This window comes from Streptomyces sp. NPDC002623 (assembly GCF_053592635.1).
Genome location: NZ_JBSFWB010000006.1, coordinates 171217 through 227034, shown reverse-complemented (window position 1 = coordinate 227034; position 55818 = coordinate 171217). Strand labels below are relative to the sequence as shown.

Annotated in this window: 49 protein-coding genes, 3 tRNA genes and 4 pseudogenes (2 of these 56 cut by a window edge); 31 read left to right on the top strand and 25 right to left on the bottom strand. The window is 70.5% G+C overall.

The window, feature by feature from the left end; all coding sequences use genetic code 11:
• Positions 1 to 114 carry the start of a hypothetical protein gene (locus tag ACWD4O_RS13380; RefSeq protein WP_451279809.1) on the bottom strand. It extends 741 nt beyond the left edge of the window, so 114 of the gene's 855 nt are visible here — the first part of the coding sequence; the start codon lies at positions 112 to 114; the stop codon falls past the left edge of the window.
• Positions 111 to 1556 (bottom strand): NAD(P)-binding domain-containing protein, encoded by a 1446-nt coding sequence (locus tag ACWD4O_RS13375; RefSeq protein WP_451279808.1) that lies wholly within the window; start codon positions 1554 to 1556, stop codon positions 111 to 113. Before ACWD4O_RS13375 ends, ACWD4O_RS13380 begins: the two co-directional genes overlap by 4 nt.
• Positions 1557 to 1803: 247 nt before the next feature.
• Between ACWD4O_RS13375 and ACWD4O_RS13370 the strand changes: the two genes are divergently transcribed.
• Complete coding sequence (locus ACWD4O_RS13370) at positions 1804 to 2172, top strand: ArsR/SmtB family transcription factor (RefSeq protein ID WP_451279807.1); 369 nt, start codon at positions 1804 to 1806, stop codon at positions 2170 to 2172.
• Here ACWD4O_RS13370 and ACWD4O_RS13365 read toward each other — a convergent pair.
• Together ACWD4O_RS13365 and ACWD4O_RS13360 are read right to left on the bottom strand one after the other, a co-directional pair.
• Positions 2112 to 2921, bottom strand: coding sequence for an aquaporin (locus tag ACWD4O_RS13365; RefSeq protein ID WP_451279978.1), 810 nt, complete (start codon positions 2919 to 2921; stop codon positions 2112 to 2114). The genes ACWD4O_RS13370 and ACWD4O_RS13365 overlap by 61 nt on opposite strands.
• Before the next feature lie 132 nt (positions 2922 to 3053).
• Positions 3054 to 3368, bottom strand: a complete 315-nt coding sequence (locus ACWD4O_RS13360) for an ArsR/SmtB family transcription factor (RefSeq protein ID WP_451279806.1) — start codon at positions 3366 to 3368, stop codon at positions 3054 to 3056.
• A 137-nt stretch (positions 3369 to 3505) separates the two neighbouring features.
• On the opposite strand from ACWD4O_RS13360, the gene ACWD4O_RS13355 reads away from it, so the two are divergent.
• The 6 genes from ACWD4O_RS13355 (at position 3506) to ACWD4O_RS13330 (ending at position 8614) form a co-directional block, all read left to right on the top strand.
• Entirely contained in the window at positions 3506 to 3931 is a 426-nt protein-coding gene (locus tag ACWD4O_RS13355) for an arsenate reductase ArsC (RefSeq protein WP_451279805.1), read from the top strand.
• A gap of 127 nt (positions 3932 to 4058) precedes the next feature.
• On the top strand, positions 4059 to 4808 hold the full coding sequence (locus ACWD4O_RS13350) for an SDR family oxidoreductase (protein WP_451279804.1): 750 nt from the start codon (positions 4059 to 4061) through the stop codon (positions 4806 to 4808).
• 152 nt (positions 4809 to 4960) lie between these two features.
• Positions 4961 to 5800 carry a helix-turn-helix transcriptional regulator gene (locus ACWD4O_RS13345; RefSeq protein WP_451279803.1) on the top strand — a complete coding sequence of 280 codons (840 nt, stop codon included), beginning with the start codon at positions 4961 to 4963 and terminating at the stop codon, positions 5798 to 5800.
• A complete protein-coding gene (locus ACWD4O_RS13340) occupies positions 5800 to 6399 on the top strand; it encodes a TetR/AcrR family transcriptional regulator (protein ID WP_451279977.1) in 600 nt (199 codons plus the stop codon). The genes ACWD4O_RS13345 and ACWD4O_RS13340 overlap by 1 nt, the downstream gene beginning before the upstream one ends.
• 330 nt (positions 6400 to 6729) lie before the next feature.
• Positions 6730 to 8085: a cation:proton antiporter gene (locus ACWD4O_RS13335; RefSeq protein WP_451279802.1), complete on the top strand. Its 1356-nt coding sequence runs from the start codon at positions 6730 to 6732 to the stop codon at positions 8083 to 8085.
• Between the two features lie 202 nt (positions 8086 to 8287).
• Entirely contained in the window at positions 8288 to 8614 is a 327-nt protein-coding gene (locus ACWD4O_RS13330) for a carboxymuconolactone decarboxylase family protein (RefSeq protein ID WP_451279801.1), read from the top strand.
• A 74-nt stretch (positions 8615 to 8688) separates the two neighbouring features.
• On the opposite strand, the gene ACWD4O_RS13325 is transcribed toward ACWD4O_RS13330, so the two are convergent.
• On the bottom strand, positions 8689 to 9216 hold the full coding sequence (locus ACWD4O_RS13325; protein WP_451279800.1) for a GNAT family N-acetyltransferase: 528 nt from the start codon (positions 9214 to 9216) through the stop codon (positions 8689 to 8691).
• 127 nt (positions 9217 to 9343) lie between these two features.
• Here ACWD4O_RS13325 and ACWD4O_RS13320 point away from each other — a divergent pair.
• Positions 9344 to 9832: pseudogene (locus tag ACWD4O_RS13320) on the top strand (TSUP family transporter); the annotation flags it as partial.
• A 16-nt stretch (positions 9833 to 9848) separates the two neighbouring features.
• On the opposite strand, the gene ACWD4O_RS13315 reads toward ACWD4O_RS13320, so the two are convergent.
• On the bottom strand, positions 9849 to 11453 hold the full coding sequence (locus ACWD4O_RS13315; protein ID WP_451279799.1) for a glycoside hydrolase family 32 protein: 1605 nt from the start codon (positions 11451 to 11453) through the stop codon (positions 9849 to 9851).
• Between the two features lie 197 nt (positions 11454 to 11650).
• On the opposite strand from ACWD4O_RS13315, the gene ACWD4O_RS13310 reads away from it, so the two are divergent.
• The 4 genes from ACWD4O_RS13310 (at position 11651) to ACWD4O_RS13295 (ending at position 16438) form a co-directional block, all read left to right on the top strand.
• Positions 11651 to 13060 (top strand): ABC transporter substrate-binding protein, encoded by a 1410-nt coding sequence (locus tag ACWD4O_RS13310; protein WP_451279798.1) that lies wholly within the window; start codon positions 11651 to 11653, stop codon positions 13058 to 13060.
• Positions 13057 to 14061 carry a carbohydrate ABC transporter permease gene (locus ACWD4O_RS13305; protein WP_451279797.1) on the top strand — a complete coding sequence of 335 codons (1005 nt, stop codon included), beginning with the start codon at positions 13057 to 13059 and terminating at the stop codon, positions 14059 to 14061. The genes ACWD4O_RS13310 and ACWD4O_RS13305 overlap by 4 nt, the downstream gene beginning before the upstream one ends.
• 110 nt (positions 14062 to 14171) lie before the next feature.
• Positions 14172 to 15032, top strand: coding sequence for a carbohydrate ABC transporter permease (locus ACWD4O_RS13300; protein ID WP_451279796.1), 861 nt, complete (start codon positions 14172 to 14174; stop codon positions 15030 to 15032).
• 5 nt (positions 15033 to 15037) lie between these two features.
• Entirely contained in the window at positions 15038 to 16438 is a 1401-nt protein-coding gene (locus ACWD4O_RS13295; protein WP_451279976.1) for a glycoside hydrolase family 32 protein, read from the top strand.
• Here the strand turns inward: ACWD4O_RS13295 and ACWD4O_RS13290 are convergent.
• Complete coding sequence (locus ACWD4O_RS13290; protein WP_451279795.1) at positions 16401 to 17465, bottom strand: LacI family DNA-binding transcriptional regulator; 1065 nt, start codon at positions 17463 to 17465, stop codon at positions 16401 to 16403. The genes ACWD4O_RS13295 and ACWD4O_RS13290 overlap by 38 nt on opposite strands.
• A gap of 361 nt (positions 17466 to 17826) precedes the next feature.
• Here ACWD4O_RS13290 and ACWD4O_RS13285 point away from each other — a divergent pair, with 361 nt between their 5' ends.
• The 6 genes and pseudogenes from ACWD4O_RS13285 (at position 17827) to ACWD4O_RS13260 (ending at position 23347) form a co-directional block, all read left to right on the top strand.
• Complete coding sequence (locus ACWD4O_RS13285; RefSeq protein ID WP_451279975.1) at positions 17827 to 19938, top strand: LamG-like jellyroll fold domain-containing protein; 2112 nt, start codon at positions 17827 to 17829, stop codon at positions 19936 to 19938.
• A 589-nt stretch (positions 19939 to 20527) separates the two neighbouring features.
• Positions 20528 to 20677: pseudogene (locus ACWD4O_RS13280) on the top strand (ABC transporter substrate-binding protein); the annotation flags it as partial.
• A gap of 124 nt (positions 20678 to 20801) precedes the next feature.
• Positions 20802 to 21296 carry a MarR family winged helix-turn-helix transcriptional regulator gene (locus tag ACWD4O_RS13275; RefSeq protein ID WP_451279794.1) on the top strand — a complete coding sequence of 165 codons (495 nt, stop codon included), beginning with the start codon at positions 20802 to 20804 and terminating at the stop codon, positions 21294 to 21296.
• Positions 21297 to 21471: 175 nt separating this feature from the next.
• Positions 21472 to 22086 (top strand): DsbA family protein, encoded by a 615-nt coding sequence (locus ACWD4O_RS13270; RefSeq protein ID WP_451279793.1) that lies wholly within the window; start codon positions 21472 to 21474, stop codon positions 22084 to 22086.
• A 32-nt stretch (positions 22087 to 22118) separates the two neighbouring features.
• Positions 22119 to 22925, top strand: coding sequence for an MBL fold metallo-hydrolase (locus tag ACWD4O_RS13265; protein ID WP_451279792.1), 807 nt, complete (start codon positions 22119 to 22121; stop codon positions 22923 to 22925).
• Between the two features lie 11 nt (positions 22926 to 22936).
• The gene (locus ACWD4O_RS13260; RefSeq protein ID WP_451279974.1) at positions 22937 to 23347 is read left to right on the top strand and encodes a nuclear transport factor 2 family protein; all 411 of its coding nucleotides are present in this window, start codon (positions 22937 to 22939) and stop codon (positions 23345 to 23347) included.
• Positions 23348 to 23390: 43 nt separating this feature from the next.
• Here ACWD4O_RS13260 and ACWD4O_RS13255 read toward each other — a convergent pair whose 3' ends face one another.
• Complete coding sequence (locus tag ACWD4O_RS13255; RefSeq protein ID WP_451279791.1) at positions 23391 to 24317, bottom strand: MmyB family transcriptional regulator; 927 nt, start codon at positions 24315 to 24317, stop codon at positions 23391 to 23393.
• 58 nt (positions 24318 to 24375) lie between these two features.
• Positions 24376 to 25293, bottom strand: a complete 918-nt coding sequence (locus tag ACWD4O_RS13250; RefSeq protein WP_451279790.1) for a helix-turn-helix transcriptional regulator — start codon at positions 25291 to 25293, stop codon at positions 24376 to 24378.
• Positions 25294 to 25526: 233 nt separating this feature from the next.
• Here ACWD4O_RS13250 and ACWD4O_RS13245 point away from each other — a divergent pair, with 233 nt between their 5' ends.
• Complete coding sequence (locus tag ACWD4O_RS13245) at positions 25527 to 26378, top strand: aldo/keto reductase (RefSeq protein ID WP_451279789.1); 852 nt, start codon at positions 25527 to 25529, stop codon at positions 26376 to 26378.
• Positions 26379 to 26600: 222 nt separating this feature from the next.
• Positions 26601 to 27230, top strand: coding sequence for a flavodoxin (locus ACWD4O_RS13240; protein ID WP_451279788.1), 630 nt, complete (start codon positions 26601 to 26603; stop codon positions 27228 to 27230).
• Between the two features lie 43 nt (positions 27231 to 27273).
• Here the strand turns inward: ACWD4O_RS13240 and ACWD4O_RS13235 are convergent, their stop codons facing one another.
• The 3 genes from ACWD4O_RS13235 to ACWD4O_RS13225 all read right to left on the bottom strand — a co-directional run bounded on the left by ACWD4O_RS13235 (position 27274) and on the right by ACWD4O_RS13225 (position 29817).
• Positions 27274 to 28014, bottom strand: coding sequence for an SDR family oxidoreductase (locus ACWD4O_RS13235; RefSeq protein WP_451279787.1), 741 nt, complete (start codon positions 28012 to 28014; stop codon positions 27274 to 27276).
• A gap of 8 nt (positions 28015 to 28022) precedes the next feature.
• Entirely contained in the window at positions 28023 to 28841 is an 819-nt protein-coding gene (locus tag ACWD4O_RS13230; protein WP_451279786.1) for an SDR family oxidoreductase, read from the bottom strand.
• A 94-nt stretch (positions 28842 to 28935) separates the two neighbouring features.
• Positions 28936 to 29817, bottom strand: coding sequence for an aldo/keto reductase (locus ACWD4O_RS13225; RefSeq protein WP_451279785.1), 882 nt, complete (start codon positions 29815 to 29817; stop codon positions 28936 to 28938).
• Between the two features lie 119 nt (positions 29818 to 29936).
• On the opposite strand from ACWD4O_RS13225, the pseudogene ACWD4O_RS13220 reads away from it, so the two are divergent.
• Positions 29937 to 31563 (top strand): annotated as a pseudogene (locus ACWD4O_RS13220) (MFS transporter).
• Positions 31564 to 31603: 40 nt separating this feature from the next.
• Positions 31604 to 31867, top strand: coding sequence for a hypothetical protein (locus ACWD4O_RS13215; protein WP_351908901.1), 264 nt, complete (start codon positions 31604 to 31606; stop codon positions 31865 to 31867).
• A gap of 1080 nt (positions 31868 to 32947) precedes the next feature.
• Here ACWD4O_RS13215 and ACWD4O_RS13210 read toward each other — a convergent pair.
• The 4 genes from ACWD4O_RS13210 to ACWD4O_RS13195 all read right to left on the bottom strand — a co-directional run bounded on the left by ACWD4O_RS13210 (position 32948) and on the right by ACWD4O_RS13195 (position 36800).
• Entirely contained in the window at positions 32948 to 33286 is a 339-nt protein-coding gene (locus ACWD4O_RS13210) for a helix-turn-helix domain-containing protein (RefSeq protein WP_351908877.1), read from the bottom strand.
• Positions 33283 to 33543 carry a hypothetical protein gene (locus ACWD4O_RS13205; protein ID WP_451279784.1) on the bottom strand — a complete coding sequence of 87 codons (261 nt, stop codon included), beginning with the start codon at positions 33541 to 33543 and terminating at the stop codon, positions 33283 to 33285. Before ACWD4O_RS13205 ends, ACWD4O_RS13210 begins: the two co-directional genes overlap by 4 nt.
• 465 nt (positions 33544 to 34008) lie before the next feature.
• Positions 34009 to 34158: a hypothetical protein gene (locus tag ACWD4O_RS13200; protein ID WP_451279783.1), complete on the bottom strand. Its 150-nt coding sequence runs from the start codon at positions 34156 to 34158 to the stop codon at positions 34009 to 34011.
• A 374-nt stretch (positions 34159 to 34532) separates the two neighbouring features.
• Complete coding sequence (locus tag ACWD4O_RS13195) at positions 34533 to 36800, bottom strand: outer membrane protein assembly factor BamB family protein (protein ID WP_451279782.1); 2268 nt, start codon at positions 36798 to 36800, stop codon at positions 34533 to 34535.
• A gap of 163 nt (positions 36801 to 36963) precedes the next feature.
• Here ACWD4O_RS13195 and ACWD4O_RS13190 point away from each other — a divergent pair.
• Both ACWD4O_RS13190 and ACWD4O_RS13185 read left to right on the top strand, forming a co-directional pair.
• A pseudogene (locus tag ACWD4O_RS13190) lies at positions 36964 to 37242 on the top strand (ISAzo13 family transposase); the annotation flags it as partial.
• Positions 37229 to 37594 (top strand): FG-GAP repeat domain-containing protein, encoded by a 366-nt coding sequence (locus ACWD4O_RS13185; RefSeq protein ID WP_451279781.1) that lies wholly within the window; start codon positions 37229 to 37231, stop codon positions 37592 to 37594. The pseudogene ACWD4O_RS13190 and the gene ACWD4O_RS13185, both read left to right, overlap by 14 nt.
• 583 nt (positions 37595 to 38177) lie before the next feature.
• Here the strand turns inward: ACWD4O_RS13185 and ACWD4O_RS13180 are convergent.
• The 3 genes from ACWD4O_RS13180 to ACWD4O_RS13170 all read right to left on the bottom strand — a co-directional run bounded on the left by ACWD4O_RS13180 (position 38178) and on the right by ACWD4O_RS13170 (position 38572).
• Positions 38178 to 38251: transfer RNA gene (locus tag ACWD4O_RS13180), tRNA-Ile, on the bottom strand.
• Between the two features lie 169 nt (positions 38252 to 38420).
• Positions 38421 to 38493, bottom strand: a tRNA-Asn gene (locus ACWD4O_RS13175).
• Positions 38494 to 38499: 6 nt separating this feature from the next.
• Positions 38500 to 38572: transfer RNA gene (locus ACWD4O_RS13170), tRNA-Asn, on the bottom strand.
• A 158-nt stretch (positions 38573 to 38730) separates the two neighbouring features.
• Here ACWD4O_RS13170 and ACWD4O_RS13165 point away from each other — a divergent pair.
• From ACWD4O_RS13165 to ACWD4O_RS13150, 4 genes are all read left to right on the top strand, one after another.
• Entirely contained in the window at positions 38731 to 39036 is a 306-nt protein-coding gene (locus ACWD4O_RS13165) for a YtxH domain-containing protein (protein WP_451279780.1), read from the top strand.
• A gap of 165 nt (positions 39037 to 39201) precedes the next feature.
• Positions 39202 to 40656, top strand: coding sequence for an FGGY family carbohydrate kinase (locus ACWD4O_RS13160; protein ID WP_451279779.1), 1455 nt, complete (start codon positions 39202 to 39204; stop codon positions 40654 to 40656).
• 150 nt (positions 40657 to 40806) lie between these two features.
• On the top strand, positions 40807 to 42540 hold the full coding sequence (locus ACWD4O_RS13155) for an ABC transporter ATP-binding protein (protein ID WP_451279778.1): 1734 nt from the start codon (positions 40807 to 40809) through the stop codon (positions 42538 to 42540).
• Entirely contained in the window at positions 42540 to 44468 is a 1929-nt protein-coding gene (locus ACWD4O_RS13150) for an ABC transporter ATP-binding protein (protein WP_451279777.1), read from the top strand. Before ACWD4O_RS13155 ends, ACWD4O_RS13150 begins: the two co-directional genes overlap by 1 nt.
• A gap of 51 nt (positions 44469 to 44519) precedes the next feature.
• Here the strand turns inward: ACWD4O_RS13150 and ACWD4O_RS13145 are convergent, their stop codons facing one another.
• From ACWD4O_RS13145 to ACWD4O_RS13125, 5 genes are all read right to left on the bottom strand, one after another.
• Positions 44520 to 45851 (bottom strand): RNA polymerase sigma factor, encoded by a 1332-nt coding sequence (locus ACWD4O_RS13145; RefSeq protein ID WP_451279776.1) that lies wholly within the window; start codon positions 45849 to 45851, stop codon positions 44520 to 44522.
• Positions 45852 to 45932: 81 nt separating this feature from the next.
• Positions 45933 to 47843 carry a DNA primase gene (gene dnaG / locus ACWD4O_RS13140; RefSeq protein WP_451279775.1) on the bottom strand — a complete coding sequence of 637 codons (1911 nt, stop codon included), beginning with the start codon at positions 47841 to 47843 and terminating at the stop codon, positions 45933 to 45935.
• 58 nt (positions 47844 to 47901) lie between these two features.
• The gene (locus ACWD4O_RS13135; RefSeq protein WP_451279774.1) at positions 47902 to 49167 is read right to left on the bottom strand and encodes an NAD(P)/FAD-dependent oxidoreductase; all 1266 of its coding nucleotides are present in this window, start codon (positions 49165 to 49167) and stop codon (positions 47902 to 47904) included.
• A gap of 166 nt (positions 49168 to 49333) precedes the next feature.
• Positions 49334 to 50593: a deoxyguanosinetriphosphate triphosphohydrolase gene (locus ACWD4O_RS13130; protein ID WP_451279773.1), complete on the bottom strand. Its 1260-nt coding sequence runs from the start codon at positions 50591 to 50593 to the stop codon at positions 49334 to 49336.
• Between the two features lie 58 nt (positions 50594 to 50651).
• Positions 50652 to 51431: a sirohydrochlorin chelatase gene (locus ACWD4O_RS13125; RefSeq protein WP_451279772.1), complete on the bottom strand. Its 780-nt coding sequence runs from the start codon at positions 51429 to 51431 to the stop codon at positions 50652 to 50654.
• Between the two features lie 235 nt (positions 51432 to 51666).
• On the opposite strand from ACWD4O_RS13125, the gene ACWD4O_RS13120 reads away from it, so the two are divergent.
• The gene (locus tag ACWD4O_RS13120; protein ID WP_451279771.1) at positions 51667 to 52374 is read left to right on the top strand and encodes a SanA/YdcF family protein; all 708 of its coding nucleotides are present in this window, start codon (positions 51667 to 51669) and stop codon (positions 52372 to 52374) included.
• A 101-nt stretch (positions 52375 to 52475) separates the two neighbouring features.
• Positions 52476 to 54623, top strand: a complete 2148-nt coding sequence (locus tag ACWD4O_RS13115; protein ID WP_451279770.1) for a molybdopterin oxidoreductase family protein — start codon at positions 52476 to 52478, stop codon at positions 54621 to 54623.
• 54 nt (positions 54624 to 54677) lie between these two features.
• On the opposite strand, the gene ACWD4O_RS13110 is transcribed toward ACWD4O_RS13115, so the two are convergent.
• On the bottom strand, positions 54678 to 55424 hold the full coding sequence (locus ACWD4O_RS13110) for a TetR/AcrR family transcriptional regulator (protein ID WP_451279769.1): 747 nt from the start codon (positions 55422 to 55424) through the stop codon (positions 54678 to 54680).
• A gap of 157 nt (positions 55425 to 55581) precedes the next feature.
• On the opposite strand from ACWD4O_RS13110, the gene ACWD4O_RS13105 reads away from it, so the two are divergent.
• Positions 55582 to 55818 carry the start of an MFS transporter gene (locus ACWD4O_RS13105; protein ID WP_451279768.1) on the top strand. The gene runs 1290 nt beyond the window's last position, so only the first 237 of its 1527 coding nucleotides appear in the window; its start codon is at positions 55582 to 55584; its stop codon lies beyond the right edge, outside the window.

Sequence of the window (55818 nt, the reverse complement as noted above, 5' to 3'; positions counted from 1 at the left end):
GACCACGAAGGCGATCGCGTTGCCGACGGCCATGAGTTGATAGGCGGTGAGGGTGCCCACCTGTACGACCCACCCCGCTCCGAGCGCGCCCAGGGAGATGCCGACGTTGGTCACGGCGCGGAGATAGGCCCGGAACTCCTGCGGCCGGTCGCCTCCGTAGTGCTCTCTGGCACCCCAGCCTCTGCAGTCCCGTGGACGAGAGCGGGCGCGGGCGAGCAGCAGCCTCCTGCGTCCTGGTCGGCCTCGGGGGCGTCGAACAGCCCGGCGCCGCCGCATACGCCGGTCTCCGGGAGGGCGAGTTCGACGCGGTCGGCGGATTCCAGGTCACCGGCGATCGCGGCGGCGACGGAGCGGACCTGCTCGTAGCCGGTCATCGCCAGGAACGTCGGGGCGCGGCCGTAGGACTTCATGCCGACCAGATAGACGCCCTGTTCGGGGTGGGAGAGTTCGTGGTGGCCGTGCGGGGGGACGGTGCCGCACGAGTGCTGGTTGGGGTCGATCAGCGGCGCCAGCGCGGCCGGGGCCTGGAGGCGCTCGTCCAGGTCGAGGCGGACCTCGGACAGGAAGGACAGGTCGGGGCGGAACCCGGTCAGCACGATCACCTCGTCCACCGGCTCCAGCCGTCGGCCGTCCTCGGCGACCAGGACCAGCCGCCCACCGCCGTCGCGCCCACCGCCGTCGCGCTCGACGGCCTCGACGGCCTCGATGGCCTCGGTGCGGAAGCCCGTGACCGCGTCGGCGTAGCCGTCGTCCACCGCGGCCTTCGCGGCCAGGCCCAGAGCGCCGCGGGCGGGAAGCCGGTCGGCCGAGCCGCCGCCGAAGGTGGCACCGGAGATGCCGCGGCGCAGGACCCAGACCGCCTTCGTGGCCTTGCCGTCGTCGGTCTTGGCGAGGTCGGCCAGGTAGGCGAGTGCGGTGAAGGCGGACGCCCCGGAGCCCACGACCGCGGTGCGCCTGCCCGCGTGGCGGGCCCGGACGGCGGGGTCGTTCAGGTCGGGGACCCGGTACGTGATGCGGTCGGCGGCCGCCTTCTCACCGAGCGCGGGAAGCCCGTCGGCACCGGCCGGGGAGGGCGTGCTCCACGTGCCGGACGCGTCGATCACCGCGCGGGCGAAGATCCGCTCCTCGCGGCCGTCGGCGTACTCGACGTGCACGACGAAGGGCCGGGTCTCGCGGTCGGCGTCGACGATGCGATCGCGACCGCTCCGCGAAACGCCGGTCACGGTCGCGCCGAAGCGGACCCGCCCGCCGAGGGCCGCGGCGAGGGGCTCCAGGTACCGGGCCGCCCAGTCGCCGCCGGACGGGTAGGTCGCCGGGTCGGGCCTGGTCCAACCGGTCGGCGCAAGCAGCTTCTCGGCGGCCGGGTCGACCACCTCTCCCCAGGTCGAGAACAGCTTCACGTGCGACCACTCCCGCACCGCCGCTCCCGCGACCGCCCCGGCCTCCAGGACCAGGGGCTCCAGGCCCTCGCCGACGAGGTGAGCGGCGGCGGCAAGACCGACGGGACCGGCTCCGACCACGACGACGGGCAGCTCGGTGGGGGCAGGCGCGTTCACGGCGACTCCTCGCTTGTTCCGACACTTGTTCCGACACTTGTTCCGACACTTGCCTCGACACTTGTTTCGAACCTTGTTTCGACATCTGTCGATGGCTTGCGCGAGGCCCAGCATGGCATCTGTATCGATAAGCGTCAACATAGACATTTATCGAAACGAGCACGCCGGCGACCGGGCGCCCTTCGTGCCGCCGAGGCGACCCCGCCTGCCCCCACCTGCCTGGTTCGACGTGTGTCAACATAGGCGTATGTCGAACATCAAGGCGTTGCCGCTGTCGGCCCCGGACGTTGCCGAGAGCGTCGTGCCATGCTGCCCGCCGCTGACCGAGCGCCCGCTGACGGCCGAGGAGGCCGAACGGACCGCCGCGATGTTCAAGGCGCTCGGCGACCCGGTGCGACTTCGACTGTTCTCGCTGGTCGCCTCGCACGAGGGCGGGGAGGCGTGCGTGTGCGACATCTCCGACGTCGGGGTCTCTCAGCCCACCGTTTCCCACCACCTGAAGAAGCTCAAGGCGGCCGGCCTGCTCACCTCCGAGCGGCGCGGCACGTGGGTGTACTACAAGGTGGAGCCGTCGGTGGTGGCTGCCATGGGGCAGATGCTGGGATCCCCGGGCTGAGTCGTTCGACCCGCGCGGAAGACGAGCGCCACCAGGGCCAAGCCGACCACACCGCCGACGAGTTGCGCGCCCACGAAGCCCGCGATCGAGCCGGGCGCGATGCCCGCAAAGGTGTCGGAGAAGGTGCGGCCGACGGTCACCGCCGGGTTGGCGAAGGACGTGGACGAGGTGAACCAGTACGCGGCGCCGATGTACGAGGCGACCGCGACGGGTGCGAAGCGAAGTCGGTCGGTGCGGGCCAGGCCGAAGATCAGCAGGACCAGGCCGGCGGTGGCCACCACCTCGCCCAACAGGAGGTTCCCGGCCGAGCGGTCGTGGGTGGACCACTCCACCAGGGGCTTGCCGAACATCGCGTCGGCCAGGATCGCCCCGGCGACTGCGCCGGCGATCTGCGCGGGGACGTAGACGGCGACCTCGCGGGCCGTGACGCCGTCGCCTCCGTCTTCGCCGCCGCGCCGCGCCGTCCACCACTCGGCCAGCGTGACCACGGGGTTGAAGTGGGCGCCCGAGACCGGGCCCAGCAGCAGGATCAGGATGCCGAGGCCGAAGACCGTGGCGATCGAGTTGGCCAGCAGCTGCACACCGACATCGCGGGTCAGCTCGGTGGCCTGGATGCCGGATCCGACCACGACGGCGACCAGGAGGGCGGTGCCGATGAACTCGGCGGTCACCTTGGCGGTCAGCGGCGCGCGGGGCGGGGTGGCACCCGGGGCGGGCCGCGGACCGCCCCCGGTCGCGGCGGAGGCCATGGCGAACTCCCCGACCCCGTCGTTCTCGGTGGCATCAGTGGCGGTCAACAGGACTCCTCGGTGGCGGTCAACACAACTCCTCGGTGACGGTCGACGGGACTCCCGGTGCGGGCGACGGCGAAGGCCGCCGGGTCAGGGGCAGGACCGCTTGACGTTGTTCTCGGCGGTGGCGCGCGCCGTCTCGGCGAGATCGGCGAACTGGCCCGCGAGAGACGAGATGACATCGGGCTTGAGCCGGTAGTAGGTGAACCGGCCGCACGGCTCCGTCTCCACGACCCCGGCCTCGCGCAGCACCTTCAGATGGTTGGAGAGGTTGGTCTGCCTGACCCCCGTCTCCTCGATCAGGTGCGTGCTGCACAGCGTCTCCTTGGCGAGCAGGGTGACGATCCGGAGCCGGATCGGGTCCGCGAGAACCCGCATCAGATCAGCGTCGACTGACATCATCATGGGCTGATACTTTCACATCACTCTAGACTGATACCAGTCCGGGGTGATCCATGGAATCGGACCCGCATCCCCGCGCGACACGGAGCCTCATGCCCCGAAGAGGCGGATCCCACGGCCCACTCACGAAGGAAGAACCGATGTCCTCCAGCCCGCTCCCGCTCGCCTCCGTGCTGTTCGTCTGCGTTCACAACGCCGGCCGGTCGCAGATGGCCGCCGGATTCCTGTCCCACCTCGCGGGCGACCGGATCGAGGTCCGCTCGGCCGGTTCCATCCCGGGCGACCAGGTCAACCCGGCCGCGGTCGAGGCCATGAAGGAAGTCGGCGTCGACATCGCCGAAGCGAAGCCGAAGGTCCTGACCACGGAAGCCGTTCAGGCGTCCGACTACGTCATCACGATGGGCTGCGGCGACGCGTGCCCGATCTTCCCCGGCAAGACGTACCTCGACTGGGCCCTGGAGGACCCGGCCGGCAAGGGCGTCGAGGCCGTCCGCCCGATCCGCGACGAGATCAAGACCCGCATCGAGACCCTGATCGCCGAGATCGACGCCAAGCAGCAGGACTGACCTGCGCGCATGAGGCAGGGACCGTCGGTCCATGGATAAACCTTCCTCTCCCGCCCCTGAGCGGGCGCTCCTACGGTCGAGGCTGCGGGCGGCTCACCGGCCCGCGACCAGCGAAGGAGAGACCCCCATGAAGATGACCGGCAACACCATCCTGATCACCGGCGGCACCTCGGGCATCGGGCTCGGCCTGGCCCTGCGCCTGCACGAGGCCGGCAACAAGGTGATCGTCGCCGGCCGGCGCAAGGAGCTCCTCGACGAGATCACGGCCGAGCACCCGGGCATCGACGCACTCGTCCTCGACATCGCGGACCCCACGTCGATCGCCCGCGCCGCCGAAACGGTGGCGGCGCACCATCCGGAGCTGAACGTGCTGGTCAACAACGCCGGCATCATGCTGCGCGAGGACCTCCTCGACCCGGCCTCGCTCCCGGTCGCCGAGGACCACGTCACGGTCAACCTGCTCGGCACGATCCGGGTGACGTACGCCTTCCTGCCACTGCTGATCGGCAAGGACGGCGCGGCCGTCATGAACGTCACCTCCGCGCTGGCGTTCGTACCGCTGCCGATCACCCCCACGTACAACGCGACCAAGGCCGCGCTGCACTCCTTCTCCGAGAGCCTGCGCGTGCAGCTCACACAGGCCGCGGCCGGTGTCCAGGTGATCGAGGTGGCTCCGCCGGGCGTGCGCACGACCCTGCTGGGGCAGCAGGACGACGAGAACTCCATGCCGCTCGACGACTTCCTCACCGAGACCCTCCACCTCCTGCGGGAGAAGCCCGACGCCAAGGAACTCGTCGTCGAACGCGCCCGGTTCGTGCGCGACGCGGAGGCCAACGGCACCTACGACAACGTCCTCGCCGTCCTCAGCGGCGTCTGACCTGTAAGGACCGGGAGGCGATCACGGCCGTCGCGGGGAAGGCGGCCTCGGCGTCGACCGTAGGAGCGCCTTCCCACAGGCGGGAGAGGACCGCTCAGCCATGGATCGGCGGTCTCTGGATAGCCGGGCGGGAAGCGGCGACCATGGACGACATGGACAAGAAGGAAGTGGCGGAGTTCCTGCGCCACCGGCGTGAGACGCTGCGCCCCCGCGACGTGGGACTGGTCGAGGGGCCGCGCAGGCGTACCCAGGGGCTGCGCCGCGAGGAGGTCGCCCAGCTCGCCGGCATGTCCACCGACTACTACGCCCGCCTGGAACAGCAGCGCGCTCCGCAGCCCTCCGTCCAGATCACCACCGCCCTCGCCCGGGCGCTGCGGCTGACCCTGGACGAGCGCGACCACCTCTTCGTCCTCATCGGCCACAACGCCCCCGCCCGCCTCCACCGCTCCGAGCACGTCAGCCCGACGCTGATGCGGGTGCTGGACCGCCTGGACGACTCCCCGGCCCTGGTGCTGACCGACATGGCCGACACCCTCGCGATGAACCCGCTGGCCATCGCCCTCCTCGGCGACCAGACCCGGCACTCCGGTCTGGCCCGCAGCGCCTACTACCGCTGGTTCATGGACCCCGCCGAGCGTCTGGTGTATCCCGAGGAGGACCACGAACGTCACGGCCGCGCCCAGGCGGCCCGGCTGCGGGTCGCGCTCACGGCCGGCAGCGACACCCCCCGGGCCGCCCGGATCCTCGCCGAACTCCAGGAACACAGCCCCGAGTTCGTCCGCCTGTGGGCACTCCAGGAGGTCGCTCAGCGCTACGACGAGGGCAAGACCGTCCTCCACCCCGACCTCGGCCGCATCGACGTCGACGGCCAGGTCCTGTTCACCGAGAACCGCGCCCAGACCCTGGTGGTGCTGACCACGCGCCCCGGCACGGAAAGCCACAGCAAGCTGGAACTGCTCGCGGTCATAGGGCACCAGCAGCTCACCCCGTGATGCACAAACCGGACGGCACCGCCGCCGAGCGGGCCGACGCCGTGCGCAACCGTGCCCGGCTGCTGGACGCGGCCGCCCGGCTGGTGGCCGAGCGGGGGGCCGGGCACGTGACCATGCAGGAGGTCGCGGAGGCGGCCGGGGTGGGAAAGGGCACGCTCTTCCGCCGGTTCGGCGACCGTGACGGGCTCCTGCTCGCCCTCCTCGGTGCGGCCGAGGCCGAGTTCGAGGAGGCGTACACGGAAGGTCCTCCGCCGCTGGGACCGGGCGCGTCCGCGCGGGACCGGCTGGAGGCGTTCGGCCGTGCGCTGATCGAGCGCATCGCCACCGACATGGACCTGGGCGCGGCGCTGGGACGCCAGGTGCTGCACGACCGCCGCCACGCCTCCGACACCGGCCGCGCGTTCCACCGGCACGTCTCGGCTCTCCTGCGCGAGGCCGGCGTCGAAGGGGATCGCGACATGCTCGCGCACGCCCTGCTCGCCTTCGCGAACTTCGAGACGACGGACTATCTGCGCATGGGGTGCGAAGTCCCGGTCACCCGCCTCCAGGACACCTGGGTGGACCTGATACGCCGGGTGACCGAAGCCGACGGAGCATGAACCCTGCCGGGGACGCGTAGCCCGTCGCGTGATCGAAGCGGCCGGCGCGGATCGCAGTGGCGCTCGTGGATCACAGTGGCCCTCGCGGACCGCAGTGGCCCTCGCGGACCGCAGTGGCCCTCGTGGATCACAGGTGCCGCGTGTCGGTGCCGTACCCGGGATCCGACCAAGCGCCACACTGATTCCCGCTCGGCCCTGCTGCCCCACGAGGTGCAGTCCTCGCGGCGCGGCTGCCGCACGGCCGGGCGGCCGGCTTGCCGTCGCGCGGTCACGGCGTTGCGCGTTGCACGTTTGCGCGTTTGCGCGTTGCGACAAGAGGAGTGGGGCGTCATGAGTGGTGGCAGCGCCTGGACCGGGGCCGCGGTCGCGGCCGTCACCGCCGGTTATGCGCTGTTCTCGCGCCGCCTGGCCTCGACGCCGGTGTCGGCTCCGATGGTGTTCACCGGCTTCGGAGTGCTCATCGGGCCGCTCGGGTTCGACGTTCTCGACCTGGGCCATGACGCCGGCCCGATCCTGACATTGATCGAGGCCGCCCTGGCCCTCATGCTCTTCACCGACTCGATGACCGTGCGCCGACACGACCTGCGCACGGGCGGCTTCCTGCCCCTGCGGCTGCTGACCATCGGCCTGCCGTTGAGCATCGCGACGGGGTGGCTGCTGGCGTGGCCCTTGCTTCCCGGCCTGACCCTCTGGGAGTTCGCGTTGCTCGGCGCGGTTCTCGCCCCCACGGACGCGGCGCTCGGCAAGACCGCCAGTTCCAGCCCGCGTGTCCCGGCTCTCGTGCGGCACGGGCTCAACGTCGAGAGCGGACTGAACGACGGCCTGGTGCTGCCGTTCTTCCTCCTGTTCCTCGCCTCGATCCCCGGCACGACCGCCTCCGAGGAGGGCGTGGGCGGAGTGTTCTGGCGGGCCCTGGTGGTCAGCTCCGCGGTGGGGCTGGCCTTCGGATGGGTCGGAGGGTGGCTGTTGACCCTCGCGCGGGCCCGGAGCTGGGTGATGGGTGAATGGCAGCAGGTGGTCGTCCTCGCGGTGGCCTTCGCCGCGTACAGCGTGGCGACGGCCACGGACGGAAGCGGCTTCATCGCCGCCTGGACGGGAGGCTTCGCCTTCGGCGTCGCACTACGCAAGGGCGACCCGGAGGGCGGAAACCCGACAGACGGGAAGTCGACAGACAGGAAGTCGACGAACGCGGAACCAGCCAAGGAGCGGCCCGCTGACCTGGCCGAGTACGCGGGCGGGCTGCTGGGTTCCCTGAGCTTCCTGGTCTTCGGCGCGGTCCTGCTCGGCCCGACACTGGACCACCTCGACTGGCGGATCATCACGTACGCGGTGCTCAGCCTGACGGTGGTCAGAATGCTTCCGGTGGCCCTCGCTCTGGCCGGCACCGGAATGCGGCTGCCCACCGTGGCCTACGTCGGCTGGTTCGGCCCCCGCGGCCTGGCCTCCGTGGTCTTCGGACTCCTCCTGGTGGAGGACCACGTGCCCGGGATCGGACTGCTGAGCCGAGTCGTCGCGGCCACCATCGGCCTCAGCATCCTGCTGCACGGCATGTCGGCACCGTACTTCGCCGACCGCTACGGGAACTGGTACGACGCCGTGAACGCCACCACCCCCGACCTGCGCGAGGCGCAGGACGCGCCACAAGGCGCCGGGAAGCAGCACGGCGCGCCGCGCCGCCTGCGCTGAGCCGACGAGCCGACGTCCACGACGTCCACGACGTCCACGACGTCCACGACGTCCACGACGAGATGGTCGTCGTGGACGGACATGACCCCCATGCGCGAGACCTGGATCGGTTCTACCGTGGAGGGGAACCCCCACCTCCGCGGAAGTCCGTTTCTTCCGCCTGACCCCCACCAGCGGAAACACACCCAGGAGGGCCTGCACCATGTCCACTGCATCCGACACCCCCGTCCTCGACACCCTCGCCGCCATGACGGTCGACTCGATCGAGCGATGCGGGCTGGCCCCGGACATGCTTCTGCTCACGCGCATCGCGGCACTCGCCGCCTCGGACGCCCCGCCCATCTCCTACGTGGCCCATATCGACCCCGCCCTCAAGGCCGGCATGACCGCAGCCCAGCTTCAGGACGTCCTGGTCGCCATCGCGCCCATCGTGGGCACCGCCCGGGTCATGACGGCAGCGGGCAACATCGCCACGGCACTCGGCGTCGCCATCGCCGTCGCCGACGCCGAGATCCAGGCACAGGGCTGAGACCAGACGCCCACCGGCCGGCGTCCCCACGGCCGCAGGACCAGGCATGCGGGTCGTCCCGTAGCTGCCGCTCGTCACCGGGTCGTGAGCCGTAGTTCCCGGATGTACCAGTTGAACCGTGTGCCGTCTTTGCTGCGCGTCTGCTTGCCGGGGCTGAACCCTGCCCGCTGCGCGACTGCGGCCGATGCGGGATTGTCCGGCTCGACCTGGATCACCGCCTCCTCTCCCCCCTCATTCGCCGCGTACCGGGACGCCAAGAGGACCGCACGGGTAGCCAGACCACGTCCCCTCCAGGACGGATACAGGCCGTAGGCGACGTTCACCTGACCGGGAGTCAGCCCCTCTGCCGCGAACCGCAAGTCGACCGTCCCCGCGAGCACTTCGGCGGTGCCCGCCCGGATGCCGAAAGCGCGGAGCGGCCCGGCGGTCTCCCACTGTTCCAGGCAGTGCCGGACGTACGCCTCGACGCTCTCCCGTGTCCCGGGTCCGCCGTTGAGCCGACGAGCGAGCAGCTCGTCCTCCCCCGCGAGGTGCGCCTCCACGTCGTCCAGTCGCAGCGGGGACAGCGTGACGACCCCGTCGGACAGCTTCACTTCACGCATTCGACGATTCTCGACGCCGAAGCCGTGTCACACCATCCGATTCGCCGGACATCGCGACCCTCATCCAGGCATGGTGCCGCAACGGTTGTTCATTTCCTTCGGGAGGCGGTTGGATCAGGCCGGATCGATGTTCACGAGAACGGTCAGCGTCCTGGGCGTGCCGAGCCCGGCGGTGACACCGACGAACCTGCTGTACTACGTCGTGGCCGGCCCCGGCGCCCTCCTGCGCCACTGGCGGGCCGGACGTCCGGGAGGACCGCTGACCCGCCTGCTCATCGCGGGTACCGTGCCCGGCCTGGTCATCGGCACGGTGATCCGTGTCTTCGCCGTTCCGGGCCCACGGGTCTTCCGCCTCCTCATCGCCGCGCTGCTGCTGCCGCTCGGCCTGCGGCTGCGGCTGCGGCTGCGGACCGTGCGCCCGGCGCCGGCCCGCGCCACCCGCCCGCCATCGCCTCGGGCGACGAGGTCGCTCGCCGTGGCCGTCGGCATCGCCGGGGGCGTCCACGGGATCGGCGGCGGCTCCCTGCTCGGCCCGATCCTCGTCGGCCGCGGAGCACCGGTGGCCACCGTCGCGCCCGCCGCTCCGGCCTCCACGTTCGTGACGTCCGTCGTCGGATTCCCCTGCCGTCGGATCAGACCGTGAACTCCCGGATCACCACGTTCCGGAACACCGCCTGCCCGTCGATCGTGAACAGCGCCAGTGCGGTGTCGGACGGGTCGGGGAAGGCCTCGGTCGAGTGCACGTACCGGCCGTCGCCGACGAACATCTCGACGGACGTGCGGTCGACGAGGATCCGCAGGCGGACCGTGCCGGCGGACAGGTCGAACGGCGTGCGGCTCTCCTGCCAGCGGCCGGAGGCGTCCGGGCTCACGGTGTAACCGCGGTTGACGAAGGCGTAGTCGCCGTAGACTCCCGCGTCGATGTGCCGCCCACCGTCCGACGACCGCCGCAACTGGAGGCCGGCGCCCAGCAGTTGGTCCCAGGTGATCTCACAGGTCAGCTCGTACGCGGTACCCGTGTAGTCGAGCGGTCGTGTGCCGTCGACCGCGATGTCGCCGAGGTGCACCGTGCGCGACACATGGTCGTCCAGGGCCGCCACCGGCCGGGACGCCAGGTAATACGTACCCGACGCGTGCTTCAGTCGTATCTCGCGGACGATCGAGTCGGTGCCGTTGAAGCCGTCGCACTCGATGGTGGGCGTGGTGTTCGCGTAGTCCCAGTGGTTCATCCAGCCGATCGCGTACCGCACGTCAGGGTCCAGGACCCCGCTCGCGTCACGTTTGTCGAAGGTGACCGCCGCGTACCAGTCCCAGCCGTGGTCCAGCCACTGGGGATCGGACGCGTCGGCGGTGAAGGTCGTACCGTCGAAGGAACCCGTCCAGTAGGCGAACGTGCTCGGCAGCCCGGAGCCCTTGCCGTTGGCGCTGACGCCCAGCACCCACTTCCAGGTCCCGTCGTCCGCCCTGATCCGGAACAGGTCGGGGCACTCCAGGACGCCGATGCCGCCCTTGATGAAGCCGCCGACGTACGTCCACGCCTTGAGGTCGGCGGAGTGGTAGAAGCCGACCTTGTCGTTCTCGGCGAGCAGCATCACCCACCGCCCGTGCTCCTCGTCGCGGATCACCTTGGGGTCGCGGAAGTCCCGTACCCCGGGGTTGGGGAGGACCGGGGCCGTGCCGTGGTTCGTGAAGGTGTGGCCGTCGTCCGTCGAGTAGTACAGGTACTGGGCCTGGGTGACCTCGTCGGGCGCCATGGTGGCGATGACGATCACCGCGCCCGCGCCGAAGCCCGCCGTGTCGTCCGTGTCGACCACCGCCGAGCCGGACCAGACATCGCCGCCCGGAGTCGTGTCCTTCGGCACGGCGATGCCCCGGTCGGTGAAGGAGACGAGGTCGGTGCTGGTGGCCAGGCGCCAGGCGGTGCCGGCCGTCGTGCCGCCCGTCGAGTAGTCGGGGTTGTAGAGGTAGTAGTAGTGGTACTCGCCGTCGATCCAGATCGGGCGCTGCGGGTCGTTCATCCACTGGTCGGGAACCGTGAAGTGGTACTCGGCGCGGTAGCTGCCCGTGCACGCGGCCGTCGCCTCCAGGGGCACCGCCGTCGCCGGTCCCGCGAGGCCCGGCAACAGCGCACCGGCGGCACCGACGGCCGAGGCCGTCAGCAGCGACCGCCTGGACAGCGTCTCCCCCGGACCCAGCGGACCCGGCAGACCCAGCGAACCCGGCGAACTCCTCTTCATGCCACGCATCGTGCGGCTCCCTTCCCCGACATCGTCGTCGGGACGCGGATCTTGTGCATCGGAACCGTACGCCTAACTCGTTAAAGGTCAACCCTTCGCGCTCCAACTCCTCTTCTCCGCACATGTCTTGACAGAGCCGCAGCGGGGTTCTCATCATCGTGGAATCACACTTCGGCTAACACGAGTTAGGCTCGCCGATGACCGACTCGCTCCTCTCCCGCCGGGCCCTGATGCGCTACGGCGCGTACGGCGCCGGAGCCGCCGCTCTCGCCGGCGTCGCGGCCGGCTGGGACCGCCTCACCGCCGCCGACATCCCCGGCCGCGACGACGGCTCGCTCGTCATCGCCACCCTGGGCTCCGCCTTCAACCCCGAGGCACAGCGCGCCCTGCGCGACGGATTCCGCGAGGTCCACCCCGACATCAGGATCCGCATCAACCCCGTACAGGCCTACGACTGGTCGGACTTCTTCTCCAAGATCCTCACCCAGATCGCCGCGGGCACGGCACCCGACCTCGTGTACGTCGCCACCGAGGGCGTGCAGCTCTTCGCCAAGCGGCTCGGCGTACCGCTGGACAGGTGGGCGAAGCGGGACGCGGCCGAGCTGCGCACGTACTTCGCCGACGTCCATCCCTCGCTGGTCGAGTCGATGATGTACGAGGGGAGCCTCTACCAGCTGCCGGTCGAGTTCAACGCGGCCGACATGTACCTCAACAGCCGGGTCCTCGCACGCGCGGGCGCCGACCTCCCCGACGACGACTGGACCCACGACGACTTCACCACGCTGCTGCGGGCGATGAAACGCAGCAACGGCGACCGGTTCACCCCGTACTTCTGGACCAACCGGCTGTGGGGCGGAGTCGTCCCCTGGCTCTTCGCCAACGACACCAACCTTCTCACCGAGTCCAAGGCCCCCGGCGGCGACTGGCTCTGGAACTCCTTCTATCCCGAGGCGCAGCGGCGCGGCCGGGGCGGCGGCTACCGGTGGACGACACCCCTGGCCGACTCCGACCGCGTCGCGGAGGTCTACGACTACCTCTCCTCCCTCGTCCAGGAGGACCTGTGCACCCGGCCGGAGGGCGGCGACGGCCGCAACCTCGTCGGCGTCTTCTCCACCGGCCGCGTCGGTGCCACGCCCGCGGGCGGCTTCTGGGCGGGCGGCCTGCATGAGGCGGGCATGAAACCGGCCGACTACGACGTGCGGTACTTCCCGCGCCGGCGCACCCGGCGTCACCAGTTCGGCGCCGCCGGGTACGCGATGCTGCGCACCTCGAAGCTGCGGGACGAGGCCTGGGAGTTCATCAAGTACACCGCCCGCAAGGACGTGATGACCCAGCTCTTCGCGGCCAACCAGACCACTCCGGCCCGCCGCTCCATGGTCGACGAGGCCCGCTACCGGGAGACCGGCCCGGCCCACTGGCAGGTCTTCTACGACACCCTCGACAAGATCCCCACCACCGGCCCGATCCCGGCCCCGCCGCAGGTCAACGAGGTCGAGCAGCTGCTGATCAAGCACACCGGAACCGCCCTTGCGAGCCCCGGCGCGGTGCGTCCCGCGCTGCGTCGGCTGCAGGGGGACCTGGAGCAGGCCATGGAGCGTGAAGTGTGACGAACACCGAGATCAGGCCCGTAGGGCCGGAACCCGCCCGCACCCGCAGGAGCCGCGGGAACCGCAGGAACCGCAGGACCGGTCAGACCCGTAAGTCGTCCGGGTCCACGGCCGCCGCCACCGCCCGCACCCGGGGCACCCGCCTCCTCGCCGTACTGTTCCTCGCGCCCACCGTCGTCGGCATCGTCGTCTTCACGGTCGTACCGATCGTCGGCTCGATCGTCCTCAGCCTCTTCCAGTGGGACGTGATCGACGACCCGCGCTGGGCCGGAGCGGCCAACTACCGCGAAATCCTTACCGACTCGACGGTCCTCGTCTCCTTCCGCAACACGCTCGTCTTCATGGTGCTCGCGGTCGCACTCCAGTTGCTGATCGCGCTCGTGCTGGCGATCGCGGTGAACGGCCGGATGCCCAAGTGGCTGCGGTCCGTGTTCCGTTCGGCGTTCTTCTTCCCACTGGTGCTGTCCGCCGCGTCCATCTCGGTGGTGATGAAGTACCTGTTCAACCAGGACTTCGGCCCCGTGAACTGGCTCCTCGGCACCGTCGGTATCCCCTCGGTCCCCTGGCTGACCTCGGAGAACGGGGCGATGGCGGCCGTGGTCCTGGCGTACGTCTGGCAGCAGTTCGGCTTCTCGTTCCTGCTGTTCGTCGGCGGCCTGAACAACATCCCGAAAGAGGTGCACGAGGCGGCTTCGCTGGACGGCGCGAGCGGGGTGCGCAAACACCTCGCCATCACCCTGCCGCTGCTGTCGCCCACGCTGCTGGTGGCGTCCGTGGTCGGCATCATCAACGCCCTCCAGGTCTTCGAGCAGCCGTACGTCCTCACGGCGGGCGGTCCCGGCGACTCGACACGCACGGTCGTGATGGTCATCTACGAGACGGCGTTCGAGCAGCTCCGCTTCGGCGAGGCGTCCGCCGTGGGCGTCCTGCTCTTCGCCCTGATCATGGCGGTCACCGCACTCCAGTTCCGGCTCAGCCGGCGTTACGTCCACTACCAGTGAGCCGGGTGAGTCAGATGAGCACGAGTTCCCTTTCGGGTTCGGTATCGAGTCCGGGTTCGGCTTCGGGTTCGGGTTCGGCATCGGGTGCGATGCAGGGTCCATCGGGTTCGATGCCGGGTCCCCGCACGAGCCCCACCGCGTCACGCGTACGGCACGGCCTGGCGCCCTGGGGCCGGATCGCGGGCCTGGCGCTGTGCGCCCTGTTGACGCTCGGACCGGTCATCTGGACGGTGTCGACGTCACTGCGCACGCCGGCGGAGTCCTTCGACCTGCCGCCGAAGATCATCCCCACGGACCCCACCGTCGACGCCTACCGCGGGGTCTTCGACCAGATCGACGTCTGGCTGTACGCACTGAACTCCACGCTGGTGACCGCGCTGATCGCGGCCGGCCAGATGATCACCGCGGGCCTGGCGGGCTATGCCTTCGCCCGCCTCGAATTCCGCTTCAAGAGGCCGCTGTTCGCGCTGGTCCTGGCCACGATGATGGTGCCGTTGCAGGTCACGATGGTCCCGGTCTTCCTGGAACTGAAGACGATGGGGCTGACCGACACCCTGCTCGGCCTCATCGTCCCGGCCTTCCCGACGGCCTTCGGCACCTTCCTGATGCGCCAGTACTTCCTGGGCATGCCGAAGGACCTGGGCGAGGCGGCGATGATCGACGGCGCGGGTCCGTGGCGCGTCTTCCGGTCGGTGTACGCCCCCTTGGCGGCCCCCGGTCTCGCCATCGTCGGCGTGCTGGCCTTCAACTACCACTGGAACGAGTTCTTCCGGCCGCTGATCCTCGAAACCTCCACCGAGAACCTCACGCTGCCCCTGGGCCTGGTCTCCCTCCAGGGCAACCTCGGCACCGGCTCGATCTCCGTCGTCCTCGCCGGAGTCGTCCTCTCCATGCTCCCCGCCGTCGTCGTGTTCGTCGTCGGCCAGCGCCCTCTGCGCGAGGGCATCACATCCGCAGGAGTCAATCGTTGAGTTCCGTGAGCCGGTCGACCGACGACAACAGCCCGCGTTTCAGGGTCCGCCCGCCGGCCAACTGGATGAACGACCCGAACGGCCCGTTCCGCTGGGGCGATCGGTACCACCTCTTCTACCAGCACAACCCCGACGCCCCCGTGCACACGAACGTTCACTGGGGCCACGCCTCCAGCCCCGACCTCGCCCACTGGGACGACCACGGGATCGCCCTGCGCCCCACACCCGACGGCCCGGACGAGGCGGGCTGCTGGTCCGGCTGCGTGGTGGACGACGGTGGTGTGCCGACAGCGGTGTACTCCGGGATCGACCACGACCACCAGGGCCTGAGCGCGATCTGTCTCGCCGTCGCCGAGGACGACGGCCTCCGGAAGTGGAAGCAACTGCCGGCGCCGGTGGTCGCCGGCCCACCACCCGGCCTGGACGTGACGATGTTCCGGGACCCTTTCGTCTTCCGCTTCGCCGGCCGCCGCTGGGCGCTGATGGGCGCCGGCCACGCCGACGGCACCCCGTCCGTCCTGGTGTACGACTGTGAGGACCTGTACGACTGGCGGTTCGCCGGAGTCCTGCTGGACGGCCGGGACCCGGCGGCGGCCCACGCCTTCGGCAAGCGGGCGATCGGCTGGGAGTGCCCGCAGCTGTGGGCGACCCCCGGGGGCGACTGGGTGCTGGCGGTGGCCCTGTGGGACGGCGACCCGCTGAGCACGGCCTATCTGGCAGGACGTCTGATCGAGGCCGGAAAAGGGGAGTTGAGGTTCGCGGCCGGTACGGGCGGCGGCCCGCTGGACCTCGGCCGTGACTTCTACGCCCCTGCCGTCCTCCAGGACACGGAGTCCGGCCGCGCCCTGCTCTGGGGCTGGTCCTGGGAGTCACGCCCGCCCGAGGAGGTGGACCGCGCGGGCTGGTCCGGCGTCCTCACGGCGCCCCGGGTGATGGACACCCACGCGGACGGCACGCTACGGGTCGTACCGGCTCCGGAGCTCGAACTGCTGCGAGCGGCCGTCCCGTTCACGGCCGCACCAGGACCGCACCGGCCACTCCCCCTCGCGTACGACCTGCTGGTGACCGCCCGTTCGGCGGCGACCGTGAGTCTGCTGCGGGCCACGTCCGGGGCCGAACTGACCGTGCGACTCGATCCGGCGTCCGGCACGGTGACCCTGGACCGCACGGCCTGGCCACGCTCCCGCCCGGACGGCACGGCCCCCCTGGTCCTGTCGACCCCGCCGGGCGAGACCCTCACCGTACGGATCCTGGTGGACGGCTCCCTGCTGGAACTGTTCGCGGGTGACCGGGCGACGGCCACGGAACGGGTGTACCGACGCGACGACGACATCGCGGAACTGACCGTGCCGGGGACGGACGTCGAGGTCACGGGCTGGGAGCTGGTCCCACCGAACCCCGCGTGACGACGGGGCACTCCAGCCGCCGGGTGGTGACCGGCGGCGCGGTCCCGCTGTCGATGGCGTCCAGGAGCAGGCGGACGGCCGTCTCCCCCATCGCGCGATGGGGCAGAGCGACCGTGGTGAGGGGCGGGCTGAGGAAAGCCGCCATGTGTTCCTGGTCGTCATAGCCGACGACGGACAGCTCGGCGGGCACGTCGAGGCCCAGGCGCGCGGCGGCGTGGAGGACGCCCGCGGCGACCCGGTCGTTGTAACAGACGATCCCCGTGGGCCGCCGGTCGGCGGGGACACCGTCCAGCAGCCGCAACGCTCCCTCGTACCCGGCGGAGATCTCCCCTCCCGTGCGCACGACCCAGTCCTTCCCAGCCGTCAGCCCCACCGTCCGCAGCGCGTCCCGGAAGCCGCGCAGCCGTTCCGCGGTCGCGATGTCGTCCAGACCGCCCACCAGGGCGACACGGCGGTGGCCCGCGTCGAGGAGGACGCGCGCGGCGCTGCGGCCACCGGCCCGCTCGGCGGGGATGACGGCCGGGAGGGAGCCGTCCTCGGGGAGACAGTTGGCGAACACGGCGAACGTGCGGTGCAGCCCTTGCGGGACGCGGGCGCGGCGCAACGACAGCGCGGCGTAGATGATCCCGTCGACCCGCCGGTCGAGCAGTTCGGCGACAGCCGCGTCCTCGGCGGCCGGGTCCTGCCCGGAGTCGACGGTGAGCACCAGGTGCTCACTGCTCCACGCCATGTCCATGGCCCCGCGCAGCAGCCGCCCGGCGAACGGCGAGGTGGCGATCTCGTCCGTGACCAGACCGATCACGGCGGTACGACTCCGGCGCAGGCCACGCGCGACCGCGTTCGGCCGGTAGCCGAGCTGTTCGGCCGCCATGCGGATCTTCTCCTGCGTCTCGGCGGAGAGGTTGCCCTGGGCACGCCCGTTGAAGACGAAGGACACGGCCGTGTGCGACACCCCGGCGAGCCGGGCGACATCCCGCGAGGTCGCCCGCTCGGCCCCGCCACCCCGCGACTTCTCGACCCCGCCCATGCCTCGTCCCCACCGACTTTGCCTGATCAGCCAAAGCCTACCCGCGGCAGATATCACGGAGCCCGCCGCCGCAGACCGAATCCCCTTCCAACGCGATGATGCTCCACCTCGCTTCAAAGATGCTTCGCATACGCCTGCTCCGCCTGGGGCACTTCCGTGCCCCTGCCGAGCCTTCCCGGCGTTGTTGGTTGTTCTGCTTCGACGGCGCCGATAGTTCTGGAACAGGTCGGCCAGAAAACCCTTTCGGTGCGGTCAGTGGTCTCTGTTAGCTTCAGGCGCTCGTGTGATCCACGAGCGTCAAATGCTCACAGGGGAGGGCCACTTGACCAGGTTCACAAGGACGGGCAGACGCAGACGGACGGTGGTGGGGAGCTGTGTGGCGGCGCTGCTGGCCACGGCTGCCGGGACGGCCTACGCGGTGGGCAACCTGCCACCGAATCAGCCGCTTGTCCAAGACCTCCAGTCGGGAGGCAAGGCCTGCGCGACCGGTGACGACACGCCGTACGTTTCGGCGCCGCCCAGGCTCAGTGCAGTGCTGTACGACCCGGAGGAGGACAACCAGCCCGCCGAATCCAGCCCGGTCAGTGGCGAGTTCGAAGCCTGGTGGACGGACGCGGCCGGAGTGGAACAGCGGCGTACCTACACCACCATCATTCTTTCCTCGGGGTCGCGCCAGTACTGGACGATGCCGAACGACCTCCCGGCGAACACCGTCGTCTCCTGGCATGTCCGCGCGAACGACGGCAAGGCGACCTCCGCGTGGAGCGACGAGGGCGACGGCTCGGTCTGCTCGTTCGTGTACGACGACGTGAGCCCGGAGAAGGCGACGATCACCTCTCCCGAATACCCCAACCCGGAGGACGTGTTCTGGGTGGACGGAGTGGGCGTCTACGGCCACTTCACCATGGACTCGCCCTCCGAAGACGTGGTGTCGTACACGTACGGCTTCCTGGGCGGCCCCTACGGAACCGTCTCCGCCGAGCGGCCGGGCGCGGCCGTGACCATTCCGTACCTGCCGCTCACCGCGGGACCCAAGTCGCTGACGGTCCGCGCGATCGACCGGTCGGGCCGAAGCAGCGGGGAGTCGCATTACGACTTCAACGTGAAGGAAGGCCGGGCTCCGGTCGCCCGCTGGAAGCTGGACGACCCGGTGGACTCCCGCTCAGCCGCCGCCGAGACCGGCACCGCCGCCCGTGCCGGGACCGGCGTGACCTTCGGCGGCCCCGCGCCCGCGGGCACCACGACCACCGCCACGGTCGGCCTCGACGGAAGCGGCCACGGCTTTCTCACCCCGGACGCCCCGGCGACCGACATCCGTAAGACCTTTGCGGTGAGCGCGTGGGTACGGCCCGCCGAAACCGACCGGAACATGACCGTCGTCAGTCAGGACGCCGACGGGGCGCCCGGCTTCAGCCTCGGGCTGCGCCGTCAGGACTCCGGGCCCGCCTGGTCGTTCGCGATCGGCGGCGCGCAGGTGTCCGGCGGCGCCCCCGAGACCGGCGAGTGGGCCCATCTGCTGGGGCTGTACGACGCCGAGACCGGAAAGGCGCGGCTGTACGTCAACAGCCAAGAGGCCGGGACCTCGGCTGACGCGACTCCCGCCGAGGCGGCCGGCGCTTTCCAGATCGGGCGCGCCCGCGGGGCTGCCGGCTATCAGGACCGGTGGCACGGGGACATCGGTGACGTACAGGTTCACGACCGGGTCGTGGTGCCGAACGAAGTGGCCGAACTGGCGTACCGCAAGCCGAAGTTGCTCGGCCACTGGTCGCTGGAGAACGCGACGGACGGTGTGAGCCCCGAGCAGTCGGACGGCACGCCGCTGCGGATCGGCACGGGGGCTTCGATCTACCGGGGCTCCGACAGTTCCTGTATCCCGGACATCGACCCGGACTGCACCTACGTACCGCCGGCACTCGTCGGTGACGGGCATCTGCTGCTGGACGGCGAGAGCGGGTATGCCGCTGCGGACGGGCCCGTCGTGGACACCGGGGACAGTTTCACTCTCGGCGTCGTCGTACGCCTCGCGGACTCCGGGCCCGCCCACCCGATGACCGTGCTCTCGCAGGCCGGCGAGCACACCGACGCCTTCAAGGTGCGCTACGAGCCGTCCACGTACACCTGGCAACTGGTGATGCCGGAGAAGGACGAGGCCGGAGCCCCCGAGAAGGTGGTGTCCCAGATCGTGGGCGCGGACGGAGGCGAGGGCCAAGGCCATCGCCTCGCCGTGGTCTACGACGACGCCACCGACACGATCAAGCTCTACCTCGACGGCTACACCAACGCGCAGGCGACCGCGAGCCTCGCCAACGGCTGGCACAGCACCGGTGCCCTCCAGATCGGCCGGGCCAGGTCCGATGACGGCTGGGGCGAGTACCTGCATGGCGACGTGGACGAGGTACAGGCCTACTCCGGCGCGCTGAGGGACAGGGACGTCCGCAGCCTGGGGTCGGGTACGAATCCTTGTCTGTGCTGATCCCTGATCCCTGATCCCTGACCTCCCCAGCGGCCCGCCCGAACCCAGGTTCCGGCGGGCCGTCCTGCTCCGGTCGACCGCCGGTACCCAAGAATGCGTCCGTCCCTGCGTCCTGACGCCCGCCCGCATCGGACACGGACAACAGCCGACTCAGCGAGCGGGCGGCTGCGAACCTGCGGCGCACCCTCGCCCACGGACGCTCGCGACAACACCCGCCACGTCCGACCAGGTCGACCGGGTCAGCCCAGAGGAGGGAACCTTCGTCCAGTGGAGTCCCTGACCAACACGATGATGCTCCACCCCTGACATCAAGACGCGAGCTTGTCCACCGGACTGCGCATGAACCTGGGTCACAGCTCGCCGATCGGGTCAGCTTGCCGCCGAGCGCCTTGACATAGGCAGCGAGGGTGTCGACCTCGCTGCGCTCCAGTTGCCCCTTCTGGATCTGATCCTTCCTCCTGATCTCGCCGTACGGCGACTCGTGGGAGCCCGAAACCTGCGTGATCCTGACCGGCCCGAACCCGTCCTCCTTGGAGTAGGAGTTCCATCGCTCCCAGACGGTGGTGGCGCCGTTCTTCACGGAGAACAGATCTGGGAGTACCTGAACGCCCACACGGACGGTTTCCCCCGCTTCATGGCCGACCGCGCCGCGGTCGAACGCTGGAAGCAGACCTTCGCCCTCTACTTCGGCGAGGTCAAGGGCGACCCAACACCCGGCTGGTTGGGACTGCACCCAGGGGTACAGCCGTGGGGCGGGTGCGTCGGCCGGTGCCCCGCAATCGCACCCGCCAGACCTGACACTCTGCCGTCCCGGGCATGATCGGTACCGTGATACCCGGGACGGCAGAAGGGGCGGCGAGGCCGTGAGCGAGCAGGCGGGCATCAGAACGGCGAAGGAGGCCGCCGACCACGAACTGATCCTCGCGTTCGGGCGGCTACAGGGGGCGGCGAACCGGCTGGAGTACATCCTCGGGCGGGCCCTGGAGGAGGAGTGCGGGATCAGCCATCTCATGTTCGAGGTGCTGCTGATCCTCGGGCGGGCGGGCGCACCGGGCATGTCGATGCGGGCCATCGCCCAGGAGCAGGTCCTGACGACGGGCGGCGCCACCCGGCTGGTGGACCGGATGGTGGCGGCGGGACTCGTGGCGCGCACCGACTCCCCCGAGGACCGGCGCGCGAAGCTGGTGCGGCTCACCCCGCTGGGTGAGGAGACGGCGGTGCACGCGTCCCAGGTGCACGTGGCGAACATCAAGCGGTACTTCGTGGAGCCGCTCCCCGCCGAGGACCGCGAGCGGTTCGCGGAGGATCTCCGCATCCTCAGCCACACCGCCCGGGACGTGCTGCCCCGACTGCCCTGACCTGCGGACCGGCGACCGCCCTGATCTGCGGGCGGGCGACTGCCCCGATGTAATGACCACAGCTCCACCCGTGTGTCTCACCTCACATCCATCAGGAAATACCTGACTAGTCAGTTACTGTTTCGTCAGACGAATGCTCACACCGGGTGGGCAGGACACGCCTTCGAGGTCATCCATGAAGCTCGTCTACGTCTTCGACGCCTACTGCGGCTGGTCGCACGGATTCTCCGGAACACTGCGCGAGGTCACCACCCGCCACCCCGAACTGCCGGTCGAGGTGGTCTCGGGTGGTCTGTTCGTCGGTCCGCGCCGGGTGCCGATCCGCGAGTTCGGCTACGTCCAGGGCGCGAACGCCAAGATCGCCGAGCTGACCGGCGCGGAGTTCGGCGAGGCGTACGACCAGCTGATCGCCGACGGCTCGTTCGTCATGGACTCCGAGGCCGCCGCTCGCGGTGTCGCCGCCCTGCGCCAGACCGCCCCCGGCCGCGCGGCGGAGCTGGCAACGGCCCTCCAGCACGCCTTCTATGTCGGCGGCCTGAGCCTGTCCGACCCTGCCACCTACCGGACGGTGGCCGAGGCGGCCGGGCTGGACGCCGAAGCCGTACTCGCCGCGTTCGCGGCGCCCGGGACGCGGGCCGCCGCCGAGGCGGACTTCCACCGCGCCGCCGCGCTGGGCGTCACCGGCTTCCCCACCCTGCTGGCCGTCGACGGCGAGTCCGTCACTCCCCTGGCCTACGGCCACGCCACTGCCGACGAGGTCGACGTACGCCTCGCGGCCGTGGCCGCCTGACCTCCCACCCCGTCCCCCTCAAGGAGCCCCGCATGACCACGCTCGCCTTCAAGATCCTGGACCTCGACTTCCCCGCCGGCAGCAAGAACAAGACCGCCACGCTCATCACCGGCGAGCAGGAGGCGCTGCTGGTCGACGCCGCCTTCACGCGCGCCGACGGCCACCGCCTCGCCGCTGAGATCCTCGACTCCGGCAAGAAGCTGACCACCGTGTTCGTCAGCCACGCCGACCCGGACTTCTACTTCGGCGCCGAGGTGATCGCCGACGCCTTCCCCGACGCGACGTTCGTCGCCACCCCGATCGTCATCGAGCACATCCAGCACTCCTACGAGGGCAAGCTCAAGGCCTGGGAGGCCCTCGGCCCGAACCTCCCCACCCGCCTGGTCGACCTGACCCCGCTGACCGGCGACCTCACCCTCGAAGGTCACCGCTTCCAGCTCAAGGGCGGCCCGGCCGGCCTGCCCGACCGCCACTACCTCTGGCAGGCCGAGCACCGCGCGCTCCTCGGCGGCGTCCTGCTCTTCCAGCAGGAGCACGTCTGGGTCGCCGACACCCCCACCCCGGGCGACCGCGCGTCCTGGATCGACCTCCTGGACGAAATGGCCGCCCTGGAGCCGGAGTTGGTCGTCCCTGGCCACCGCCTGCCCGACACCGCCGCCGACGCCTCCGCCATCACCGCCACCCGCGACTACCTGCTCGCCTTCGAGGAGGAACTCGGCAAGGCGGCCGACGGCGCCGCGCTGACCGAGGCACTGGTCAACCGCTACCCCGACAACGGGATGCTGATCGCCGCGCAGATCGGTGCGAAGGTCGCCAAGGGCGAGATGAAGTGGGGCTGACCATGACTGACATGACTGGGTTCGCCGACTCCACGGCGCCCGCGGATGTCGTACGCCGCCAGTACCTGGCCTCCGCCGCGGGCGACCTCGAAGCCCTCCGCGCCACTCTTGCCCCCGACGTGGAGTGGACGGAGATGGCCGGCTTCCCCCTCGCCGGCACCTACCGCACCCCCGCCGGGGTCACGTCCAACGTGATGGAGAAGCTCGGCCAGGACTGGGACGACTGGACCGCCCACGACGACACCTACGTCGTCGACGGCGAGAACGTCGTCGTCCTGGCCCGCTACACCGCCGTCAACAAGTCCACCGCCAAGCCGATCGACGTCCGCGTCGCGCACCACTTCGTCGTACGCGGCGGGCTCATCGTGCGCTTCGAACAGTTCGTCGACACCGCACTCGTGCGCGACGCCCTGACCCACTGAGCATGCCCGGGGCGGGGCACGCCTTCAGGGGCTGGCTTACTGCTCAGTCGGCCGCCCTACGCCGGGACAGCCGTACCTCGTCGACGTCGAGCCCCAGCTCATCGCGTTCCGCGTCGAGAAGGATCAGCTTGTCGTGGTCGGAGGTGCCCGGCTCGGCGAAGAACACGACGAACCGCTGCTTGTGGCTGTGCTCCAGCGGCATCGACTCGTAGCCGAGGTGGAGGTCGCCGACGTCGGGGTGGTGGAAGGTCTTGGGGTCCGGGGCGTGCGGTCTGACGTCGAAGCGGTTCCACAGGTCGACGAAGTCCGGGCTCTTCGCCAGGAGTTCGTCGACCAGTTCGACCAGGTCCGGGGCGTCCGGTTCGGTGCCGGCCAGGGCGCGCAGCCGGCCGACGCAGGCACGGGCCTGCTCGTCCCAGTCGTCGAGTACGTCGCGGGCGAGGGGGTGGAGGAAGGCGTAGCGGGCGAAGTTCCGTCGCGGCGGCGGCCAGTCGGCCAGGCCGGCGAAGAGCCGGAGCGCGCCGGGGTTGAAGGCGAGCAGGTCCAGGGTGCGACTGACGATGTACGCCGCGTTCGGGCGCACGGACTCCAGGAGCACCATCAATTGTGGTCTCACGGTGCGGCCAGGCACGGGTGGCGCTTCGGGGGCGTAGGAGGCGCGGGAGGCGAGCTCGCGCAGGTGGCGGTGCTCGGACGCGTCGAGGAGCAGGGCGCGGGCAAGGGCGTCGACGACCGTGGGGCCGGGGTGGGTCTCTTTGCCGCGCTCCAGACGGACGTAGTAGTCGATGCTGATCCCGGCGAGCGTGGCGAGTTCCTCCCGGCGCAGGCCCGGCGTGCGGCGCGGGCCGGGGGCTGCGGTCAGCCCGGCCTGCTCGGGGGTGACCTGTGCGCGGCGGGCGCGCAGATAGGCGCCGAGGTCGCTCGTGGCACCCGTCGGGTGGCCCTTCGCCTTCTCCGCTGCGCGCTCCATGCGTCTATTTTGCCCGTCTTCTCGGGGGCGTGTATCAGCGCGGGGTCCCGCTGCCGGATCAGGGCAGTGCGCGCGGCTGCGGCACGTCGTTCCTGGCCGGCCGCCTGCCGGGGCCCGGGTCGGGAGCGGTCATGTCCAGCAGGAGCAGGGCATCGTGGTCGGGGGTGCCGGGTTCGGCGGCGTAGGCGACGAGGCGCTGGCCCGGTGTGCCGTCCAGCTCCATGGACTGGGCGGCCAGGGTGATCGCGCCGACCTGTGGATGCTGGAACGTCTTGCGGGTGGCCTTGCGGCCTGTGACGTCGTAGCGCTCCCACAGCCTGGCGAAGTCAGGGCTTTTGAGCACGAGTTCGCCGACGAGGCTGGTGAGGTCGGGTGCGTCGGGGGCGGTGCCGGCCAGGGCGCGCAGCCGGGCGATGCAGGCGCGTGTCTGGATGTCCCAGTCGGGGAACAGCTCGCGGGCCGCGGGGTGCAGGAAGAAGTACCGGGCGAGGTTGCGCTGTGTGGAGGGCCAGTCGTCCAGGCCCGCGTACAGGGCGAGGCCGCCGGGGTTGGAGGCGAGCAGGTCCATGCTGCGGCTGACGATGTACGCCGGGCTCGGACGCATCGTCTCGAGCAGCAGCTTCAGATGCGGGCGCACGGTCCGGCTCGGGGCGGGCGGCGGCTCGGGGGCGTACCGCGCGGCGCGGGCGGCCAGCTCGCGCAGGTGCTGGTGCTCGGCGTCGTCCAGCTGCAGGGCGCGGGCGAGGGCGTCGACGACGGAGGGACTGGGCCGGGTCTCCTTGCCGCGTTCCAGGCGTACGTAGTAGTCGATGCTGATCCCGGCGAGGGTGGCCAGCTCCTCGCGGCGCAGGCCGGGGGTGCGGCGAAGGCCGGTGCCGGCCGTGAGGCCGACCTGTTCGGGTGCGGTCTGTGTGCGGCGGGCACGCAGGAACCGGCCCAGCTCGGCGCCGCCGTCACTGCTCTGCTCAGATGCCATGCCCTTCAGTGTCACACCGCTCTGACCTGCGTGGCGGGGATGTGAGGGGCCCTGTCACTACCCGGCTCGCCACCCCCTGGCACGGCTCGGCCTGCCACCGGCGGCGAAAGAGCGCGAAGGTGAATTCCGGCGGGCTTCACACCGGTCGCGTACAGACCTCCCGCCCGTGTTCGAGCGTCGGCCGACATCCGCCCCGCGCTCCACACCCGCATCCCGCTCGAAAGGCACCCCTCATGCAGAGCGTCACCCTGAACAACGGTGTCGACATGCCGATCCTCGGCTTCGGCGTCTTCCAGATCCCGGCGGAGCAGACCGAACAGGCCGTGACCGAGGCCCTCGCGGCCGGCTACCGGCTGCTCGACACGGCCGCTTCCTATGAGAACGAGGAGGCCGTCGGCCGCGCCATCAAGAACAGCGGCATCCCGCGCGAGGAGCTCTTCGTCACCACCAAGCTGTGGGTCCAGGACGCGCCCGCCGAGGAGAACACCAAGCGGGCGTTCGAGACGTCGCTGGCCAAGCTCGGCCTGGACCACGTCGACCTGTACCTGATGCACCAGCCCTACGGCGATGTGTACGGCCAGTGGCGTGCCATGGAGGCGCTGAAACGAGAGGGCCGGGCCAAGGCGATCGGCGTCGCCAACTTCTACCCGGACCGGCTCCTCGACCTGATCATCAACAACGAGATCACCCCGGCGGTCAACCAGATCGAGACCCACCCGTTCTTCCAGCGCGCCGACTACCAGGACCTGATGCGCGAGCACGGGGTCCGGATCCAGTCCTGGGGCGGATTCGCCGAGGGCAGGAACGACCTGTTCGCCAACCCGCTGCTGAGCGAGATCGGCAAGCGGCACGGCAAGTCCGTGGCCCAGGTGGTGCTGCGCTGGCTGGTCCAGCGGGGCGTTGTCGCGATTCCCAAGTCGGTCCGGCCCGAGCGCATGGCGGAGAACCTCGACGTCTTCGGCTTCGAGCTCACCGACGAACAGATGTCGGTCATCGCCACCCTGGACACCGGCGGCTCGCTGTTCTTCGACCACCGCGACCCGGCGATGGTCCAGTGGCTCAGCGCGCGACGCGTGGACGGCTGAGTCGGAACGCACACGTGCTCGGTCGGTGTGGGGCTCTGCCGCTCATGGCGCATCCCCGCACACCGGCCCCGGTTCTCCGGCGCGCCGAGCAGGCAAGCCGACCGCCCCATCCTTCATCAGCTTTCGACAGAGGCTTTCCATGACTACCCAGAGCGAGCACCGGCGATGAGCCATACCCCTCGCCGCACAGTGCTCCGCGGCCTGCTCACAGGAGGAACGGCCATGACGGCAGGTGCCGCGATCGGTGCTTGTTCCGCCTCCCCCGCCTCACCGCGTCCGGACGAATCCGAGTCCGCCGAGCGGTCCGGCACACCCGCCCCGGGTGCCCGCACCGTCCTGCTGGCCTACTTCTCCCGGCCGGGCGAGAACTACTACAACGGCGGACGCCGGAACATCGAGGTCGGCAACACCGAGGTCCTGGCCCGCATGATCGCGGACCGGATCGACTGCGACGTCCACCGCGTCCAGGCCGCGGACCCTTATCCGGCCGGCTACGACGCCACTGTCCGGCGCAACGTCCGTGAGCAGGACAGCGAGGCACGTCCGGCGGTCGCCAACCCGCTGGCCTCCATCGACCGTTACGACACGATCCTGCTCGGTAGCCCCGTCTGGAACGTCCGCGCTCCCATGATCATGACGACGTTCACCGAAGCCCTCGACTTCCGCGGCAGAACCGTCGTCCCGTTCACCACCCACGCCATGAGCGGCCTGGGCACCACCGCACGCGACTACGCCGCCTCCTGCACCGGCGCGACGATCGCCGAGGGCCTCGCGGTACGCGGCGAGGAAGTCCGGGACGCCGCTGCTGCCGTCGATGCGTGGTTGAGGCGCATCGGATTGCCCGTCTCGTGACCGGGCACAGGGCCTTTGGCTGGGTCGGGGGACGCTCAGCCGGTCATCGCTGCTGCCGGGTCGGACGGAACAGGATCTCGTTGACGTCGACTTCCTGGGGCTGGCTCATGGCGAACTCCACGCAGCGGGCGAAGCTGTCCGCGGGGATGGCGTAGTCCTGATAGAGGCCGGCGACCGCGTCCGCGACGCCTTCGGCCTTGACCGAGGCGGGCAGTTCGGTGTCCACCGCGCCGGGAGAGATGACCGTGGTGCGGATGTCGTACGGCTTGACCTCCTGGCGCAGTGCCTCGGAGATGACGCGCACGGAGTACTTGGTCGCCGAGTAGATCGCTCCGCCGGGGCTGATGACATGTCCGGCCACCGAGGAGACGTTGATGAAGTGGCCGGACCGCTGCTCCTTGAAGTGCGGCAGGGCTGCCGCGATGCCCCACAGGACACCCTTGATGTTGACGTCGATGGCCTGTTCCCACTCGTCGAACCGCTCCATCTCCAGTGGGGACAGCGGCATGAGACCGGCGTTGTTGAGCATGACGTCGATGCGGCCGTGCAGGTCGACGGCCCGCTGGACCAGTGCCTTCACCTGCTCGCGGTCGCTCACGTCGGTCTTCACGACCGCCTTGCGGTCGAGGCCGAGTTCGTCGGCGAGTTCCTCCAGCCGTTCCAGCCGGCGGGCACCGAGCACGACCTTGGCACCGCGTGCGGTCAAGTGCCGGGCGGTCGCCGCGCCGAGTCCGCTGCTGGCGCCGGTGATGACGACGACTTTGCCGGTGATGTTCTCTGTCATGGGGGTTCCTAAGAAGGGTTGGCGTGCCGGACGGCTTCCAAGTCCTGCCGTACGGCTGCGGGTTCGGCGTCGAGTGGCATGTTGGCGCTGTCCAGGGCGGCGTCGAGGGAGCCGGGCACATCAGCGGTGAGGCCGGCGAACAACGGGGCGGGGTCGGAGGGGGCAGGCCCGTGCTCGGCGACGAGTTCGAGGGTCTTGTGGTCGGCGTCGGGCGAGGTGAGCGCGGAGACGAGGACCTGGGCGATCTGCCGACGGGCGATGACGCCGTCGCTGGGGCTGCCGGCGTGCCGGGTGTCGCCCTGAAGCATCGTCAGGGCGAGCTGGCCGGGAGCGTTGTAGTCGAACCAGCCGGGGCGGACGATCGTGTACGGGCGCCCACTGGCGCGGACCAGGCGTTCTCCGCGGCGCTTCCAGGCGTGGGCGTCGGTGATCATGTCGTCGCGGACGGTGCCGTCGGCGTTCCTGGGGCGGCCCGTGACGCCGATCGCGGTCATCAGCGAGATCCGCGCCGGCTGGTTGCCCAGTGCCGCCAGGGTGTTGCGGACGGCCCCGTAGTCGATGAGTTCCGCCTGGCCGGGCCCGCCGTGGGAGCCATGGGTGAAGACGACGGCGTCGATACCGTCGACGGCCTCCTTGAGGGTGTCGGCATCGGTGAGGTCCCCGGTGACGAGCCGAGTGTCCTGAGGCAGCACGGTTCGGGCGAGCCCGGGATCGCGGACGAGGGCTTTCACCTGGTGGCCCTGTCTGCGGGCTTCGGCGACGACGAGGGTGCCGACGCTGCCGGTGGCACCGACGACCAGGACGGTGAGAGGGGTGGTGCGGGTCATGGCGGAGGTTCTTCCGTGACGTGAGGACAGGGGTCAGCGGTACGCGATGTGCTGAGGGGAGGTGTCTGCGAACCGCACCGCCGGCACAGCGGCTTCACGCCTCGGGGATCTCGATGCCGTGGTCCTCGAGCGTGATGGCGGCCGGCTCGGGTCCGCCGCGTACGCCGGTGTCGAGCGCGTCGATCGCGGCGAGCTGCTCGGTGGTCAGCTCGAAGTCGAAGACGTCGAAGTTCTCGGCGATGCGGGCGGGCTTGACCGACTTCGGGATCGCGGAGCGGCCCTCCTGCAGATGCCAGCGCAGCATCACCTGCGCTGCCGACTTGCCGTGCTGCCCGGCGATCTCCAGCAGGACCGGGTCGTCGAAGGTCCGCTTCTCGCCGCCGCGGTAGGAGGTGATGCCGCCGATGGGCGACCACGCCTGGGTCAGGATGCCGTGCCGGCCGTGCAGGCGCTGCAACGCGGTCTGCTGGAAGTAGGGATGGACTTCGATCTGGTTGACCACGGGCACGGCGGACGTCTCGGCCAGCAGCCGCTCCAGGTGCTCGGGCATGAAGTTGCTGACGCCGATGGCCCGTACCCGGCCGTCGGCGAGCAGCTTCTCCAGCGCCCGGTAGGCGTCGAGGGTGCGCTCGAAGGCCGTGGGCAGCGGCTGGTGGAGCAGCAGCAGGTCGAGCTGGTCGACGCCGAGCTTGCCCGCGCTCTTGTCGAGGGCGTGCAGCGCGCTGTCGTAGCCGTAGTCGCTGATCCAGAGCTTCGTCTCGACGAACACCTCGTCGCGCGCGAGGCCGGAGCGGCGGATGCCGTCGCCGACCTCCCGCTCGTTGCCGTAGGCGGCGGCCGTGTCGATGTGGCGGTAGCCGACGCGCAGGGCCTCCTCGACCGAGGCGGTCGTGACGTCGGGCGGTGTCTGGAAGACGCCGAGCCCGAGAGCGGGCATCTCCACACCGTTGCTGAGAGTGAGCGTGAGGGGGGACATGTTTCGACGATAGGCAGGCGTCCGACGCCCCCGCATCTCATCTGAGGGGCCCTGTCACTACCCCGCATCCCACACCCCTGCACAACCCGGCCTGGAACGCCCGAGGGTCCGGTCCCACGCTGAGAGCCAGCGCCGCCACCACTCCGGCCGGCCGGGGCAGGACCACCGGCCCGGCCTTCGCGCTCGGTGCCGCACTGCTCGGCTTCTTCGTCATCACCCTGGACGCGCTGATCGTCAGCGTGGCCCTGCCCACCGTCGGCGCCGATCTCGGCGGCGGTATGACCGGGCTGCTGGGGGTGCCCCCTCTGGGGGAGGGTCGTCGACGGTTACACCCTGGTGCTCGCCGCACTGCTGCTGTCCGCCGGGTCCGTCTCGGACCGGACAGGCGCCCGGCAGGCGTTCGGCGTGGGCATGGGGCTGTTCCTGATCGCCTCGGCGGCCTGCGGCCTGGCGCCCACGCTGCCCGTCCTGGTCGCGGCCCGCTTGGTGCAGGGGGCGGGCGCGGCGGTCATGATGCCCGCCACCCTCGCCCTGATCCGCGAGGCGTACCCGGACGCCGCCCATCGCGCCCGTGCCCTCGGGTTCTGGGCGCTGGGCGGCTCGGTCGGCTCGGCCGCGGGACCGCTGCTCGGCGGTGCGCTCAGCGCCGTGGACTGGCGGTGGATCTTCTTCATCAACCTGCCGGTCGGCGCCGTCGCCCTGAGCCTGCTCACCCGCGTGGCCCGCTCCCCGCGGCGGCCCGCACCCTTCGACTGGACCGGGCAGATCGGCACGGTCCTGGCGATGGGCGGTCTGACGTACGCGCTGATCGAGGGCGGCGAGTACGGCTTCCGCGACGCCCCCGTGCTCGCCGCCTTCGCGGTGGCGGTGCTGGCGCTCGCGGTGTTCCTGCGCTCCCAGGCCCACGGCCACCACCCGATGCTGCCGCTCACCTTCTCGGCTGATCTTCAGTCCGGAGGTGCCCAGACGGGTGTACTGCATGACATGTTCCTCATCGTCGGTGCAGCCGGCCGACACCGCCTACCTCGTCAACAGGCTAGGCAGCCGACGGTGGCGGTGGGAGATGCTGCCAGCACCCCCTACCGGGCAAGCGGCATGCTCGCCGTCGCGGTATGGGCCGCCGGAGGTGCGACGCTTCCCGGCCACCCGACGGACACCGATCCATCCGGACCAGATCGGCGGGCGCTGCCGCGCAGGATGCTGCTGAGGGGGGTGCTGGCAGTGCGGCATCACCCTCGGCACGTCCGCGGGCGTGGCCGGGTTCGCCGCGGTGCCGCTCGCGCTCGCCGCGAACCGGCTCGGCGACCACGTGTACGCGGCCCTGTGATGGCGGCCGAAGACGAGCCGTCCCGGGCGGCCGGCGGATGCGTGCTCGTCGTCCTCGCCGAGGTCGCCGCGGGCGTCGCGTCGCGGTCGACGAGCGGTGGGCGTCCTTGCCGTGGTGGGCGTGAGCTGGCTGGCGCTGTACCGGTCGGCACGCCGCATATCCGATTCGTCCGCCACTCCCCCGCCAGAGGAGGCCCGCCCCTTCTGGCGCGAATGCACAGATCACGAGCTTGTCAGCGTGACCCCTCTCGCAGGCCAGAAGGGGATGTTGATCTACACCAGCGCACCGCCCGGACAGACGAACTACACCCACGTCCACATCGCCGGGGAGGTGGCCGAGACGTGATCACCAGACTCCTCAGGCTGGTCCCCACCTACTGCGCCAAGTGCGGCTGGCGGACCGAGAACTGTGGCCACTGAAACCCCAAATGGAGCGACACCGCCGCGAGAAGATGACCCCATGCCTGAAGAACTGACAGCGACCCTCTGGATCGGCCGCAACACCTCAACCTGCGGACGCTGCCGCAATGGCGCCTTCCCGGAAGACACACATCACGACCGCGTCGCACCGGGCTTCGGCGAACCCGATCCTCTCGACAAGCCGTGCGGCGCCCGCTTCACCGCCATCGGCAGTCCGCGCATCGAGTACAGGGAAGAACACCTACGCGAGATCCGCCCGGACCTTCCGTACCAGAGCCGACAAGGCGCCAACCCGCCCCTCTGAGCTGCCCCACACCGGGGCCATGGAGTCGCAGACCCTTCGCCCCGGCTACCTCACCGCCCACCAGACCGCCCGCGTCCTCGGCGTCGACCTCGCCACCGTCCGCCAACTCGTCCGCCGAGGCCACCTCACCCGCTCCGGCGGCACCCCCGCCAGCCCTGGTACCGCGCCGACGACGTCGCCGCCTACGCCGCGAAGCGCGCTCCGGTCAAGGTCGCTTGACCGCAGGTCAGGCCAGTGTCACGATCTCCGTGTACAGCTGTGCCCGCACGCGGGCGCCCACAGACACACGACGAAGCCCCGGAGCGGCCACCGAGCCCCCGGGGCTTCGCCGTGGCTAAGGCCGTTTCCTTGCTTCCCAGGACCCTCGCCGGACGTGCTCCTCCCAGGGCGACAGTCCCGGACGGCCGCCACATAAGACGCCCTGAGCCACACGCAGACGACGCGCCGGCCAGCACCTCCCGGGCACTTCCCCGGTACCTCCGGCCTCAGGATGGCCTCAACCCTTGGCCCTGCCGCAGCCGAGCCAAGCAGAACACGTCTCACCGGCTACGCATCCATGCAGGTCAGAAGGGCATCAGCCGACACAGACCAGCGTGGCACCAAACCCACGAGCAGCGGATTCAGTCCGTTCAGGCAAAGTTGACGCCCCGACACCCAAAAATGAACGTTTCCGCAGGTCAGAAGCCTGTGCAGGTGGGGCGGGTGGGACTCGAACCCACGGCCGACGGATTATGAGTCCTTTGAGGATCTTGGCGGTCCTTGCCGACCAATGCCCATCCTTGGCGTTTTCGCAGGTCAGATCAGGCTATCCATGCGGGTGCTTCTCAGCCCTTGTCAGTCCGTTCCTGTCCTTGCGGCCTCAACTCGGCCTCAATGAGGCCTGACAGGATCGCGCTGAAGAGACAGAGAAACGATCGCACCAGCTCAGGGACGGGAATCGAACCCGCGCACAGCGGAGTGCCTTACCGAGCGGTGATGTTTCCACCCCAGGCACCGGGGTGGAAACATCATCCCCGACATCAAGAGGCGATCCCGCCCACCGGACTGCGCATGACCCTGGGTCGCAGCGTGTCGATCGGGTCAGCCGAGGACGTAGGTCTCATCACCGAAGTCAGCGACGATCTTCAGCTTGCCGCCGAGCGCCTTGACGTAGGCAGCGAGGGTCTCGACCTCGCTGCGCTCCAGTTGCCCCTTCTCGATGCGTGAGACGCGGGCCTGGGTGACACCCATGGCTTCGGCAACCTGGACCTGGGTGGTGTGCTGCCGCTTCCGCAACTCGGCGAGCCGGTGGACACGGGAGGCCAGGACCATCGCCTGCGCCCCCTTCTGGATCTGATCCTTCTCGGCATCGGTGAAGGCGAAATCCTCGGCCAGGTCGTCCCAGGAGACGGCCTGCGGGTCCTTGAGGTGATCAGTCATCGTTCCCCGTCCTCTCCATCGATTCGCTTCAGATGCTCCGCGTACGCCTGCTCCGCCGCCGAGCCGGGACGGAGCTCCTTGAGGTTCGACAGCACCGAGCCCTTGATCGTGTCCACCAGAGGCCGACCCAGCGCGGGACCTTCCTCTTGAAGGGCAGTGACAGCCTGGCTGACCTGGATCAGCGTGTCGCGGTCAGTACGGCGCAGGCCGTGAAGCCACGAAAGGGCCGGCTCGACCACGACAATCTTCCAGACCATGCACGCGTCCCCCATCTGCAATTTATTACACTGACAGCATACACCACTGACGTCATAGTGGGAGTGGTCGCGGTTCTCACAGTCACCTCCGCGCTCGACAGCACGCCTCGAAGGCAAGAATCGTCCCCATGTTTCGCCGAGGCAGTGCTGGAGTCCGACGCAACGGCACGAAAGGGCTGTACCCCCCGTAGGGCCGTTTCCCCTTCGGACTGTCCCCTTGCCCCCGCTCCCGGCCTACGCACCAGACACACCAGCATCTGGCCGTCACCGCTGCCTGCCCGCCCGCCCGCGGAGGCTCTGCACCGTGATCAGAGGCGGAACCTCTTTGGCCTTTCCCGTTGGCCAAGACGTCTGAGCAGCACGTAGCCGGTATCGATCTACGTAGCCGTCCTGCAGGAAACCCGAAGTCAGGCCCCCTGACGAAGGCGTGCAGAGGACTTCGTGGTGACGGGCGATTCCGAGACGTTACCGGTGAGTGGCCCACCAGATGGACAGTTGAACGGGGGCGAAGCCGACTGCAGTGGCGGCGACGACGGCGGCTTGTACGACAGTGCGGGTCAGACGGCGCAGTGGCTGGCGGTCGAACATGAGGTCCCCTTCGAGGTTGCTGGCCATGCTGAGTGCGTGGCCGTTCCCTGTCGATGGGGCCGGTCCGGACGGTTTTCCGGTTCTGCTCCACGCCGGTGCTACCACGGGGCGGCCGCCGCCCGAGCCAGCCGATGAATCCCGGCACTTTGTCGCCGTACGCGTGAACGTGGCCAGTCAGTTACGAGTGAAAAGGGCCGCTTGTTGATGCGGTGATTCCTGTCGCTCGGCACTCTGCAAGGTGGGCAGGTCCGGCCAGGCGTCGAAGTCGAAGGCGACCTCGCCCAGCCGCCACTCCTCGCGGTGGTTCTCCTGGTGGTCGACCCTTCGCCGTCACTCGGTCTGTGGCCGGTACTGACGTGCGGACAGGCCACAGCATGGAATCCGTGCCGTGGCGTCTGCTGTCACGTCCGCACCGCGTACAGGTTGCCGTCGGTGCTGCCGAAGTAGACCGCCCCGTCGGCCACGGCTGGGGACGAGTACACGCGGCCGCTGGTGGCAAAGGCCCAGCGTTTCTTACCGGTTGCGGCATCCACCGCATACAGGTTGCCGTCCTTGCTGCCGACGTAGACCGCGCCGTCGGCCACGGCTGGGGACGAGGTCATGGAGCTGGGGTCATACGTGACGGCGCCCAGGTCAAAGGTCCAGCGTTTCTTACCGGTTGCGGTGTCCACCGCATACAGCTTGCCTTCGTTGACACTGCTGCTGCTGAAGTAGACCACGCCGTCGGCCACGGCCGGGGACGAGTACACGTTGGCGGCAAAGCTCCAGCGTTTCTTACCAGTTGTGGCATCCACCGCATACAGCCCACCGTCGTTGCCGCTGCTGCCGAAGTAGACCACCCCGTCGGCCACGGCTGGGGAAGAGTCCACGACGCCGCTGATGGCAAAGGTCCAGCGTTTCTCACCGGTTGTGGCGTCCATCGCGTACAGGTCGTCGTAGCCGTTGGAGATGTAGACCACGCCGTCGGCCGCGGCCGGGGACGCATACAGGACGGCGGCAAAGGTCCAGCGTTCCTTGCCGGTTGTAGCGTCCACCGCGTGCAGCCCACCGGCATTGTCGCTGCTGATGCCGACTACGTAGACCACCCCGTCGGCCACGGTTGGGGATACATACATGGTGCCGCTGGTGGCAAAGGCCCAGCGTTTCTTACCGGTTGAGGCGTCCACCGCGTACAGGATGCCGTCGGTGCTGCCGACGACGTAGACCACGCCGTCGGCCACGGCTGGGGACAAGTCCACGACGCCGTTGGCGGCAAAGATCCAGCGCTCCTTACCGGTTGCCGTGTCCACTGCGTACAGCTTGTTGTCGTTGCCGACGACGTAGACCACGTCGTCCGCCACGGCCGGCGACGAGTACACGGCGTCGCCGGTGGGGAACTTCCAAGGTGGTTCGGGGCCGTTGTCGGCGAGGATCTTCCAGGAGGTGAGGCCGGCTCCGGCGGTGAGGATGCCTGCCAGGCCGAGCAGGGCGCGCCGGGATATCGAGCCCCGGCGGTTGGGGGAAGGTCCGTGCAGCAGGGGTACGCGGTCCAGCTGTCTTGCGGCCGGGAGGGGACTGGCGGGGGTGGGGCGCGGTGGGGTTGGGGGGATGGGGTGGTGTTGTTCCGCGGTGCGGGGTGGCTGGGCCGACGGGGGTGGGGGTGCTGCGGACGGGGTGGGCGCCGGGGTAGCGGGGTCGGGTATCGCGGGCGGCGGGGTGGACGGTAACGGTGTCGGTGTCGTACCGGGCGGTGTGGGTGGGGTCCGGGGCAGGGAGGTGGTGGCGTGTGCCTGGACGAGCCGGGCGACCTGGTCGGGCATCCAGCCGGGTTCGCTGAGCAGCAAGGTGGCGGCCGTCTCCCCGCCCCCGTCCTCCGGGCCGTCTGCGGGGGTCAGCCGGTCGAGCAGATGGGCGATGGTGGGGCGACGGTCGGGGTCTTTGGCCAGGCAGGCGGCCACGATCTCGCGCAGCTCGGGCGGCAGGGGGGCGAGGTTGGGGGGTTCGTGGACGGCGCGGTAGTGCAGGGCGTGGGGGGTGCCCGTGCCGAACGGGCCGACTCCGGTGGCGGTGTAGGCCAGCACGGTGCCGAGGGCGAAGACGTCGCTGGCCGGTCCGACCGGGTGGCCGGTGAGCTGTTCGGGGGACATGAAGCCGGGGGTGCCGATCGTCATGCCGGTGTGGGTCAGCGCGCTGGCCTCGTTCGCCACCGAGATGCCGAAGTCGATCACTCTCGGGCCGTCGGCGGCGAGGAGTACGTTGGAGGGTTTCAGGTCGCGGTGGACGATGCCGGCCGCGTGGATGGCCTCCAGCGCCTCGGCCAGCCCGGCGCCCAGCGCCAGCACCGGCCGGGCCGGCCACGGCCCCTGCCCGGCGATCGCCTCCCCCAGGGAGACGCCGGGCACGTAGACGGTGGCCAGCCAGGGAGGGGAGCCGTCCGGGTCGGCGTCGACCACCCCGGCGGTGAAGGACCCGTTGACCCGCCGGGCCGCGGCCACCTCACGGGCGAAACGACGCCGGAAGTCACCCTCCCGGGCCAGATCGGGGCGCACCGTCTTCACCGCGACCGGCCGCCCACCGGGCGAGCGCGCCAGATACACCTGCCCCATGCCACCGGCGCCGAGCCGCGCCACGATCCGGTAGCGCCCCACCCGCCGCGGGTCTGTCAGCTCCAGGGCCTCGAACACCGCCACCCCATGCCTCCCTCTGGACCTTCCCGTGAGTTCAACTCCACTCAACTACACCAAGAATTAAGGTAGTTCACGCATTCCAGCACACGGCCGATATCCCCAAGGCTGTCGATGACAGCATGGGCGCCTGCCGCCGCGAGTTCATGTACCTGCCCAAGTCCTGGACCTGCAGTCCTGCACCGGGTGTCTGCGCAATCCGGAGCTGACCGGCACGTCCGAACCGGTGCTGGATGAACTTGTCAACCAACTGACCCGGAAAATGGATGAGTTACGCGAACAAGGACGACTCCAGTAGCGAGGAGGCGAACGCATCCGTGCTCGCGGCGCAGGAGCCAGAGACAAGCTGACCACCGCCGACAGAGTCCTGGCCACCGCGCTCTACCTGCGCAAACTCGGCACTCGAGACCTGCTCGCCCGGCTTTTCAGAGTCAATGGCAGTACCCTCGGTGAACCCGGCCGGCTCGCCAGTGGACCGGATCTCCACGGCGAACAGGCCGAAGCCCTATGACTCCTACTCGCTCTCCCACTTCAACACCGACGTCCACCCCGACATCGTCGCCATGGCTCCCGGCCGCACCCTGCGCCTGTTCCCGGGCGACATCGGGCACGACCTGCTCACCCCGGTCACCAACTTCCCCAGCGGCTGGAACGGCTACACGTTCGCCGGCATCGGCGACTTCAACGGCGACGGCAACCCCGACGTCATCGTCCGAGACGACACCACCCGCATCCTGTGGCTCTACCCCCGCACCGCCACCGCCTTCAGCACCCGCCAGCAGATCGGCAACGGCTGGTAGGCGAGTCCGACCTCGCTCCGGGGCCACCAAGTGCTGAGCCCCTGCCCCAGCGCCTCGACGGCCCCGGAGCCCCCAGAACCGCCCAAGCCATCGGCGCCTACAACCCTGCCAAGGACGACGCCCAGACCGGTGCTGCCGAAGATCTCGTGATCTACGCGGCGATGCTGACGGCCGAACTGTCACGGCCCTCCACAAGCCGCTACACGCTCGGGGCCGTTTTCTGTTGGGGCCGTTTCCTTGCTTCCCAGGACCCTCGCCAGACGTGCTCCTCGCAGGGCGACAGTCCCGCACGGCCACCACACGAGACGCCCTGAGCCACACGCAGACGACGCGCCGGCGAGCACCTCCCCGGCACTTCCCCGGTACCTTCGGCCTCAGGATGGCCTCAACCCTTGGCCCTGCCGCAGCCGAGCCAAGCAGAACACGTCTCACCGGCTACGCATCCATGCAGGTCAGAAGGGCATCAGCCGACACAGACCAGCGTGGCACCAAACCCACGAGCAGCGGATTCGGTCCGTTCAGGCAAAGTTGACGCCCCGACACCCAAAAATGAACGTTTCCGCAGGTCAAGAGCCTGCGCAGGTGGGGCGGGTGGGACTCGAACCCACGGCCGACGGATTATGAGTCCGCTGCTCTAACCGGCTGAGCTACCGCCCCATAGCGGCGTGTCGCGTACATGTGTGCGCGCCGTCTGCCGCAGCATAGCCGCTCATACGATCTCACGCTTCGGCTGGTGGACCTTGCACGACCATGAGGACTGCCCCTCTGGCCTGCACGGTTCCCGCCGACATGAAAAAGGACCCCCACGGGGTCCTCGTTCACGCTGCTCTCCCGACTGGACTCGAACCAGTAACCTGCCGGTTAACAGCCGGCTGCTCTGCCAATTGAGCTACAGGAGATCGAAGCTCCCCCGACTGGACTCGAACCAGTAACCTGCCGGTTAACAGCCGGCTGCTCTGCCAATTGAGCTACAGGGGATTGCCTCGTTGCATCGATCGTACCTACCTGGGTATTCGCCAGGAAGCGCTCGCTCGCTGCGACACATACATTAGCGCAAGCAGGGGGGTGCTCCGCCAATCGGTTCCCCCCGGCGTCGAGGTCACGGCCGGGACCGTCACGAGGGAAGGGTGGCCGTCATGCGCTACAAGCTCACGTTCGTCGTCGGACTGGCTGTGGGTTACGTGCTGGGCACGCGTGCCGGGCGCGAGCGCTACGAGCAGTTGAAGAAGTCCGCGCGGCAGGTCGCCCAGAACCCCGCCGTGCGCAACACCGCCGAGACCGCCGCCCAGCAGGGCCGCCAGTACGCGGGCAAGGCGTACCACGCGGTCAGCGAGAAGGTCGGCGACCGGATGCCCGAATCGATGGCGGGGCGGGTGCGGTCCCTGCGCGAGCGCAACGTCAACGGCGCGAGCGGGGACGACTGGGGCACCAGCAACACCTAGGCCGACGGAGGCGCGGAATCCCGTCCGGCGGGCGTGCGGCTGTGACATATGCCGCCGCGCCACGCGGGCGCGACCAGCCACTACGGGCCCGTGCCCGCGGTCGCGCACCCCTTCCCGCGGTCTCCGCGGCCAAACCCGAGCGGCGCGTGCGGCAGAATTTTCGTTATGGGGATAGTCGCCGGGCTGGACAGTTCGCCCGATTTCACTCGTATCGTCGTCTGCGACGCGGACACCGGAGCCGTGCTCCGGCAGGGATACGCGCCGCATCCGATGGAGGGCGCGGAGAGCAGTGCGCGGCCTTCGGATGTCGATCCGCAGGCCTGGCTGCTGTCCCTGGGCGAGGCCGCGGGCGGCGGGCTGCTCGAAGGCGTGCAGGCCATCGGCGTGTCCTCGCAGCAGAACGCCGTCGTCCCGCTGGACGCGCAGGGCAACACCGTGCGCCCGGCGATGGTCGGCGGGGACAAGCGGGCGCAGGTCGCGGCGGCGGATCTGATCGACGCGCTCGGCGGGCGCGAGGCGTGGGCCCAGGCGGTGGGGTGCGTGCCGCAGGCCCCGCAGCCGGTGACCAAGCTGCGCTGGCTGGCCAAGAGCGAGCCCGACGCGGCCGCGCGGACCTCCGTCCTGCTCCAGGCCCACGACTGGCTGGTGTGGCAGTTGCTCGGGCGGCCGGTGCGGCGGACCACCGATCGCGGCGGGGCCTCCGGGACCGGGTACTGGTCGGCGGCCACCGGCGGTTATCGGCCCGATCTCGTGGAGCTGGCGCTCGGCCACCAGGTGATGCTGCCCGAGGTGATCGGACCGTCCGACGCGGCCGGTACGACGCCGGAGGGGCTGCTGATCTCGGCCGGCACCGGCGAGACGATGGCCGCGGCCCTGGGGCTCGGGATCGGGCTCGGCGACGCGGTCGTGTCCCTCGGCGCCTCCGGGTCCGTGATGGCCGTGCACCACGAGGCGCTCTTCGACCAGAGCGGGATGATCACCTCGCTGGCGGACGCGACCGGCATGCACCTGCCCGTCGTCACCACCCTGAACGCGGTACGGACCCTGCGCGGGGCCGCCGAGCTGGTCGGCGCGGCCGATCTGGAGGCGTTGTCGGACCTGGCGATGAAGTCGACGCCCGGGTCGCACGGGCTGGTCATGCTGCCCTATCTGGAGGGCGAGCGGACGCCGAACCTGCCGCACACCGCCGGGACGCTGGCGGGGCTGCGGCGTGAGTCGATGAAGCCCGAGCACTTCGCGCGGGCCGCCTTCGAGGGCATGCTGTGCGGGCTCGCGGACGCGCTGGACGTGCTGCGCGGCCGGGGCGTGGACGTGCGGCGGATCTTCCTGCTCGGGGCGGCGGCCGAGCTGGCGGCCGTGCAGGCGGCGGCGCCGGCGCTGTTCGGGGTCCAGGTGGTCGTACCGCAGCCGGCGGACTACGCGGCGATCGGGGCGGCCCGGCAGGCCGCGTGGGCGCTCGGGGTGTCGCAGGGGACGCAGGACCCGCGGACCCCGCCGGCCTGGCAGGGGGCGGCGGCTCAGGTACTGGACCCGGGCGAGGAGCTGGCCGTGGGGCAGGCCGTGCGGCAGCAGTACGTGTCGGTGCGGGAGCAGACCCATCCCGGAGCCTTTCGCATATAGCCATACCGGGGCATTTCACATATAGGGCGATACCGCCGGCGCGGAAAACACTGCTCTCGGCTAAATCGGTTGAGGTAACACGGGTGGAGTGTCCGACGATGGGGGCCAGGGGCAACCAATGCCCCTGGCCCCCACTCCGAGAGACGTAGCGTGCTCATACGACTTCTGCGGACCTATCTCAGGCCCTACAAGAAACCCATCGCCCTGCTGGTGCTGCTGCAGTTCCTGCAGACCTGCGCCACCCTCTACCTGCCCACCCTCAACGCGCACATCATCGACAAAGGCGTCGTCGAGGGGGACACCGGTTACATCCTGTCCTTCGGCGGGGTGATGATCGCCGTCTCGCTGGCGCAGGTCGTGTGCAACATCGGCGCCGTGTACTACGGAGCCAGGACCGCGTCCGCGCTCGGCCGGGACGTGCGGGCGGGCGTCTTCGACCGGGTGCAGTCCTTCTCCGCCCGTGAGGTCGGCCACTTCGGCGCGCCCTCGCTGATCACCCGGACGACGAACGACGTCCAGCAGATCCAGATGCTGGCCCTGATGACGTTCACGCTCATGGTGTCCGCGCCGATCATGTGCGTGGGCGGCATCGTGCTGGCGCTCGGCCTCGACGTGCCGCTGTCCGGGGTGCTGGTCGCCGTGGTGCCCACGCTGGGCATCTGCGTCACCCTGATCGTGCGCCGGCTGCGGCCGCTGTTCCGGTCCATGCAGGTGCGGCTGGACACCGTGAACCGGGTGCTGCGCGAGCAGATCACCGGCAACCGGGTCATCCGCGCCTTCGTCCGGGACGCGTACGAGGAGCAGCGCTTCCGGAAGGCCAACGCCGACCTCACCGACATCTCGCTGAAGTCCGGCAACCTGCTCGCGCTGATGTTCCCGGTGGTCATGACCACGGTGAACCTGTCCTCGATCGCGGTGGTCTGGTTCGGGGCCCACCGCATCGACAGCGGCGGGATGCAGATCGGTGATCTGACCGCGTTCCTCGCCTACCTCATGCAGATCGTCATGTCCGTGATGATGGCCACCTTCATGTTCATGATGGTGCCGCGCGCCGAGGTGTGCGCCGAGCGCATCCAGGAGGTGCTGGACACCTCCTCGTCCGTGGTGCCGCCGACGGCGGCCGTCACCGAGCTGCGCCGGCACGGGCATCTGGAGATCCGGGGCGCCGGGTTCCGCTATCCCGGCGCCGAGGAGCCCGTCCTCAAGGCGGTCGAGCTCGTGGCGCGGCCGGGCGAGACGACGGCCGTGATCGGCTCGACCGGCAGCGGCAAGTCCACGCTGCTCGGGCTGGTGCCCCGGCTGTTCGACGCCACCGAGGGCGAGGTGCTCGTCGACGGGGTGGCCGTCGGCGACGTCGACCCCGTGCTGCTCGCGAAGACCGTCGGGCTCGTGCCGCAGCGGCCGTATCTGTTCGCCGGGACGGTCGCGACCAATCTGCGCTACGGCAATCCGGACGCCACCGACGAGGAGCTGTGGCACGCGCTGGAGGTGGCGCAGGCCAGGGACTTCGTCAGCAAGCTGGAGAACGGCCTGGACTCCCCCATCGCGCAGGGCGGGACGAATGTCTCCGGCGGTCAGCGGCAGCGGCTCGCGATCGCCCGGACGCTCGTCCAGCGGCCGGAGATCTATCTCTTCGACGACTCCTTCTCCGCCCTCGACTACGCCACCGACGCGGCCCTGCGGGCGGCGCTCGGCCGTGAGACCGCCGAGGCGACCGTCGTGATCGTCGCCCAGCGGGTCGCCACCATCCGGGACGCCGACCGGATCATCGTCCTGGACGAGGGCCGGGTCGTCGGCGCCGGCACCCACCGCGAGCTGATGGCGGACAACGAGACCTATCGGGAGATCGTGCTCTCCCAGCTCACGGAAGCGGAGGCTGCCTGATGGCCGGGCCCATGGGACGCATGATGGCCGGCACCGGTCCCGAGAACCGCTCGCTGGACTTCAAGGTGTCCGGCAGGCGGCTGCTCGCCCATTTCAAGCCGGAGCGGCTCACGCTCTACGTGATGCTGGTCTGCGTGGTCTTCAGCGTCGGCCTCAACGTGATCGGGCCGAAACTTCTCGGCCAGGCCACCGACCTGGTCTTCGCCGGCATCGTCGGCCGGGAGATGCCGGCCGGGACGAGCAAGGAGCAGGCCCTCGACGCGATGCGCGAGCGCGGCGACGGCAGCGTCGCCGACATGCTCCGCAGCACCGACTTCACGCCGGGCAAGGGCATCGACTTCGGCGCGGTGGGCGAGATCCTGCTGGTCACGCTCGGGGTGTTCCTGATCGCCGGTCTGCTGATGGCGGTGGCGACGCGCCTGGTGAACCGGGCCGTCAACCGCACGATGTTCCGGATGCGCGAGGACGTGCAGACGAAACTGTCCCGGCTGCCGCTGTCGTACTTCGACAAGCGGCAACGGGGTGAGGTGCTCTCCCGCGCCACGAACGACATCGACAACATCGGGCAGACGCTCCAGCAGTCGCTGGGCCAGCTCGTCAACTCGCTGCTGACGATCATCGGCGTGCTGGCGATGATGTTCTGGGTGTCCTGGCTGCTCGCGCTGGTCGCGCTGGTGACCGTGCCGCTGTCGGCGGTCGTCGCCACGCGCGTGGGCAAGCGGTCGCAGCCGCACTTCGTGCAGCAGTGGCGCTCCACCGGCAAGCTGAACGCCCACATCGAGGAGATGTACACCGGCCACACGCTGGTGAAGGTGTTCGGCCGCCAGCAGGAGTCGGCGCAGCAGTTCGCCGAGCAGAACGACGCGCTGTACGAGGCCGGCTTCAAGGCGCAGTTCAACAGCGGGGTCATGCAGCCGCTGATGATGTTCGTCTCGAACATCAACTATGTGCTGGTGGCGGTCGTGGGCGGGCTGCGGGTCGCGTCCGGCACGCTGTCCATCGGCGACGTGCAGGCGTTCATCCAGTACTCCCGGCAGTTCTCGCTGCCGCTGACGCAGGTCGCGTCGATGGCGAACCTGGTGCAGTCGGGTGTCGCCTCGGCGGAACGGATCTTCGAACTCCTGGACGCGGAGGAGCAGGAGGCGGATCCGACGGAGGCGGTGCGGCCGAAGGAGCTGCGCGGGCTGGTGGCGCTGGAGGGCGTGTCCTTCCGGTACGACCCCAAGAAGCCGCTGATCGAGGATCTGTCGCTGACGGTGGAGCCCGGTCACACGGTCGCGATCGTCGGCCCGACGGGCGCCGGCAAGACGACGCTGGTGAACCTGCTCATGCGGTTCTACGACGTCTCCGGCGGACGCATCACCCTGGACGGCGTCGACATCGCGCGGATGACCCGCGACGAGCTGCGCGCCACGATCGGCATGGTGCTCCAGGACACCTGGCTGTTCGGCGGCACCATCGCGGAGAACATCGCGTACGGGGCGTCGCGGGAGGTCACCCGGGGCGAGATCGAGGAGGCGGCGCGCGCCGCGCACGCCGACCGGTTCGTGCGCACCCTGCCCGACGGCTACGACACCGTGATCGACGACGAGGGCAGCGGGGTCAGCGCCGGTGAGAAGCAGCTGATCACCATCGCGCGGGCGTTCCTGTCCGACCCGACGATCCTGGTGCTCGACGAGGCCACCAGCTCCGTCGACACCCGCACGGAGGTGCTGATCCAGAAGGCGATGGCGAAGCTGGCGCACGGGCGGACCTCGTTCGTCATCGCGCACCGGCTGTCGACCATCCGGGACGCGGACACCATCCTGGTGATGGAGAACGGCTCGATCGTCGAGCAGGGCGCCCACAGCGACCTGCTCGAGGCGGACGGGGCGTACGCGCGCCTGTACCAGGCACAGTTCGCGCAGGCGGTGGCGGAGGTCGACTAGCCGCTGTGGAGAGTGGGGCCGCTCGCATCGGGTGACGGCGAGCGGCCCGGCTCAGTCCAGGTAGCCCCTCAGCTGGTCCGCGAAGGCGTGGTCGCGGAGTTTGTTGAGGGTCTTCGACTCGATCTGGCGTATCCGCTCGCGCGTCACGCCGAAGATGCGGCCGATCTCCTCCAGGGTGCGCGGGCGGCCGTCCGCGAGGCCGTAGCGGAGTTGGACGACCTTCCGCTCGCGTTCGCCGAGCGTGGAGAGCACGGCTTCCAGGTGTTCGCGCAGCAGCAGGAAGGCCGCCGACTCGACGGGGCTGGCGGCGTCGCCGTCCTCGATGAGGTCGCCGAGGGCCACGTCGTCCTCCTCGCCCACCGGGGCGTGCAGGGAGACCGGCTCCTGGGCCAGCCGCAGCACCTCTCCGACGCGCTCGGGGGGCAGGTCCAGCTGGGCGGCGACCTCTTCGGCGGTGGGCTCGTAACCGCGCTCCTGGAGCATCCGCCGCTGGACGCGCACGACCCGGTTGATGAGCTCGACGACATGGACGGGGACGCGGATGGTGCGGGCCTGGTCGGCGAGCGCCCGGGACATGGCCTGGCGGATCCACCAGGTGGCGTACGTGGAGAACTTGTAGCCGCGGGCGTAGTCGAACTTCTCGACCGCCCGGATCAGGCCGAGATTGCCCTCCTGGACGAGGTCGAGCATGGTGAGCCCGCGGCCGACGTACCGCTTGGCGACGGACACCACGAGCCGCAGGTTGGCCTCGATGAGGCGGCGCTTGGCCATCCGGCCCATGACGACCAGCCGGTCGAGGTCGAGCGCGAGCTCGCTGTCCAGGTCGGCCGAGCTGCCCAGCCGCTCCTCGGCGAACAGGCCCGCCTCCACGCGACGGGCCAGCTCGACCTCCTCGACCGCGGTGAGCAGCGGGATCCGGCCGATCTCGCGCAGGTACTGGCGGAACAGGTCGGAGGACGGGCTGGCGCTCTCGGTGGCGCGGGCGCGGGGCGGGGCGACCGGCTCGGGGGCTTCTTCGGGGGCCTCTTCGGGGGCCTCTTCGGGGGCTTCCGCGAGGACCTCGGCGGGCGGCTCGGTCTCCGGCTCGGTCTCTTGCCCGACCTCCTGCCCGCTCTCCTGATCCGGCCGCGTCTCCGGGTGGTGCGCGGCGCGGCTCTGCGGCGGGACCGCGACCAGGACGTCGGTCTCGGCGTCCGCTTCCGCGGCGTCGTTCGCGTTCGTGCTGTCGGCAGTGCTGTCGGTCTGGGTGAGGGTCTGGGTCTGCACGGGGGCGACCTCCAGGATGATCGCTGCTGAGGTGAGCAGCAGCGGTACTTCGGGGGCGGAGTCGGCGGCCACGCCGCTGTCCGTCCGGGATCGGCCGCGCTCCGAGGACTCAGGCACCGCAACCCAGTGTGGAGTACGACACATCGCTGCCACGAGGGGCGTGCGGTGACTTTTTGCGGCCGGTCCGTGACCACACGTTCAGAGAGCGGACGGGCCTTCGTGCTGGAGCGCCCTGTCGTACCTGGTCAGGATCATCATCTCGTTCTGGACGGCGGCCGCCTGGGCCGGGTCCAGGTGCCCGAGGCGGGTCAGCGTGGACTGCAGATCGGTGAGCCGGCGGTTCACGGCCCTGCGGCGGACGGTCACGAGCTGCTCGCCCGCGTAGTTCTCGTCGACCGTGCGGCGCATGATCGCCTCGACCGCGAGCTCCGTCACCATCGCGCGGACCGTGTCGTCGGGCGCGGTCTCGCGGACCCGTACGAGGTACTCGTGCCCGTCCTGCACGCCCCACTCGGCGCCGCCCGCGTCCAGGATCGCCTGGCGTACGGCCGCGTAGGGGGCGGCGGTGAATTCGTCCACGCCGTACGCGTCGAAGGCCGGAGCGACGAGTTCGGGGCGCTGGAGGGCGAGCTTGAGGAGTTCGCGCTCGGTGGCGTAGACGGCGTTGCGGAGGTTGAGGGCCGGGCCGCCCGCGACGGGCCGGGGGGCGGCGTCGTAGGGCTGCTGGGCGCCGCCCCCGGGCCCGCGGGCGGGCGCGGGGCCCTTGCCGCCGCGGTCGCGGGCCCAACGGGCCAGCTGGGCAACCCTTTTGACGACGAACTGGGTGTCCAGGATGCCGAGCATCCCGGCGAGCTGGACGGCGACCTCGTGCTGGGCGCCGCTGTTCTTGATGCGGGCGACGATGGGCGCGGCCTCGTCGAGCGCGCCGGCGCGGCCCGCCGGGGTGTCGAGGTCGTAGCGGACGACGATCTGGCGCAGCGCGAACTCGAAGAGCGGGGTGCGGGGTTCGACGAGGTCGGCGACCGCTTCGTCGCCCTTGGCGAGGCGCAGGTCGCAGGGGTCCATGTTGTCGGGGGCGATCGCGATGTACGTCTCGGCGGCGAACTTCTGGTCGTCCTCGAAGGCGCGCAGGGCCGCCTTCTGGCCGGCCGCGTCGCCGTCGAAGGTGAAGATGACGCGGGCGCTGCCGTTGTCCATCAGGAGCCGGCGGAGGATCTTGATGTGGTCGCCGCCGAAGGCCGTGCCGCAGGTCGCGATGGCGGTCGTCACCCCGGCGAGATGGCAGGCCATGACGTCGGTGTAGCCCTCGACTACGACCGCGCGGGACGACTTCGCGATGTCCTTCTTCGCCAGGTCGATGCCGTACAGCACCTGGGACTTCTTGTAGATCGCCGTGTCGGGGGTGTTGAGGTACTTGGGCCCGTTGTCGGCCTCGTAGAGCTTGCGCGCGCCGAAGCCGACGACCTCGCCGCCGATGTCGCGGATGGGCCACATCAGCCGGCCGCGGAAGCGGTCGATGGGGCCGCGGCGGCCCTCCTGGGCGAGCCCGGAGAGGAGGAGTTCCTTGTCGGTGAAGCCCTTGCCGCGCAGGAAGCGGGTGAGGTGGTCCCAGCCCTGGGGGCTGTAGCCGACGGAGAAGTGCTGGGCGGCGGCCTGGTCGAAGCCGCGCTCGGCGAGGAACATCCGGCCGGTGTCGGCCTCGGGGCCGGTGGCGAGCTGTTCCGCGTACCAGTCGGCGGCGATCTTGTGGGCCTCGACCAGCCGGATGCGCTCGCCGCGCTGGTGGGCGGGGTTGTAGCCGCCCTCCTCGTAGCGCAGGGTGATGCCGGCCTGGGCGGCGAGCCGCTCGACGGCCTCGGAGAAGGTGAGGTGGTCGACCTTCATCACGAACGTGATGGTGTCGCCGCCCTCCTGGCAGCCGAAGCAGTGGAAGAACCCCTTGCTGGGGCTGACCTGGAAGGACGGCGACTTCTCGTCGTGGAACGGACAGAGGCCCTTGAGGTTGCCGCCGCCCGCGTTGCGCAGCTGGAGGTACTCGGACACGACGGCGTCGATCGGAACCGCGTCCCGAACCGCCTTCACGTCCTCGTCGTTGATCCGCCCAGCCACAGAGTGATTCTACGGGGGTGGACCGACACTCCTGGGACGAGCCGACCCCTCGGCCGGGCTAGGAGACGAGACTTTCCAGGGGGACGTGCGGGTCGGCCAACGCCTCCGTGTTCACCGGGACCTTCGCAGTGATCAACTTCTGGATCGGCTCTGTGACGTCCCACACGTTCACGTTCATCCCGGCCAGCACCCGCCCCTCGTGCAGCCAGAACGCGATGAACTCCCGTTTGCCCGCGTCGCCCCGGATCACGACCTCGTCGTACGTCCCCGGCGGGGCCCAGCCGCTGTACTCCATGCCCAGGTCGTACTGGTCGGAGAAGAAGTAGGGCACCCGGTCGTAGACGACGTCCTTGCCGAGCATCGCGCGGGCGGCCGCCGGGCCGCCGTTCAGCGCGTTGGCCCAGTGCTCGACGCGCAGCCGGGTCTCGAACAGGCCGTGCGGGAAGGACGCGACGTCCCCGGCGGCGAAGATGTCGGGGTCGGATGTGCGCAGCTGCGCGTCCACGGCGATGCCCCCGCCGTAGGCGCGGTCGGCCATCTCCAGCCCCGCCGCCTCCGCGAGCGCGGTCCGCGGGGCCGCGCCGATCGCCGCGAGGACGTCGTGGGCCGGGTGCTCCTCGCCGTCGTCGGTGCGGGCGGCGAGGACCATGCCGTCCTGGCCGACGATCTCCGTGAGCCGGGCCCCGAAGTGGAAGCGGACGCCGTGCTCACGGTGCAGGTCGGCGAAGAGACCGCCCAGCTCCGGGCCGAGCACGCCGTGCAGCGGGGTCGCCGCCGGTTCGACGACGGTGACCTCCGCGCCGTACTCACGGGCCGCCGCCGCGATCTCCAGGCCGATCCAGCCGCCGCCGGCGATCACGATGTGGCCGTTGTCCCGGCCGAGGGCGGCCAGGACGCCCTTGAGGCGCTCGGCGTGCGCGAGCCGGCGCAGATGGTGCACGCCCGCGAGGTCGGTGCCGGGGATGTCCAGCCGGCGGGGCTCGGCGCCGGTGGCGAGGAGCAGCTTGTCGTAGTGGGCGAGCGTGCCGTCGTCACCGAAGCGGACCGTCTTCGCGGTGCGGTCGATCGCGTCGACGGTCTGGCCGAGGTGCAGCTCGACGTCGTTCTGCGCGTACCAGGCGGGCTCGTGCACGAAGACGCTCTCGCGGGTCTCCTTGCCGAGCAGGAAACCCTTGGAGAGGGGCGGTCGCACATAGGGGTGGTCGCGTTCGTCGCAGATCAGTATCACTCGGCCGGTGAAGCCCTCCGCCCTCAGCGTCTCGGCCGCCTTGGCGCCGGCCAGGCCTCCTCCGACGATGACGAATGTCTGATCCGCGTCGACCACGTGATGCCTCCTACCGGGGGGTCTGGGGATGTCCCCCAGAAAAACACTGTGCGAACCGCCACATGCGAGCGTCCCGCACGGAGCGTGATGGGGGAAGGGGGACGTGCCCGATCAAGGCTCGCCGAGGCGTGTTCGGGCCCGTTTGGGCGCACCGGGAGCGCCCCCGTCACCGTCTCGTGTGCCCGGTAAGGCGGGTGTGAAGCGAGCGGGCCGAGGCGTCGGTGAGGGAGGCGATCTGGTCGACGACGACGCGCTTGCGGGCGCGGTCGTCGGGGGCCTGGTCCAACAGCGAGCGGAACTGCGGGTCGAGGCCGTCGGGGGCGCGGACGGTGAGGGCCTCGGCGAGCTCGCTGATGACGATGCGCTGGTCGGCCCGCAGCCGCTCCTGTTCGACGCGCTGCATGACGTACCGGTCAGCGACCGCCTTGAGGACGGCGCACTCCAGCCGCGTCTCGTGCGGCACGACGAGTTCGGCGTCGTAGCGGGTGAGGGGGCCGGTGCCGTGTCGCGCGCGCGTGGCGCCCTCGGCGGCCAGGCAGAAGCGGCCGATGAGCTGGCTGGTGGTGTCCTTCAGCCGGGCCTGGGCCGTGGCCGTGCCGTCGTAGCCGTGCGGCCACCACTCCTCCTCCTGGAGGCGGTCGAGGGCGGCGGCGAGTTCGGCCGGATCGGTGTCGGCGGGCACATAGCGTCCGACGGCGACCCGGTAGATCTCCTGGCGTTCCGGTTCGGCGTGCAGGACGTTGGGGTCGATGTGGCCTGCGTGCAGGCCGTCCTCCACGTCGTGCACCGAGTACGCCACGTCGTCCGCCCAGTCCATGACCTGGGCCTCGAAGCACGTGCGCGTGCCGGGGGCCTCCTTGCGGAGCCAGTCGAAGACCGGCCGGTCGTCCTCGTAGACGCCGAACTTGGGGGACGCGGGGTCGCTGGGGTGGGCGCCGCGGGGCCACGGGTACTTGGTGGCGGCGTCGAGGGTGGCCCGGGTGAGGTTGAGGCCCACCGAGCCCTCGGGGGTGAAGCGCTTGGGCTCGATGCGGGTGAGCAGCCGCAGCGACTGGGCGTTGCCCTCGAAGCCGCCGCAGTCCTGGGCGAAGTCGTTGAGGGCCTGCTCGCCGTTGTGGCCGAAAGGGGGGTGACCGAGGTCGTGCGAGAGACAGGCCGCCTCGACCAGGTCCGCGTCGCAGCCGAGGGCCGCGCCCAGCTCCCGGCCGACCTGGGCGCACTCCAGGGAGTGGGTGAGGCGGGTGCGTGGGGTGGCGTCCCACACCTGGCTGCGTTCGCCCGGGGTGACGACCTGGGTCTTGCCAGCGAGCCTTCTCAGCGCCGAGGAGTGAAGGATGCGGGCGCGGTCGCGTTGGAAGGCGGTGCGGCCTGGACGCTTGTCGGGCTCCGCCGCCCAGCGTTCTGTTGACGGCTCGTCGTAGGGCATGACTCGACAGTAAGCGGCGCTGGTGACAATCGGGCACCAGGTGGGGTGCCGCGCCCCCTCAGGCGGCGTTGATCCCGGTCTCCATGGCGGCTGCCCGGTCGTAGCGGTGGAGGAGGAGGTCGGCCATCGCGGAGTGGGTGCCCAGGGGGGCCGAGGCGATCCAGGGGGCCGCTGCCGCGCACTCCGTCGCGAAGCGGCCGGGGGCGGTGAAGTACGAGGCGATCGCGATCCGGTCGCGGCCCCTCGCCGCCAGGGCGCGCAGCGCCGTCGGGATCGTCGGGGTCGCCGTGGTGGCGTAGGCCGGGATCACCGGGACGCCCAGGCTGCGGGCCAGGAGGTCGGCCGTGCGGCGGGTGTCCACCGCCGAGTCGGGGTCCCGGGAGCCCGCCGCCGCCAGGACCACCGCGCTCGTGCGGCGTTCCTCGTCCGTCATGTCCGGGTTCCAGCCGGCCTCGATCAGACGGGTGCGCAGGGTGTCCACCAGGAGCGGGTGCGGGCCCAGCGGTGCGGCCACGCGCGTGCGTACCCGGGCCGTCGCCGCCATCTCGGGGATGTCGCGCTTGACGTGGTAGCCGCGGGCGAGGAGGAGCGGGACCAGGACGGCGTCCGTGGTGCCGCGGGCGTCCAGGTCGGCCAGCGTGTCGGTCAGCAAAGGCTCGTTGAGCTCGATGTGGCCGAGGTGGACCGCGACGTCGGGGCGCTGCTCGCGGACCCGGTCCAGGAGCGTGCGGACGGTGCTCAGGGCGCGCGGGTCGCGGCTGCCGTGGGCGACGACGACCAGCGCGGGCGGGCCGGGACGCCGGCGGCCGGCGAGGTGGACGAGGCTTGGCTGGCTCATGCACCGATCCTGACGCGGCGACGTTGCACCCCCGTTGCCTGACCGTCACGAGTGTTTTCCGGGGGTTCACCGCCGGAGCGGGCGCGGTGTGAGGCGCGGGACACACGGCGAGGAAACGAGGGCGGGGAAACGAACCGGATCACCGTACCGCGCGTCCTCCCAGGTCGAAGGGGATCGATAGGGATCGAAGGGGATCGAAGGGATCGAGGGTGCTGTCGAACCGGGGGGACACCTCATGAACATCCGTCGGCTGCGACCGCGGCTGCGGCTGCCGCGCACCCGTGCCGGGCGGCGTCGGCTGGTGCAGGCCGTGATGGCCGGGTGTGTGCTCGCGCTGCTGCCGGCCACCTGGCTGTTCGTGTCGACGGCCGACCGGCTCGGCACGACCGCCGACGCGCCGCGCACCGAGGTCGCCGTCGTGTTCGGCGCCGGGCTGTGGGACGGCGAGCCGTCCCCGTATCTCGCGCACCGGCTGGACGCGGCGGTGAAGCTGTACCGGGAGGGCCGGATCAGGGTCGTCCTGGTGACGGGCGACAACAGCCGCGAGGAGTACGACGAGCCCGACGCCATGCGCGCCTATCTCACCGGGCACGGGGTGCCGGACGCGCGGATCGTCAGCGACTACGCCGGTTTCGACACCTGGGACTCCTGCGTCCGCGCCAAGAAGATCTTCGGCGTCGACCGGGCCGTCCTGATCAGCCAGGGCTTCCACATCCGGCGGGCCGTGGCCCTGTGTGAGGCGGCCGGGGTGGACTCGTACGGGGTCGGGGTCGACGCGAAGCATGACGTGACCTGGTACTACGGCGGGACCCGGGAGATCCTCGCGGCCGGCAAGGCGGCCCTGGACGCGGTGTTCGAGCCGGATCCGCGGTTCCTGGGGCCGAAGGAGCAGGGCGTGGCGCGGGCGCTCGCGGCGGACGGCGTGCCCGGTATCTCACCGTGAGCGGCGCCTCACCGCGTCGACCGGCCGTCGGGGAGGGCACGCCCACACCGCCGTAACAGGAGACCGCACGGCGCGTAACACGGCCGACGCACGCTGAGCGCATGCGGACCGCCTCGACGCCCACCCACTGCCCGTACTGCGCGTTGCAGTGCGGGATGGCCCTGTCGCCTCTGCCCACGGGGGGCGTCGAGGTGGTCGAGCGCACGGACTTCCCGGTGAACCGGGGCGCCCTGTGCGGCAAGGGGCGTACGGCTCCCGCGGTGCTGGCGCGGGGCGTGCGGCTGACTTCGCCCCTGGTGCGCTCCCCCGGCGGCGAGCTGGTGCCGGCCGGCTGGGACGAGGCGCTGGACCGGATCGCCGGGGAGCTGGGCCGTATCCGCACGGAGCACGGGCCGGACGCGCTCGGGGTGTTCGGCGGGGGCGGGCTGACGAACGAGAAGGCGTACACGCTCGGCAAGTTCGCGCGGGTCGTGCTCGGCACCTCGCAGATCGACTACAACGGCCGGTTCTGCATGTCGTCCGCCGCGGCGGCCGGCATCAAGGCGTTCGGGCTCGACCGGGGGCTGCCCTTCCCGCTGGAGGACATCCCGAGGACGGGGTGCGTGATCCTGGTCGGGTCCAACCTCGCCGAGACGATGCCGCCCGCGCTGCGGTTCTTCAACGAACTGCGGGAGAACGGCGGCACGTTGATCGTCATCGACCCGCGGCGCACGAAGACCGCCGAGCAGGCCGACCTGCACCTCGCGCCCCGCCCGGGGACGGATCTCGCCCTGGCGCTCGGCCTGTTGCACCTGATCGTCGCCGAGGGGCGGGTCGACGAGGAGTACGTGCGCGAGCGGACCGTCGGCTGGGAGGAGACGCGGGCGGCCGCGATGGCCCACTGGCCGGAGTACGTGGAGCGGATCACGGGGGTGTCCGTTCCTGAACTCCGGGAGACCGTGCGGCTGTTCTGCGAGCCGGAGGCGGCGATGGTGCTCACCGCGCGCGGGCCCGAGCAGCAGTCCAAGGGGACCGACACGGTCGGCGCGTGGATCAACCTGTGCCTGGCGACGGGCCGGGCCGGGCGGCCGCTGAGCGGCTACGGCTGTCTGACCGGGCAGGGCAACGGACAGGGCGGGCGCGAGCACGGCCAGAAGGCCGACCAGCTGCCCGGCTACCGCAAGCTGGACGACCCGGCGGCGCGAGCGCATGTGGCCGAGGTGTGGGGCGTCGACCCCGACTCGCTGCCCGGACCGGGCCGCAGCGCATACGAGCTGCTGGACGCGTTGGGGTCCGACATACGGTCGCTGCTGCTGATGGGGTCGAACCCGGTGGTGTCGGCCCCGCGCGCCGCGCACATCGAGGAGCGCATCAAGTCCCTCGACTTCCTCGCCGTCTGTGACGTCGTCCTGTCGGAGACGGCGGCCCTGGCGGACGTCGTCCTGCCGGTCACCCAGTGGGCGGAGGAGACGGGGACGACCACCAGCCTGGAGGGGCGGGTGCTGCTGCGGCAGCGGGCGATCACCGCTCCGGAGGGCGTGCGCAGCGACCTGGAGGTGCTGCACGAGCTGGCGGCGCGGCTGGGTGTCGAGAAGGGGTTCCCGGTCGAGCCCGAGGAGGTCTTCGAGGAGCTGCGGCGGGCCAGCGCGGGCGGCATCGCGGACTACTCCGGGATCAGCTACGAGCGGCTGGCGGAGGGGGCGGGCGAGGGCGTGTTCTGGCCCTGCCCGGCGGACGGGGACCGTTCGGCGGACGACGACCGTTCGGCCGACGAAGACCGTTCGGCGGCCGGAGACCGTCCGGTGCCGCCCGGCACGCCCCGGCTCTTCCTCGACCGGTTCGCCACGCCGGACGGCCGGGCCCGGTTCGTGCCGGTCTCGCACCGGCCGTCCGCCGAGGAGCCGGACGACGACTACCCCGTGCTGCTCACCACCGGGCGGGTCGTGGCGCAGTACCAGTCCGGCGCCCAGACCCGGCGCGTGGACGAGCTGAACGCCGCCGCGCCCGGCCCGTTCGTGGAGCTGCACCCCCGGCTGGCGGCGCGGCTCGGGGCGGCCGAGGGCGACCCGTTGGCCGTGACCTCCCGGCGCGGGCGGGCCGTCGCACCTGCCCGCATCACCACCGGAATCCGCCCGGACACCGTCTTCATGCCGTTCCACTGGCCGGGCGAGGGCCGCGCCAACACCCTGACCAACCCGGCCCTGGACCCGACCTCACGCATGCCGGAGTTCAAGGTGTGCGCGGTGCGGGTGGAGATGGCCAACCCGTAGGCCAACCCGTAGCACGAACCCGTAGGACGAACCCGTAGGACGAACCCGTGAGGCTCAGCGGGGCAGTCGTAGCGCCAGGCCGTCCAGGACGACGTCCAGGCCGTAGGCGAACTTGGCGTCGCGCAGGGCGACCGGGTCGGACACCGCGGCGGCGCCGGCCGCGTACCCCTCGGAGAGGTGGTCGTAGGGGGCGGCGGCCTGCCGGGCGGCGGGCATCAGGCGGGCGATGAAGTCGGCCTCGGTCTCGCCGGAGCGGGCGACCGTGGTGAGCCAGGCCGCCTCCGTGGTGCTCATGCCGATCACATACGACAGCACCGTGTCGATCGCGCCGCTCGGCTCGGGGAAGCCCGCCGCGGTGAACAGTGCCGCCAGCCGCTCCGAGAAGGCCATGAGGTTGGGGCCGAGGTAGGCGAGGCCGGCCTGGCCGAGGACCGAGGACAGCCAGGGGTGCCGTAGCGCCGTCGTACGGAACGAGCCCGCGGCCTCGGTGACGGCGGCCCGCCAGTCGGGCGTGTCGGCGGGCGGGACGTGGATCTCGCCGGCGACCTCGTCCACGGCCAGCTCCATCAGCTCGTCCTTGGTGGCGACGTGCCGGTAGAGGGAGGTCGCGCCGGCGTTCAGCCGGGCGCCCAGCTTGCGCATGCTCAGCGCCTCGATGCCGTCGGCGTCCAGCATCGTGATCGCCTCGCGGACGATCGCGGCCCTGCTCAGGGCGGGCTGGTCGGGCTCGCGCTGCTGCCGGGTCCAGACGGACGGGACGGGGTTCGGGTTCTTCGCCGGGTCCTTCGCCTTGGCGGCCACGGGCACTCCCACTCCTCGATGCGACGACGCGCGTACAACGTGCGCTTCCAGCGTACAGAGTTCGACACTTGCGCACACTGTTCCGCCGTGCGTACAGTGTGCGCATCGAAGGAACAGCGTTCGCAGGACAGCGTTCGCACACAACAGGGGAGAAACCATGGAAGCGCGTGCCGAGAACAGTGGGAGCGGGCGCGACCCCCGCCGCTGGTGGATCCTGGTCGTGCTGTGCCTGAGCACGGTGGTCCTGACGATCGACAGCATGGCGCTCACGGTCGCGGTCCCCTCGATGACCGAGGACCTCGGCGCCACCGCCCAGGACACGCAGTGGATCCTCGACTCCTACATCCTGGTCTTCGCGGGTCTCCTGCTCACCTCGGGCAGCCTCGGCGACCGC

What these genes read in the sequence shown, in the direction of transcription:
- ACWD4O_RS13300 (WP_451279796.1), top strand. Translation starts at nt 14,172, where the DNA reads ATGCCGGGTCCCCGCACGAGCCCCACCGCGTCACGCGTACGGCACGGC.
- ACWD4O_RS13205 (WP_451279784.1), bottom strand. Translation starts at nt 33,543, where the DNA reads ATGGTCTGGAAGATTGTCGTGGTCGAGCCGGCCCTTTCGTGGCTTCAC.
- ACWD4O_RS13310 (WP_451279798.1), top strand. Translation starts at nt 11,651, where the DNA reads ATGACCGACTCGCTCCTCTCCCGCCGGGCCCTGATGCGCTACGGCGCG.
- ACWD4O_RS13150 (WP_451279777.1), top strand. Translation starts at nt 42,540, where the DNA reads ATGGCCGGGCCCATGGGACGCATGATGGCCGGCACCGGTCCCGAGAAC.
- ACWD4O_RS13360 (WP_451279806.1), bottom strand. Translation starts at nt 3,368, where the DNA reads ATGATGATGTCAGTCGACGCTGATCTGATGCGGGTTCTCGCGGACCCG.
- ACWD4O_RS13210 (WP_351908877.1), bottom strand. Translation starts at nt 33,286, where the DNA reads ATGACTGATCACCTCAAGGACCCGCAGGCCGTCTCCTGGGACGACCTG.
- ACWD4O_RS13340 (WP_451279977.1), top strand. Translation starts at nt 5,800, where the DNA reads ATGCACAAACCGGACGGCACCGCCGCCGAGCGGGCCGACGCCGTGCGC.
- ACWD4O_RS13215 (WP_351908901.1), top strand. Translation starts at nt 31,604, where the DNA reads ATGCCTGAAGAACTGACAGCGACCCTCTGGATCGGCCGCAACACCTCA.
- ACWD4O_RS13335 (WP_451279802.1), top strand. Translation starts at nt 6,730, where the DNA reads ATGAGTGGTGGCAGCGCCTGGACCGGGGCCGCGGTCGCGGCCGTCACC.
- ACWD4O_RS13185 (WP_451279781.1), top strand. Translation starts at nt 37,229, where the DNA reads ATGGCAGTACCCTCGGTGAACCCGGCCGGCTCGCCAGTGGACCGGATC.
- ACWD4O_RS13330 (WP_451279801.1), top strand. Translation starts at nt 8,288, where the DNA reads ATGTCCACTGCATCCGACACCCCCGTCCTCGACACCCTCGCCGCCATG.
- ACWD4O_RS13290 (WP_451279795.1), bottom strand. Translation starts at nt 17,465, where the DNA reads ATGGGCGGGGTCGAGAAGTCGCGGGGTGGCGGGGCCGAGCGGGCGACC.
- ACWD4O_RS13165 (WP_451279780.1), top strand. Translation starts at nt 38,731, where the DNA reads ATGCGCTACAAGCTCACGTTCGTCGTCGGACTGGCTGTGGGTTACGTG.
- ACWD4O_RS13115 (WP_451279770.1), top strand. Translation starts at nt 52,476, where the DNA reads ATGCGGACCGCCTCGACGCCCACCCACTGCCCGTACTGCGCGTTGCAG.
- ACWD4O_RS13130 (WP_451279773.1), bottom strand. Translation starts at nt 50,593, where the DNA reads ATGCCCTACGACGAGCCGTCAACAGAACGCTGGGCGGCGGAGCCCGAC.
- ACWD4O_RS13315 (WP_451279799.1), bottom strand. Translation starts at nt 11,453, where the DNA reads ATGAAGAGGAGTTCGCCGGGTTCGCTGGGTCTGCCGGGTCCGCTGGGT.
- ACWD4O_RS13125 (WP_451279772.1), bottom strand. Translation starts at nt 51,431, where the DNA reads ATGAGCCAGCCAAGCCTCGTCCACCTCGCCGGCCGCCGGCGTCCCGGC.
- ACWD4O_RS13365 (WP_451279978.1), bottom strand. Translation starts at nt 2,921, where the DNA reads ATGGCCTCCGCCGCGACCGGGGGCGGTCCGCGGCCCGCCCCGGGTGCC.
- ACWD4O_RS13370 (WP_451279807.1), top strand. Translation starts at nt 1,804, where the DNA reads ATGTCGAACATCAAGGCGTTGCCGCTGTCGGCCCCGGACGTTGCCGAG.
- ACWD4O_RS13225 (WP_451279785.1), bottom strand. Translation starts at nt 29,817, where the DNA reads ATGTCCCCCCTCACGCTCACTCTCAGCAACGGTGTGGAGATGCCCGCT.
- ACWD4O_RS13245 (WP_451279789.1), top strand. Translation starts at nt 25,527, where the DNA reads ATGCAGAGCGTCACCCTGAACAACGGTGTCGACATGCCGATCCTCGGC.
- ACWD4O_RS13355 (WP_451279805.1), top strand. Translation starts at nt 3,506, where the DNA reads ATGTCCTCCAGCCCGCTCCCGCTCGCCTCCGTGCTGTTCGTCTGCGTT.
- ACWD4O_RS13230 (WP_451279786.1), bottom strand. Translation starts at nt 28,841, where the DNA reads ATGACCCGCACCACCCCTCTCACCGTCCTGGTCGTCGGTGCCACCGGC.
- ACWD4O_RS13200 (WP_451279783.1), bottom strand. Translation starts at nt 34,158, where the DNA reads ATGGCCAGCAACCTCGAAGGGGACCTCATGTTCGACCGCCAGCCACTG.
- ACWD4O_RS13345 (WP_451279803.1), top strand. Translation starts at nt 4,961, where the DNA reads ATGGACAAGAAGGAAGTGGCGGAGTTCCTGCGCCACCGGCGTGAGACG.
- ACWD4O_RS13160 (WP_451279779.1), top strand. Translation starts at nt 39,202, where the DNA reads ATGGGGATAGTCGCCGGGCTGGACAGTTCGCCCGATTTCACTCGTATC.
- ACWD4O_RS13120 (WP_451279771.1), top strand. Translation starts at nt 51,667, where the DNA reads ATGAACATCCGTCGGCTGCGACCGCGGCTGCGGCTGCCGCGCACCCGT.
- ACWD4O_RS13350 (WP_451279804.1), top strand. Translation starts at nt 4,059, where the DNA reads ATGAAGATGACCGGCAACACCATCCTGATCACCGGCGGCACCTCGGGC.
- ACWD4O_RS13265 (WP_451279792.1), top strand. Translation starts at nt 22,119, where the DNA reads ATGACCACGCTCGCCTTCAAGATCCTGGACCTCGACTTCCCCGCCGGC.
- ACWD4O_RS13255 (WP_451279791.1), bottom strand. Translation starts at nt 24,317, where the DNA reads ATGGAGCGCGCAGCGGAGAAGGCGAAGGGCCACCCGACGGGTGCCACG.
- ACWD4O_RS13250 (WP_451279790.1), bottom strand. Translation starts at nt 25,293, where the DNA reads ATGGCATCTGAGCAGAGCAGTGACGGCGGCGCCGAGCTGGGCCGGTTC.
- ACWD4O_RS13325 (WP_451279800.1), bottom strand. Translation starts at nt 9,216, where the DNA reads ATGCGTGAAGTGAAGCTGTCCGACGGGGTCGTCACGCTGTCCCCGCTG.
- ACWD4O_RS13235 (WP_451279787.1), bottom strand. Translation starts at nt 28,014, where the DNA reads ATGACAGAGAACATCACCGGCAAAGTCGTCGTCATCACCGGCGCCAGC.
- ACWD4O_RS13240 (WP_451279788.1), top strand. Translation starts at nt 26,601, where the DNA reads ATGACGGCAGGTGCCGCGATCGGTGCTTGTTCCGCCTCCCCCGCCTCA.
- ACWD4O_RS13260 (WP_451279974.1), top strand. Translation starts at nt 22,937, where the DNA reads ATGACTGGGTTCGCCGACTCCACGGCGCCCGCGGATGTCGTACGCCGC.
- ACWD4O_RS13270 (WP_451279793.1), top strand. Translation starts at nt 21,472, where the DNA reads ATGAAGCTCGTCTACGTCTTCGACGCCTACTGCGGCTGGTCGCACGGA.